This window comes from Nocardia africana NBRC 100379, from assembly GCF_001612635.1.
Lineage (GTDB): Bacteria > Actinomycetota > Actinomycetes > Mycobacteriales > Mycobacteriaceae > Nocardia > Nocardia africana.
The window spans coordinates 1-57,671 of the sequence record NZ_BDAV01000015.1 but is presented as its reverse complement, the minus strand read 5'-3'; the positions used below and the strand labels follow the sequence as shown (position 1 = coordinate 57,671).

Annotated in this window: 43 protein-coding genes and 3 tRNA genes (1 of these 46 running past the window's edge); 29 read left to right on the top strand and 17 right to left on the bottom strand. The window is 66.6% G+C overall.

The genetic code is table 11. The features are described 5' to 3' along the window. On the top strand, positions 1 to 676 hold the 3' portion of the coding sequence (locus NA3_RS26715; protein WP_227995612.1) for an ABC transporter substrate-binding protein. Its footprint begins 644 nt before the window's first position; 676 of the gene's 1,320 nt are visible here — the last part of the coding sequence; its start codon lies off the left edge, out of view; its stop codon occupies positions 674 to 676. Here the strand turns inward: NA3_RS26715 and NA3_RS26710 are convergent, their stop codons facing one another. The 3 genes from NA3_RS26710 to NA3_RS26700 are packed head-to-tail and all read right to left on the bottom strand — an operon-like array spanning position 677 to position 3,955. Continuing rightward, entirely contained in the window at positions 677 to 2,707 is a 2,031-nt protein-coding gene (locus tag NA3_RS26710; protein WP_084491894.1) for a M13 family metallopeptidase, read from the bottom strand. Beyond that, entirely contained in the window at positions 2,708 to 3,097 is a 390-nt protein-coding gene (locus NA3_RS26705; protein ID WP_062966415.1) for a DUF397 domain-containing protein, read from the bottom strand. A 9-nt stretch (positions 3,098 to 3,106) separates the two neighbouring features. Then, positions 3,107 to 3,955: a DUF5753 domain-containing protein gene (locus tag NA3_RS26700; RefSeq protein WP_062966414.1), complete on the bottom strand. Its 849-nt coding sequence runs from the start codon at positions 3,953 to 3,955 to the stop codon at positions 3,107 to 3,109. 117 nt (positions 3,956 to 4,072) lie between these two features. On the opposite strand from NA3_RS26700, the gene NA3_RS26695 reads away from it, so the two are divergent. Next, positions 4,073 to 4,588 carry a hypothetical protein gene (locus NA3_RS26695; RefSeq protein ID WP_227995613.1) on the top strand — a complete coding sequence of 172 codons (516 nt, stop codon included), beginning with the start codon at positions 4,073 to 4,075 and terminating at the stop codon, positions 4,586 to 4,588. A 6-nt stretch (positions 4,589 to 4,594) separates the two neighbouring features. On the opposite strand, the gene NA3_RS26690 is transcribed toward NA3_RS26695, so the two are convergent. Together NA3_RS26690 and NA3_RS26685 are read right to left on the bottom strand one after the other, a co-directional pair. Next, positions 4,595 to 5,224 carry a DUF4190 domain-containing protein gene (locus NA3_RS26690; RefSeq protein WP_063917772.1) on the bottom strand — a complete coding sequence of 210 codons (630 nt, stop codon included), beginning with the start codon at positions 5,222 to 5,224 and terminating at the stop codon, positions 4,595 to 4,597. A gap of 50 nt (positions 5,225 to 5,274) precedes the next feature. Then, positions 5,275 to 6,075 (bottom strand): pirin family protein, encoded by an 801-nt coding sequence (locus NA3_RS26685; protein ID WP_128145016.1) that lies wholly within the window; start codon positions 6,073 to 6,075, stop codon positions 5,275 to 5,277. A gap of 95 nt (positions 6,076 to 6,170) precedes the next feature. On the opposite strand from NA3_RS26685, the gene NA3_RS26680 reads away from it, so the two are divergent. From NA3_RS26680 to NA3_RS26670, 3 genes are all read left to right on the top strand, one after another. Next, entirely contained in the window at positions 6,171 to 7,535 is a 1,365-nt protein-coding gene (locus NA3_RS26680; RefSeq protein ID WP_062966412.1) for an MFS transporter, read from the top strand. A 211-nt stretch (positions 7,536 to 7,746) separates the two neighbouring features. Beyond that, a complete protein-coding gene (locus tag NA3_RS26675) occupies positions 7,747 to 9,327 on the top strand; it encodes a DUF4185 domain-containing protein (RefSeq protein WP_062966600.1) in 1,581 nt (526 codons plus the stop codon). A 78-nt stretch (positions 9,328 to 9,405) separates the two neighbouring features. Continuing rightward, positions 9,406 to 10,221, top strand: coding sequence for a hypothetical protein (locus tag NA3_RS26670; RefSeq protein ID WP_062966411.1), 816 nt, complete (start codon positions 9,406 to 9,408; stop codon positions 10,219 to 10,221). A 36-nt stretch (positions 10,222 to 10,257) separates the two neighbouring features. Here NA3_RS26670 and NA3_RS26665 read toward each other — a convergent pair whose 3' ends face one another. Beyond that, entirely contained in the window at positions 10,258 to 11,706 is a 1,449-nt protein-coding gene (locus NA3_RS26665) for a CCA tRNA nucleotidyltransferase (protein ID WP_062966599.1), read from the bottom strand. 195 nt (positions 11,707 to 11,901) lie between these two features. On the opposite strand from NA3_RS26665, the gene NA3_RS26660 reads away from it, so the two are divergent. The 8 genes from NA3_RS26660 to NA3_RS26620 all read left to right on the top strand — a co-directional run bounded on the left by NA3_RS26660 (position 11,902) and on the right by NA3_RS26620 (position 24,747). Continuing rightward, complete coding sequence (locus NA3_RS26660; RefSeq protein ID WP_062966410.1) at positions 11,902 to 12,438, top strand: NUDIX hydrolase; 537 nt, start codon at positions 11,902 to 11,904, stop codon at positions 12,436 to 12,438. Then, complete coding sequence (locus tag NA3_RS26655) at positions 12,435 to 14,993, top strand: DUF6049 family protein (RefSeq protein WP_062966409.1); 2,559 nt, start codon at positions 12,435 to 12,437, stop codon at positions 14,991 to 14,993. Before NA3_RS26660 ends, NA3_RS26655 begins: the two co-directional genes overlap by 4 nt. A 907-nt stretch (positions 14,994 to 15,900) precedes the next feature. Then, positions 15,901 to 19,839 carry a murein biosynthesis integral membrane protein MurJ gene (gene murJ / locus NA3_RS26645; RefSeq protein ID WP_062966407.1) on the top strand — a complete coding sequence of 1,313 codons (3,939 nt, stop codon included), beginning with the start codon at positions 15,901 to 15,903 and terminating at the stop codon, positions 19,837 to 19,839. Between the two features lie 271 nt (positions 19,840 to 20,110). Further along, positions 20,111 to 20,674, top strand: a complete 564-nt coding sequence (gene sigM, locus NA3_RS26640; protein ID WP_062966598.1) for an RNA polymerase sigma factor SigM — start codon at positions 20,111 to 20,113, stop codon at positions 20,672 to 20,674. Positions 20,675 to 20,855: 181 nt separating this feature from the next. Continuing rightward, the gene (locus tag NA3_RS26635; protein WP_128145017.1) at positions 20,856 to 21,800 is read left to right on the top strand and encodes an RsmA family anti-sigma factor; all 945 of its coding nucleotides are present in this window, start codon (positions 20,856 to 20,858) and stop codon (positions 21,798 to 21,800) included. Between the two features lie 141 nt (positions 21,801 to 21,941). Next, a complete protein-coding gene (gene trxB / locus NA3_RS26630) occupies positions 21,942 to 22,928 on the top strand; it encodes a thioredoxin-disulfide reductase (protein ID WP_062966405.1) in 987 nt (328 codons plus the stop codon). 53 nt (positions 22,929 to 22,981) lie between these two features. Continuing rightward, complete coding sequence (trxA, locus tag NA3_RS26625; protein ID WP_062966404.1) at positions 22,982 to 23,311, top strand: thioredoxin; 330 nt, start codon at positions 22,982 to 22,984, stop codon at positions 23,309 to 23,311. Between the two features lie 239 nt (positions 23,312 to 23,550). Then, entirely contained in the window at positions 23,551 to 24,747 is a 1,197-nt protein-coding gene (locus tag NA3_RS26620; RefSeq protein WP_062966403.1) for an N-acetylmuramoyl-L-alanine amidase, read from the top strand. 62 nt (positions 24,748 to 24,809) lie between these two features. On the opposite strand, the gene NA3_RS26615 is transcribed toward NA3_RS26620, so the two are convergent. The 9 genes from NA3_RS26615 to rpmH all read right to left on the bottom strand — a co-directional run bounded on the left by NA3_RS26615 (position 24,810) and on the right by rpmH (position 31,710). Further along, complete coding sequence (locus NA3_RS26615) at positions 24,810 to 25,550, bottom strand: hypothetical protein (protein WP_062966402.1); 741 nt, start codon at positions 25,548 to 25,550, stop codon at positions 24,810 to 24,812. 192 nt (positions 25,551 to 25,742) lie between these two features. Next, the gene (locus NA3_RS26610; RefSeq protein ID WP_062966401.1) at positions 25,743 to 26,744 is read right to left on the bottom strand and encodes a ParB/RepB/Spo0J family partition protein; all 1,002 of its coding nucleotides are present in this window, start codon (positions 26,742 to 26,744) and stop codon (positions 25,743 to 25,745) included. A gap of 4 nt (positions 26,745 to 26,748) precedes the next feature. Further along, positions 26,749 to 27,750 (bottom strand): ParA family protein, encoded by a 1,002-nt coding sequence (locus NA3_RS26605; RefSeq protein WP_227995641.1) that lies wholly within the window; start codon positions 27,748 to 27,750, stop codon positions 26,749 to 26,751. A gap of 307 nt (positions 27,751 to 28,057) precedes the next feature. Then, positions 28,058 to 28,804, bottom strand: a complete 747-nt coding sequence (rsmG, locus tag NA3_RS26600; protein ID WP_084491893.1) for a 16S rRNA (guanine(527)-N(7))-methyltransferase RsmG — start codon at positions 28,802 to 28,804, stop codon at positions 28,058 to 28,060. Between the two features lie 98 nt (positions 28,805 to 28,902). Beyond that, a complete protein-coding gene (locus NA3_RS26595; RefSeq protein WP_227995614.1) occupies positions 28,903 to 29,475 on the bottom strand; it encodes a Jag family protein in 573 nt (190 codons plus the stop codon). A gap of 44 nt (positions 29,476 to 29,519) precedes the next feature. Next, positions 29,520 to 30,674, bottom strand: coding sequence for a membrane protein insertase YidC (gene yidC / locus NA3_RS26590; protein ID WP_062966400.1), 1,155 nt, complete (start codon positions 30,672 to 30,674; stop codon positions 29,520 to 29,522). 4 nt (positions 30,675 to 30,678) lie between these two features. Next, the gene (gene yidD / locus NA3_RS36290; RefSeq protein WP_084491892.1) at positions 30,679 to 31,044 is read right to left on the bottom strand and encodes a membrane protein insertion efficiency factor YidD; all 366 of its coding nucleotides are present in this window, start codon (positions 31,042 to 31,044) and stop codon (positions 30,679 to 30,681) included. Further along, positions 31,041 to 31,481, bottom strand: a complete 441-nt coding sequence (rnpA, locus tag NA3_RS26585; protein ID WP_084491891.1) for a ribonuclease P protein component — start codon at positions 31,479 to 31,481, stop codon at positions 31,041 to 31,043. The genes yidD and rnpA overlap by 4 nt, the downstream gene beginning before the upstream one ends. Before the next feature lie 85 nt (positions 31,482 to 31,566). After that, complete coding sequence (gene rpmH / locus NA3_RS36285; RefSeq protein ID WP_006550910.1) at positions 31,567 to 31,710, bottom strand: 50S ribosomal protein L34; 144 nt, start codon at positions 31,708 to 31,710, stop codon at positions 31,567 to 31,569. 570 nt (positions 31,711 to 32,280) lie between these two features. Between rpmH and dnaA the strand changes: the two genes are divergently transcribed. The 13 genes from dnaA to NA3_RS26525 all read left to right on the top strand — a co-directional run bounded on the left by dnaA (position 32,281) and on the right by NA3_RS26525 (position 47,468). After that, positions 32,281 to 34,326 (top strand): chromosomal replication initiator protein DnaA, encoded by a 2,046-nt coding sequence (dnaA, locus tag NA3_RS26580; protein ID WP_062966399.1) that lies wholly within the window; start codon positions 32,281 to 32,283, stop codon positions 34,324 to 34,326. 848 nt (positions 34,327 to 35,174) lie between these two features. Then, positions 35,175 to 36,344 (top strand): DNA polymerase III subunit beta, encoded by a 1,170-nt coding sequence (dnaN, locus tag NA3_RS26575; RefSeq protein WP_062966593.1) that lies wholly within the window; start codon positions 35,175 to 35,177, stop codon positions 36,342 to 36,344. Between the two features lie 166 nt (positions 36,345 to 36,510). Beyond that, the gene (recF, locus tag NA3_RS26570) at positions 36,511 to 37,728 is read left to right on the top strand and encodes a DNA replication/repair protein RecF (RefSeq protein WP_062966592.1); all 1,218 of its coding nucleotides are present in this window, start codon (positions 36,511 to 36,513) and stop codon (positions 37,726 to 37,728) included. 41 nt (positions 37,729 to 37,769) lie between these two features. Then, entirely contained in the window at positions 37,770 to 38,342 is a 573-nt protein-coding gene (locus NA3_RS26565; protein ID WP_062966398.1) for a DUF721 family protein, read from the top strand. Between the two features lie 390 nt (positions 38,343 to 38,732). After that, positions 38,733 to 40,778 carry a DNA topoisomerase (ATP-hydrolyzing) subunit B gene (gene gyrB, locus NA3_RS26560; protein WP_062966397.1) on the top strand — a complete coding sequence of 682 codons (2,046 nt, stop codon included), beginning with the start codon at positions 38,733 to 38,735 and terminating at the stop codon, positions 40,776 to 40,778. Positions 40,779 to 40,850: 72 nt separating this feature from the next. Then, complete coding sequence (gyrA, locus tag NA3_RS26555; RefSeq protein ID WP_062966396.1) at positions 40,851 to 43,349, top strand: DNA gyrase subunit A; 2,499 nt, start codon at positions 40,851 to 40,853, stop codon at positions 43,347 to 43,349. Between the two features lie 79 nt (positions 43,350 to 43,428). Beyond that, a complete protein-coding gene (locus NA3_RS26550) occupies positions 43,429 to 44,403 on the top strand; it encodes a DUF3566 domain-containing protein (protein ID WP_062966395.1) in 975 nt (324 codons plus the stop codon). Between the two features lie 151 nt (positions 44,404 to 44,554). Next, a tRNA-Ile gene (locus tag NA3_RS26545) sits at positions 44,555 to 44,628 on the top strand. A 33-nt stretch (positions 44,629 to 44,661) separates the two neighbouring features. Next, positions 44,662 to 44,734 (top strand) — tRNA-Ala (locus tag NA3_RS26540). Between the two features lie 150 nt (positions 44,735 to 44,884). After that, complete coding sequence (locus NA3_RS38260; protein WP_210743954.1) at positions 44,885 to 44,992, top strand: DLW-39 family protein; 108 nt, start codon at positions 44,885 to 44,887, stop codon at positions 44,990 to 44,992. A gap of 15 nt (positions 44,993 to 45,007) precedes the next feature. After that, positions 45,008 to 45,083, top strand: a tRNA-Ala gene (locus NA3_RS26535). Positions 45,084 to 45,219: 136 nt separating this feature from the next. Further along, positions 45,220 to 46,464, top strand: coding sequence for a tyrosine-type recombinase/integrase (locus tag NA3_RS26530; RefSeq protein ID WP_084491890.1), 1,245 nt, complete (start codon positions 45,220 to 45,222; stop codon positions 46,462 to 46,464). A gap of 71 nt (positions 46,465 to 46,535) precedes the next feature. Continuing rightward, entirely contained in the window at positions 46,536 to 47,468 is a 933-nt protein-coding gene (locus NA3_RS26525) for a coiled-coil domain-containing protein (protein ID WP_128145496.1), read from the top strand. Between the two features lie 645 nt (positions 47,469 to 48,113). Here the strand turns inward: NA3_RS26525 and NA3_RS26520 are convergent. Next, the gene (locus NA3_RS26520; protein WP_062966392.1) at positions 48,114 to 49,880 is read right to left on the bottom strand and encodes a hypothetical protein; all 1,767 of its coding nucleotides are present in this window, start codon (positions 49,878 to 49,880) and stop codon (positions 48,114 to 48,116) included. 51 nt (positions 49,881 to 49,931) lie between these two features. On the opposite strand from NA3_RS26520, the gene NA3_RS26515 reads away from it, so the two are divergent. The 3 genes from NA3_RS26515 to NA3_RS26505 all read left to right on the top strand — a co-directional run bounded on the left by NA3_RS26515 (position 49,932) and on the right by NA3_RS26505 (position 52,836). After that, positions 49,932 to 50,204, top strand: a complete 273-nt coding sequence (locus NA3_RS26515; RefSeq protein ID WP_062966391.1) for a hypothetical protein — start codon at positions 49,932 to 49,934, stop codon at positions 50,202 to 50,204. A gap of 471 nt (positions 50,205 to 50,675) precedes the next feature. After that, positions 50,676 to 52,292, top strand: a complete 1,617-nt coding sequence (locus tag NA3_RS26510) for a UvrD-helicase domain-containing protein (RefSeq protein WP_227995662.1) — start codon at positions 50,676 to 50,678, stop codon at positions 52,290 to 52,292. Between the two features lie 19 nt (positions 52,293 to 52,311). After that, complete coding sequence (locus NA3_RS26505; protein WP_128145495.1) at positions 52,312 to 52,836, top strand: hypothetical protein; 525 nt, start codon at positions 52,312 to 52,314, stop codon at positions 52,834 to 52,836. 97 nt (positions 52,837 to 52,933) lie between these two features. Here the strand turns inward: NA3_RS26505 and NA3_RS26500 are convergent, their stop codons facing one another. Continuing rightward, positions 52,934 to 57,013, bottom strand: a complete 4,080-nt coding sequence (locus tag NA3_RS26500; RefSeq protein WP_218021904.1) for a hypothetical protein — start codon at positions 57,011 to 57,013, stop codon at positions 52,934 to 52,936. Positions 57,014 to 57,671: the final 658 nt, after the last annotated feature.

Sequence of the window (57,671 nt, the reverse complement as noted above, 5' to 3'; positions counted from 1 at the left end):
TCAGGGACCGAACTGGACCTTCGGTGGCGCCTACTCGGATCGGTGGACCCTGAAGTTCTCCGACCCCCGCACGGTCGAGGCGGGAAACTTCCTGCGCGACATGATCAATCGCAAGCGCTACGGCGCCATCCGCCCGCAGCTGGCCGTGGATTTCGGCACCGGAGTGGTGGGGTCGGCCATCACCTCCACCGGCGACATCAAGGGCATCGTCGCCAATGCGGCGGGCAAACTCGACTTCGCCACCGCGTTCCTGCCGCATCCCGACGGACCGGGATGTACCACCGGCGGTGCCGGACTCGCGATTCCGTCGCGCATCTCCGATCAACGCAAGGCCAATGCCCTGCGCTTCGTCGAGTTCATCACGAATCCGGTGAACACCGCCTACTTTTCGCAGGCCACCGGCTATATTCCGGTGCGCAAGTCGGCGGTGCACGATCCGTCGGAACAGCAATTCCTCGCCGCCAACCGCAATTTCGCGACCGCCGTCGATCAGTTGCCGCTGACCCGCTCACAGGACTACGCCCGGGTGTTCCTGCCCGGCGCCGATCAGATCATCGGCACCGGGCTGGAACAGATCGGACTGCAGAACCGGGATGTGACATCGGCCTTCGCCGACATCACCGATCGCCTGCAGACCATCTACGACCGGCAGATCGAACCGAAGCTGCCGCGGTAGCTACCAGATCCGCACGCGCTCGGAAGGTTCCAGATACAACGCGTCACCCGGTTCGACACCGAACGCCTCGTGGAAACCGTCCAGATTGCGGACCACACCGTTGCACCGGAACTCCGGCGGAGAATGCGGGTCGACGGCCAGCCGGCGGATCGCCTCCTCGTCGCGGGCCTTCGTCCGCCACACCTGCGCCCAGCCGAAGAACACTCGCTGCAGCCCGGTCAGTCCGTCGATCACCGGCGGCTCCGCGCCGTCGAGTGAGATCTTGTAGGCCTCCAACGCGATCGAGAGCCCACCCAGGTCGCCGATGTTCTCGCCGATGGTGAATTCGCCGTTGACTTTGTGACCGGGCAGCGCCTTCGGTTCGAACTGGTTGTACTGGTCGATCAACGCCTTCGTGCGCTTACCGAATTCGGAGCGATCGGTCTCGGTCCACCAATCGACCATATTGCCGTCACCGTCGTACTTGCTGCCCTGATCGTCGAAGCCGTGGCCGATCTCGTGCCCGATCACCGCACCGATGCCGCCGTAGTTGGCGGCGTCGTCGGCGTTCATGTCGAAGAACGGCGGTTGCAGAATCGCCGCGGGGAAGACGATCTCGTTCATGCCCGGGTTGTAGTAGGCGTTCACCGTCTGCGGCGTCATGAACCACTCGCCACGATCGACCGGGCCGCCGAGCTTGTTCAGGTCGCGGTCGTGGTCGGCGGCATATCCGCTGCGGTAGTTCCCCACCGGATCGGCGGGATCGATACGAACCGCGGAATAGTCGCGCCAGGTGCCGGGGTAGCCGATCTTGGGGGTGAAGCGCTCCAGCTTGGCCAAGGCGGCCTCGCGGGTCTGCGGGCTCATCCACTCCAGTTCGCTGATGTTGCGGCGGTAGGCCTCGATCAGATTCGCCACCAGCTCCTGCATACGCTGTTTCGCCTCGGGCGGAAAATGTTCGGCGACATAGATTTTCGCCACCGCTTCGCCGAGCAGATCCTGCACCAGCGAGACGCCGCGCTTCCAGCGCTCGCGATTCTCCTGGGCGCCGGTGAGAATGCGGCCGTAGAAGTCGAAACTCTCCTCGACCACCGCGGCGGTCAGATACGGCGCTCGGGCCCGCAGCACCCGCCAGCTCGCCCACGCCTGCCAGTCCTCGAGCGGCTCGGCGGCCCACAACTGCGCGAAAGTACGCGCGTAATCGGGCTGGCGCACAATCACTTCGGCGAACAACTCGGGTCCGGAGGCGGAGACACCCTCGGCCAGCGCCTCGGCCCACGCGGTCCAGTCGAATTCGGGATTCGCGGCAGCGAGATCGGCGAAAGTGGTGAGGTTGTAACTCAATTCGGCGTCACGACGGCGCACCACGTCCCAATGTCCGGCGGCCAGTTTGCGTTCCAGTTCGAAGACGCGCTGCGGGTCGTACTCGATCGCGGCCAGCTGGAACATGCGCCGGATGTGCTCGACGTATTTGGTGCGGATCTCGGCGTAATCGTCGTTGCGGTAATACGATTCGTCCGGCAGCCCGAGCCCGGACTGGGTCAGGTTGACCAGATAGCGCTGCGAATTCTTGTCGTCGGTATCGACGTAGGCGCCGACCGCCCCGCCGACACCGGTGCGTTGCAGCCGGCCCAGCAGCACAGCGAACTCGCGGCGATCACTCACCTCGCGCACCGCCGCCAATTCCGCGGCGATCGGGGTGAGCGCGGCGGCCTCCACCGCCTCCTCGTCCATGAAGCTGTTGTAGAGGTCGGCGATCTTGCGCGCCTCCTCCTCGTCCGGCACCGACGCCGCGGTTCCGGCCGCCAGATCCTGGATGATCTTCTTGACGTCCAGTTCGGCCTGGTCGTAGAGGGTACGGAACGCTCCGTCGACCGCGCGATCGGCGGGGATGTCGTAGGTGTCCAGCCATTTGCCGTTGACGTGCGCGAACAGGTCGTCCTGCACCCGCACAGCGTCGTCGCGATAGGTCAGATCGATGCCCGAGGGAGTCGTCACGTCGAAAGTCACGACCTCCAGTATGCCGACGACGGCGTCGCGCCGCCGCCGCATTCAGCCCTGAGCAGCGGTGGCCGCCGGGATGCGGTCGAATTCGCCGTCCCCGGCGCCGGCCAGGAATGCCTGCCACTCGCCGCGGGTGAAGGACAGCTCAGTGGTGTCGTGGACCAGTACCGCGCCGCCGTCCGCGGCCGGGCGAATCTGCAGGTCGCCTTCGCTGCCACCGTGCAGGACCAGGTGGAGGAATGTCATCCAGGCGGAGGCGTCGACGGTGATCACCGGCTCGAGTTCGGGCCTGTTCGCGGAGGCGCGGCGGTATTTGCTGTCGCGGATCAGCACCGCGTCACCGTCGAAACGCACCTCGACGCACTGATTGCCGTTGTTGGTGCGCGTGGAGGTGAACCAGGACGTGACCTCCGGCCGATACCTCGCGGGGGTGGGCATGGGCAGAGTTTACATGGCTGCGTATTTCTCGATCAGCGCCAATGACTCTGTGCGAGTGAGGGATTGATCGAGCGCTCGCACGAATGCGAACGCCAGATCGTGAACCTGTTCGGGATTGTCGACCGGTCCGCCGAAGACCGCGCTCTCGGCCCAGCCGAAGGTCGGCAGGTATTCGGAGGCGAAGTCCAGCAGATGAAAACTCGCCCCGCCGAGGATCGCGCCGTCGGGAGCCGCGAACGGGATGACCCGGATGTCCACGTTCGGCCTGGTGCGCAACAGCCCGGCCAGATACTCCAACTGTGCGCACAGCACGACCTGGCCGCCGACCTGCTGCAACAGCGTCGCCTCACCGACCACCGCGGTGAGGGCGACGGGGTCGTGCCCGTGCAACCGCTTGCGGCGCCGCATCCGCATCGCGACCAGCTGTTCGACCTGTGCCGGGCGAATCATCACGTCCGCGGCGATCAGCGCCCGCGCATACGCCTCGGTTTGCAACAGACCCGGAATCACGAGGCTGTCGTAGCTGCGAATACTGTCCGCGCCGTATTCCATCCCGTAGTAGCGCTGTAGTTCCGGGCCGATCAGGCCCGATCGGGTCCACCAGCCACGCTCTTTCCCGGCGGCCAGCAAGGCGAGCAGTTCCGCGCGTTCCCGCTCATCGACGGCGAGCAGATCCAGCACCGGGCCGATGGTGTTGGCGGTCAGCACCCGGCGGCCCTTCTCGACATGCGACCAATTCGCCGGGGTGAAGCCGACCGCGCGGGCGAAGCCGGCCGAGTCGAAGCCACGGTGTTCGCGAAGTTCGCGCAGACGGCGGACCAATTCCCATCGAGCGACCACTGGCGAGGGAGGGGCCATGCGGGCAGATAGTACGCCGGCCGCCGCGACACGCCCGTGACTATTGTCATTTCAACTGTACGGCGATACGGTCTGCGTATCGGTGGCACTGCACTCGACGACGAGACGAGGTTCGCCATGAGCACGCGCGACCCGCTGGCCGGCGCGATCGAACCGAATATCACCACCATCACCACCGCGCCGCGCGCTGTCACCCAAGAAGCCCTGGTCCGCTGTCGTCGCTACCGCAAGGAGAACGGGCTCTACGGCATCGTCGAACCGGTTCGAGGTCGCATCCTGTTGGAAATAGGCCCGGTCGGCGCGATCACCGTGCCGGCCGCCCTCGGAGCTCCCATTCGCGAATACCTCACCGTGCGCGGACATCGCGGGCCGATCATCGGACATCCGCGTTCGGCACGCTGGACGTTCCTCACCGGACACGTCGACGAATCGGCGACCGACGCCGCCATCGCCTCCGATATGTTCCATCGCTGCGCCGCACTGGTCGCCCCGGGCACCACGATCGTGCTGCCCTCACCCGCCGACGAACGCACCGGATACCGGGTCTGGATCGATTCACCGCACAGCGACTACCGGCCGGAACTGGCCGAGGTGCTCACCGCAACCCGCCAGTGCCGGCCGGACCCGTACTGACCCCGCTCAGGAGGTCGGCCGCGGGCTCAGCGTCACGCTGTACTTGTTCTCCAGCGTCTGATTCCAATCACGCTGGCACTGGTCGATCTTCGACTGATCGCCGTTGGCCTTGTTCACGCAGTCGAGGAAGTCCTTGCCACCGTTGTTGACGAAGAAGTTGACCCCGATCGCGGCGATCACGATTCCGGCGATCAGCCCGAGCAGTCCCAGGACCAGACCGGCCATCGCCATACCGCCCCCGGCCGCGGTTCCGCGCCGCGCCTTGACCGTCGCGATGATGCCGAAGATCAGGGCGACCAGGCCGAACAGGATGCCACCCAGCACCGTCCAGCAGGTCAGCAGGGCGATGATGCCGAGGACCAGCGCCGTGATCGCCAGCCCCTTGCCCTTGGGCTGCTCCCACGTGCCCTGTCCCGGCGGGCCGGGATAGCCGCCCGCGGGCGGCGGGGGATATCCGCCCGGATACTGTCCCGGCTGCTGGGCGTACTGGCCGGGCTGCTGGGCGTACTGGCCGGGCTGCTGGGGATATTCGCCGGAGTGGCCGGGATACTCGCCCGAGCGCCCGGGTTGTTCACCGCCGGACTGCGGATACGGTTCCGGCGGGGGGTAGTTCCCGGGCGGTGGATTCTCGGTCATCGCTGTCCTCTCCTCGGACGCACGTGCCTCGACGGCTGGGTCTACCGACTCTATTGGCCGCCGAGACGTGCGTGCATTTCCCACACCAGGACTTCCGCCGGAACGTCGGCGACGATGCGCTGCCCGCCACTGCGGGTCATCCGCACCGCGTCGCCCTCGTAGAGGGTTCCGACCCCCTCCATCTCGACCTCGCCGCGGGCGACGAAGACATGCAGGTAGGGCGCCTCGGGCAGGGTGATCGCCTGCCCCGCACCGGTTCCCGCCGCGCCGGGCATGCGCCCGACGTGCAGGGCGGAATGGCTGCTGCTGATCGCGATCGCGGTTCGATCGCGGTAGCGCGGCATCCCCGTGGCGACCGTGATCAGGCCGCCGCGGTCCAGTTCGTCATCGATTTCCAGTTGCTGATATCCGGGAGTAATTCCCGGCTCGTCCGGTACTACCCACATCTGCACGAAATGAACCGGTTCGGAATGCGGAGACGTGCCGCCCTGTTCGGGCGGGAGCCGCCACGAATCATTCTTTTCCGAATGCAGAATTCCGGTTCCGGCACTCATTCGCTGCGCCAATCCGGGATAGATGACACCGGCATGTCCCAGCGAATCCTGATGGACCAGAGAACCGTTCAGAACCCAGGTGACAATTTCCATATCGCGATGCGGATGAGTGTCGAATCCCTCGCCCGGCAACACGATGTCCTCGTTGTTCACCAGCAGCAGCCCGTGATGGGTGTTCTCCGGATCGTAATGCTCGCCGAAGGAGAACGAATGCTTCGAATCCAGCCATGCCACACGGGTTTTCATGCGATCGCCGGCGCGATGAACATCGATGTGTGGTGTCGTGAGTGTGGACAACGGGGGTCCTCCTCTCGAGCTGCTGTCGAGGCCGCCGGGTAGATTCTACCGTGGCTGTGCACCGGCCCCGCACATTGATCCGGAGGTGAACCGAAATGCGACCCGACGCTGCGCGGCGGGCCGCGGTGGCCGCCGCCGTCCGCCGGCCCGGAATGCCGCGGCTGGCGCTGATCCGGTTCTCCGGGCAGTTCGGCGACGGAATGTTTCAGGCAGCGCTGTCGGGTGCGATTCTGTTCAATCCCGAACGTGCCACCGACCCGCTGGCGATCGCCGGCGGGTTCGCGGTACTGCTGCTGCCGTATTCGGTGATCGGGCCGTATGCCGGAGCGATGCTGGATCGCTGGGACCGCCGGATGGTGCTGTTGGTCGCCAACGCGCTGCGGGCGGCGTTGATCGTGGTGGCCGCGGTCGGGCTGTCGGCCGGAATCCGGGATACGCCGCTGTTGCTGCTGGCACTGGCGGTGGTCGGGATCAGCCGATTCGTCCTGGCCGGGATCTCGGCGTCGCTGCCGCGGGTGCTGGAACAGCGCTGGCTGGTGCCGATGAACTCGGTGCTGGCCACGGTGGCGTCGGGATGTGCCGGAGCGGGAGCCGCGGCCGCGGTGGCGATCATCGGCGCGATGGGAGCGGGCGATGTCGCGAGCGGTGTCGCGGTGGCGGCCAGTGCCTGTGGGTCGGTGATCTCGGCGGTCGCGGCGATCGGTTTCGCGCGACACCAACTCGGACCCGAACATCGCATCGGGGCGGCCGGGCGCGGTGCGGCCGCCGAATCCGTGCGGGCCGTGCTGACCGGGCTGCGCACCGGCGCCCGCGCGGTCGCCGAATCGCGGGATTGCACCACCGCGATGATCGGGGTCGGCACCCACCGCATCGTCTTCGGCGCGAACACCCTGCTCATGGTGCTGGTCCTGCGCCGCCCCAACGAATCCGGCATGTCGGCGAGTTCGGGGCTGGTCGGCTTCGGCGTCGCGATCACCGCGGTCGCCGCGGGCATGCTGGCCGCCGCGGTCCTGACGCCGCTGCTGATTCCGCGCCTCGGGCGCCCGCGCACGGTGGTCGCCGGTCTGTCGGCGGCGCTGCTGGTGCAGGCGACACTGGTGCCGCCGATCACCGTCGCCACCGGTGCGGCCGAACACCGCGCCCACCAACTGCTGCTGGTGGGCGCGTTCCTGCTCGGCCTGGCCGGGCAGATGGTGAAACTGACCGGCGACGCGACCCTGCAGATCGATGTCGACGACGCCCGGCGCGGACAGGTATTCGCCCTGCAGGACACGATTTTCAACATCACGTTCGTGGTCGCCGTCGCCGTGACCGCCCTGGTCATTCCCGCAGACGGCCGTTCCCTCGGGGTGGTCGCGGCGGGCGCCGGACTGTACGCGCTGGGTATCGCGGCGATCGCGGTGAACAGCCGCCGGCGCGCGCCACGCGGTTCCGCATGTTCGCAGACGCGATCCGAGTGATCGGTTAGATTGTTAGCCGCTGTGCTCGGTCCCAGCTGATGCGGTGACTGACAGTGCATGTCACCAGCGGTGCGAGTGGTAGTCGAGGAGTGCGGTGTTCGGGAACAACGCGAGGGGGAGAGCTGCTGCCGGCCGACCCGCGGCGGCGCGCGGCGTCACCCGCACCGGAAAGCGCTGTGTCTCGGCGTTTTTCACGCCCGCGGTCACCGGACTGCTGGTGTTCGGCACGGTCGCACCCGCGCCGGCCTCGGCCGAACTCGCGCCGTGGGCGCCACCGCCGAAGAACGCGTGCGGCGAAACGGGTTTCGATCCGTTGGCCCGCCAGCCCGATCCGAATGCGCCTGCGCCGCCGATCCTTCCGCCGCGCATCGATATCCCGGTGCCGGTGCCCGAGATCGTGCCCGTTCCCGTCCCGGGTCCGCGACCGGACAACACCCGTATCGTGCCGCAGCCCCTGCCCGCGGACCCGTGCCGCAACCCGTGCCCGGATATTCGCGATACGCCGAAACCGCCGCCGACCGAGGACCCCTCCGCGCCGGGCGAATCCGCACCCGGCTCCGGTTCGGCATCCGGCTCGAACAGTGGCTCGGGCACCGGGTCCGGCTCCGGGTCCGGCACGGGCTCGGGGTCGAATTCCGGTCCGTTCAATCTGCCGAATATCAATATCAATCCGGAACCCGAACCGATTCCGATCCCGATTCCCGGTGGCGAACCGCCCGCGCCGGAGCCCCCGCCGCATCCGGTGCACCCGTCGACCGACCCGGGCGCGGTCGTTGCCGCGCCCGCACCGCGCACGGTCGAGAACGTGAAACTGGTCAACCAGGTGACCGGCCACGGCTCGGTCAACCGCACCGATATGCGCTGGCAGGTCGACGGGACCGACCTCGGCATCATGTGGGAGACCAAGCCCGGCCAGGTCGCGGTGGTGTTCGGCGACACCTTCGGCAAGGGCTGGGAGTACGGCCAGGCCGGCGGACCGGACTGGCGGTCGAACGTGCTCGGGTTCAGCTCCGAACGGGATCTGTCCAAGGGCCTGATCATCGACGACATGGTGCAGGACAGCCGCTGCCACGCCGCCGAACTGCTCGACAGCCGCAAGATCAAGAACTTCGAGACCACGGTGATCCCCACCTCCGGATTCGCGCTCGGCGACCGGCAGTACATGAGCTACATGTCGGTCAATCACTGGAGCAAGATCCCAGGGATGTGGTGGACCAACAACGGTGGTCTGGCCTACTCCGACGACGGCGGCAGCACCTGGGTCAAGGATCAGTACGCCAAGTGGGACAACATGTTCGGCATCGATCGCTTCCAGGTCACGACGATGGTGCCGCACGGCGATTACGTCTACATGTTCGGCACGCCCAACGGCCGCATCGGCATGATCGGCCTGGCGCGGGTGCCGAAGAAAGAAGTACTCAACAAGTCCGCGTACCAGTACTGGGTCGACGGGACCTGGGCGCCGGCGCAGGAGAACCGCGCCACGCCGCTGATGCCCGGCATCGCGGGCGAGCTCTCGGTGCGCTACGACGACTCGAGCCGGCAGTGGCAGATGGTGTACCTGGACCCGGCTCGGCACGCGATCGTGCTGCGCACCGCGACCGAACCGCAGGGAACCTGGACCGACGGCACGCTGCTGGCCGACACGAACGACTACCCGAAGGCCTACGGCGGATTCATCCACCCCTGGTCGACCGGTAAGGATCTGTACTTCACGATGTCGGCCTGGGACAGCTACAACGTCTACCTGATGCACGCGACGCTGAACGACCCGGAACCCGACGATCCGTAGGTCCGCGCCTCACCGCGTGGGAAAGGTCATTCGCAGCCCCTGGCGAATTCACCGGCGGCCAGTACTCTCGAATCAATCATGGCCACCTATTTCGATCCCAAATCCTGGTCGCCGTTGCGGGCAGTGGACCTCGGCCGACGGCTGTTCGACCCGGAGTTGCTGGATCAGTGGACGACCTTCACCACCGCGTGGCTCGACCCGGTGGCGGATCTCGGCGCGGGTACGGTCACCGCACTCATGCCGGATGTGCTGATGACGCTGCTCAGCGAGGGAATTCTGAGTCGCTTCGGCGGCCGGGAGGTCACCGCGACCCTGCTCGGACACGATCTGACCGCGATCCTGCAGACCCTCAAGGTGCGCCGCCGCGGCGCCCACTTCCAGACCAAGACGGTGCTGACCGAGCTGCGCTGGAACGGTCATCCGGTCGAGGAGATGACGGTGATCGCGCACGGGGTGCGGCTGATCCCCGGCGTCCCGACGAAGGTGCGCACCGCCGGACTCGACATCACCGGCACCGTGACCACCGCGGCCCTGGTCGAGTGGCTCAACGAGAAGCGGCTGGACTGGCGGTTCGAGGTGCATCCGAGCGGTTTGATCAGCGCGCGGCATCGCACCCGGAAATTCCAGGCGCTGGTCGACGCCGCGATCAGTGACAACCTCGTCACGATCGCGGTCCATCAGGCTGCCTGGTCGGGCGTCCGGGTGCCGCGGCGCTGGGTGTCGGTGGCGCCGGTCACCCTGGCCGACCTGCCCAACGACGTGCGCATCGTGCGGGCCGACCGCCAAGGCGGCCGGGTGCATTTCCGGCTCGAATTCCCGCAGGTCACCGGCTCGTTCGATCTCGGACAGATGCGGGCGGCGATCGTCGCCGGCACGACGCTGATCGTGTTCTGAGACGGTCCGGCGGATCCGCCGATCCGGGTTCCAGCGCTACTGTCCGCCGGCGTTCCACCATTCGAGCAGCGCGGCCTCCGCCTCGTCGCGAGTCAGCGGACCGCGATCCAGCCGCAGTTCCTTCAGATAGCGCCAGGCACGGCCGACCTGCGGACCCGGCTCCAGGCCGAGCAGTTCCATGATCGCGTTGCCGTCCAGGTCCGGACGCACCCGCTGCAGATCCTCCTCCTGCTGCAGGCGTTCGATCCGGGTTTCCAGATCGTCGTAGGTCGAGCGCAGCAGTGCGGCGCGGCGCTTGTTGCGGGTGGTGCAGTCCGCGCGCACCAATTTGTGCAGCCGCGGCAGCAGGTCGCCGGCATCGGTGACGTAGCGGCGCACCGCCGAATCGGTCCACTGGCCCTTGCCGTAGCCGTGGAACCGCAGGTGCAGATACACCAGCCGCGCCACGTCCTCGGTGAACTGCTTCGGATACTTCAAGGCGCGCATGCGCTTTCGCACCATTTTCGCGCCGACGACCTCGTGGTGGTGAAAGCTGACGCCGCCGCCGGGCTCGTTGCGCTTGGTCGGCGGTTTACCGATGTCGTGCAGCAGCGCGGCCCAGCGCAGCACCAGATCCGGATCGCCCTGCTCCTGGTCGATGGCCTGGCGCAGCACGGTCAGCGAATGCTGATAGACGTCCTTGTGCTGATGGTGTTCGTCGATCTCCAGTTTCATCGCCGGAACCTCGGGCAGCACCCGCTCGGCCAGCCCGGTCTCGCACATGATGTCGATGCCCTCGGTGGGGTGTTCACCGGCGATCAGCTTGTCCAGCTCGGTACGGACCCGCTCGGCGGTGATGCGGCGGATCTCGTCGGCCATCAGCGCGATCGCCACCCGCACCCGCGGCGCGACCTCGAAGCCGAGCTGGGAGACGAAGCGGGCCGCGCGCAGCATGCGCAGCGGATCGTCGTTGAACGAATCCTCCGGCGCCGCAGGCGTATCCAGCACACCGGCCAGTAGCGCGTCCATGCCGTCGAGGGGATCGACGAATTCCAGTTCACCGGCTCCGCCGACGCGTACGGCCATCGCGTTGACCGTGAAGTCGCGGCGCACCAGATCACCCTCGAGGCTGTCGCCGAAGGTCACCTCCGGATTGCGGGAGATGCGGTCGTAGTTGTCGCTGCGGAAGGTGGTGATCTCCAGCTGCCAGCCCGATTTCGACGCGCTCACCGTGCCGAACGCCAAACCACCGGTGTCCCAGAGGTTGTCGGCCCAGCCGCGCACGATCTCGAGTACGACCTCGGGCCGGGCGTCGGTGGTGAAGTCCAGATCGGTGCCGAGCCGGCCCAGCACCGCATCGCGCACGCTGCCGCCGACCAGATACAGCTCGTGGCCGCGCGCGGCGAACAGGCCGCCCAGCGGAGTCAGCACATCCGAGAGCCGGCCCAGGGTGATCGCCGCCGCGGCAAGCAATCGCGTCCGGCGATCATCGTCGGGGTCGGACACGGCCCTTCCTTTCACTTGTGTGCCGTCCTCCACTTCTGCGTCAACGGACTTCGGCGAAACCACGGAAACGCAGCTTAGTTGGTACGCACTCGCCGGTCCCCGCCCGGACCGGCCGCACGACACCACCGTGGTGCGGCATGACACTCGGCATCGAACACGTTCAGTGCATCGATCCGGCGCGGCTAGACTGACCCGGTGTCTCCGGCCGATCGCGCGAACAGTCGACGCCGCCAGCCCCGGCGCCGCGGTTCGGCCGGTAATGCGGCGAAACCTCGCATGCGCACCGTCCGGGAAACCTCCGCCGGCGGGTTGGTCGTCGACGGACTCGACGGCCCCGCCGACCAGCGCTGCGCCGCGCTCATCGGGCGCACCGACCGGCGCGGCCGGCTGCTGTGGTCGCTGCCGAAGGGCCATATCGAGGAGGGGGAGACGGCCGAACAGACCGCCGTCCGGGAGGTCGCCGAGGAGACCGGCATCAACGGCCGGGTGGTCGCGGAACTGGGAAGCATCGACTACTGGTTCGTCACCGAAGGCCGTCGGGTACACAAGACCGTGCACCATTACTTGATGCGGTCGTTGGGGGGTGAGCTCTCCGATGCCGACGTCGAGGTCACCAAGGTGGCCTGGGTGCCGTTGAGCGAACTCGATTCCCGGCTCGCCTACGCCGACGAGCGGCGTCTGGCCGAGGTCGCGAATCGGCTGATAGATCGGATGGAGAGCGGCAGACAATGACGCGTGCGAGTCGCAGTGGGCACCGCTGGGTGCTACTGCTCGTCTCGCTGGCGCTCGCCGTATTGAGCGTGCCGTCGGCCGGGTCGAGCCATGCGCAGCCCTCCGGGTCGGGAGGTCCGACCGCCGCGCCGAAGTTCCTCAAACTCACGCTCGATTCGGTGTCGCCGAGCACGATCACCACCACCAGCGATTCCGTCCTCGCGCTGACCGGCACGGTGACCAACATCGGCGATCGCGTGGTGGACGACGTCAGCGTGCGAGTGCAGCGCGGGGCGGCCATCACCGAACCCAGCGAATTGCGGTCCACGCTGCGTCAGGACCAATCGAGCTTCCCGGTCAGCGCGCAGTTCCAGGACGTCGCCGACCAGTTGGGGCCCGGGCAGCGCAAACAGTTCACCCTGCGGATCGGGGTGCGCGAGGGCATGTCCAACACGGCCGCCAATCCGCCGGTCACCGACTCGCTCGGCATCACCGAACCGGGCGTGTATCCGCTGCTGCTGAATGTGAACGGCGAACCGGCTTACGGCAATCAGGCCCATCTCGACGATGCGCGGTTCCTGCTGCCGGTGCTCGGCCTGCCGGCCCTGCCGAACGGCTCCGATGCCGCCGCGGAGGGCGCACAACCGGTTCCGGCCGCACCGCAGCCGCCGGTGGCCACCACCATGGTGTGGCCGCTGGCGGACCGCCCCCGCATGGTCGCCGGCATTCCCGGTTCGGTGGACGGCAAGGCGCTGCTCACCGACGACGAACTGGCCGGGGAACTGGCCGCGGGTGGCCGCTTGGATCAGTTGCTCTCGGCGCTGGAGTCGGCGCTACGGTCCGATCCCTCGCACGATTCCGGGCGCTCGGGCGCCGGGCTGGCGGGATCGCTGTGCCTTGCCGTGGACCCGGATCTGCTGCTCACCGTGTCGAGGATGACCGAGGGATACCGAGTGCTGGCCTCGCCGTCGGATCCGGACGGGCCGACGCGCGACGGTACCGGACCGCAGGCCGCGCGGGCCTGGCTCGACCGGCTGCGTGCGCTCGCGCCGACGATGTGCACGGTGGCGCTGCCGTTCGCGCAGGTCGACCCGACCGCGCTGGCCGGCGTACACGATGCGGATCTGGTCGCCCGCGCGATCACCGCGCCCGCGGATATCGTCGATTCGCTGCTGTCGGTCAAATCCGTGCGCGGCGTGAGCCTGCCCGCCTCCGGAGCCATCGGAGCCGATGCCGCGACCATGCTGACCGAGCGGGGTTTCACCACCGCCGTCCTTTCCGGCAATGCCGTGGCCGAGGCCGATTCAGTCAGTACCGCAACGGGTTCCGGGCGCGGCGAGGCAACGGTGCGCAGTACCGCCTCCGTCGCCGCGAATATCGCACCGGTGGTTCCGGAGATGGTTCGCCTGCCGGCCGCCGCGGCGAAACCCGAACCCACACCACCGGCGCCCGATTCCGGGCTGAAGGTCGCGACCTTCGACATGTGGTCGGCGACTGCCCTGGCCGCGGTCGGCTCGAATCCTCCGACTCCGGCGTTCACTCCCGACCGGGTCCGTTACGCGGTCACCAACGACTCGCGCACCGCTCGACTGCAGGACGCACTGGGCGCGCTGACCTGGCCGGTGCTGAATACGACCGAGACCCGTCCCCGTGCGACCCTGCTGATGCCACCGCAACAGTGGGGGGCCGACCGCGACGAGGCCGGAGCATTGCTCTCGCACCTGGAACTGATGTTCCGCAGCGGGTTGGCGACCCCGCGTTCGTTCACGGATCTACTGGCCCAGCCGGTCGATCCGCGCCCGTACGACCTGGACTACTCCGGTGACGCGGTGGCCCAGGCGGTGCCGGATCGATTCGTCGCGCCCGTCGGGCAGCAGGAGCATCGCATCGATGACCTGATGAGCGCCCTGGTGGAGGTCCCCCAGCAGGAGCCGACGCCGCGGACGTTCCTGACGCCGCTGCGCGACGATCTGATCCGGGTGCTGACGCTCTCGGATCGCACCGGCACCGATTCGCAGGCCGATACCGTCGCGCAACGACGACTCGAACAGACCACCCGGACCATGGACGGCTTGTTCTCCTCGGTGAGTGTGCTGCCGCCGGGCGGGGTCTACACCCTGGCCTCGGAGCAGAGTCCGTTGCTGCTGGTCGCGCGCAACGATCTGCCGGTCGCGATCCGGATCCGGTTCAAGATCGGGGCGCCCGCCGAGACGAATATCACCGATATCGGTGAGCAGCAGCTTCCCGCGGAGGGTACTCGGTCGTTCCAGATTCCGACCAAGGTGAGCGACAGCCGTAACCTGGTGATTCCGATATCCCTTACCACACCGGCCGGAGTGCCTCTCGGCAATGCCACCTCGGTTTCGGTACGTTCGAACGCTTACGGTCAAGCGTTGGCGATAATTACCGCATGTGCCGGTGCACTGCTGTTCCTGCTCGCCGGTCGCCGCTTGTGGCGCCGCTTCCGGGGACAGCCGGATCCGGCGGACAAGGGTTTGGACCCCGGAAAACGACGCAGGCTCAACCGATACCTGCGCGCCCGCAAACGAGTACTGCAGGAAGAGGAGGCACAGTGAGCGACAATCGCGCAGCGGCTTACTGTGCCGACCGGGTGCGGGTGTCCCGCAGGTCACGAGGCACAGTGAGCGACAATCGCGCAGCGGCTCGCCGTGCCGACCGGGTGATTCACGGGCCGGACCGAATGCCGAGCAGACCGGAGGCCCGGTGACCGAGTACGACGGCCCCGTCGTGCCCGATCAGGCCGACGACGAGCAGTTTCCGCGACGCGCACCCGCCGCGCCGTGGGAGCGTGGACCGCGTCGGCTGAGTCCCGATCCCTCGATGCCGCCCTCGGGCGCCAACGGTGCCGTGCCCAACGGCGCGCCGCCGCATCGCTTACCGAACGAGGCCCGGCCCGATCCGGCTGATCCGCGCCGGCCGCTCAGCGGCCCGATTCCGCAGGTGCCTCCGGCGGGCCGGATGCCCGGCCCGAGCGGGTCCCGGCCGGCACCACCGCCACGCCGGCACACGCCGCCCAGCGCACCGATGCCCCAGACACCGGGTGCCGGCCCGCGCCAGATTCCGCCCGGGCCATCGCCTCGTCCGACACCGCCGAACCCGCCCGACGGGTCCCGGTATCCGGGACCGCAGAACCCACCCCGCCGGCAGAGCCCGCCGAGCGCGCCCATCCGCCGGACGCCGCCGAATACGCCGCAGCAGCCGCTACCGCCGAACGCCCCGCCGAGTGAGCCGTTCCGTCAGGTCCCCTCGACGGAACGCCGAGGTGCGCGCCCGCAACCGGACGTCCCGCCGCCGGGGCGGCCGCGGCCACCGCAGCAGGGTCATCGTCCGCCGGTCGATCCCCAGTTCCGGGATCCGCAGAACCGGGATCCGCGCCGCCGGGATCCCCAGCGGTCCTATCCGCCGGGCCCGCCCAGCGGCCCGGTCGACCAGGTACCTCGCGCACCCCGGCCGGAGCGGGCGATGCCGCGCCACATCGCGCCGTCCGAGTCCGCCGAGCCGCGGCGCCGACCGGTGGGGGAGCGCCCGGCCGGCCCGCGTCCCGATTCGCCGCGGCCGACACGCGCGCGGAGTGATTCGCCGGGTCCTCGCACAGCCCAGCAGGCAGTGGTCGAACCGGAAGCGGAAGAGTCGTCGAATTCGCGGTTGGTTCGTGATTCCGGCTCCATCGCGGTCGCGACGCTGGTCAGCCGCATCACCGGCTTCGTCAAGCAGCTTTTGCTGGTCACCGTGCTCGGCCCGGCCATCGCCAGTGCGTTCACGGTCTCCAGCACGATCCCGACCATGATTTCCGAGCTCCTGCTCGGTGCGGTGCTCACCGCCATCGTGGTGCCGACCCTGGTGCGCGCGGAGAAGGAGGATGCCGATCGCGGCGCCGCCTTCGTCCGCCGCTTGGTCACCGCCGCCTTCACCGTGCTGGCCATCGGAACCGTCCTCGCCGTCGCCGCGGCACCGGTGATGACCACCCACGTCTTCCTGTCGCACGACGGCAAGGTGAATACCGCGCTCACTACGGCGCTGGCCTTCTTGTTGCTGCCGGCCATCCTCTTCTACGGCATGTCCGGCCTGCTCATGGCGATCCTGAACACCCATCAGGTGTTCAAGCCGGGGGCCTGGGCTCCGGTGCTGAACAACGTGGTCGTGCTGGCGATTCTGACCCTGTACGCGGTCACGCCGGGAGAGATCAGCCTCGATCCGGTACGGATGAGCGATCCGAAGCTGCTGGTCCTCGGCGTCGGTGTGACCGTGGGTGTCATCGTGCAGATGGTGAGCCTGCTTCCGGCCATCCGGCGGCTGGGAATCGATCTGCGCCCGCTGTGGGGAGTGGACGCCCGGCTGAAACAGTTCGCCGGAATGGGCGCGGCCATCATCCTGTACGTGTTCATCAGCCAGATCGGCTGGACCATCGCCACCCGGGTCTCCTCGCACGCCGACGTCGCGGGCCCGACCATCTATCAGAACGCCTGGCTGCTGCTGCAGTTGCCGTACGGCGTGCTCGGCGTGACCCTGCTGACCGCGATCATGCCGCGGCTGAGCCGCAACGCCGCCGCCGACGACAACCCGGCGGTGGTCGACGACCTCGGCGTCGCCACCCGCTTGACCATGATTTCGCTGGTACCCGTGGTCACCTTCCTCACCATCGCGGGTCCGCAGATCGGCCAGGCGCTCTACGGCTACGGCCATTTCGGCAGTGCGGACGCCGGTCGCCTGGGCGAGGCGGTGTCGTGGTCGGCGTTCACCCTGATTCCCTACGCGCTGGTGCTGATTCACCTGCGGGTGTTCTACGCGCGGGAACAGGCCTGGACACCGACCTGGATCATCCTCGGCATCACGGGCGTCAAAATCGTGTTGTCGCTGCTCACGCCGGTGTTCTTCAGCGACGATCAGGTGGTCGTCGCCCTGGGCGTCGCCAACGGTCTGGGCTTCGTGACCGGCGCGGTGATCGGCGGCTGGCTGCTGCATCGCAGTCTCGGCGATCTGCGGATGGCCAACGTCGGGCGGACGATCACGCGGGTGGTGCTGGCCTCGGTGGCCGGGGCCGCGGTGACGCTGATCGTGGACGAGATCCTGGGTCTGTCGCGCCTGGACGGCGGAATCGCGTCGGTACTGCGGGTGGGCTTGGACGCGATCGTCATGTTCGGCGTGGCCTTCGGATTGATGCGCCTGGCGGGCATTCCCGAGATCGTCGCGATCACGGTCGCCGTCTCGCGCCGCCTCGGCTTCACGCCGCCGGCGCCCGACCTCGGCTTGGACGACACCGCTGCCGATATGCACGACACGATGGTGCTGCCGCGCCCGGATCTCGCAGCTCCGTACTACTACCGCTACGACCCGTATACCGACGCCCAGACCATGGTGTTGCCGGTAATCCGTCCTGGTGCGGTTGACCGCACCGCTCAGGGCGAGTTCCCGTACCCTGTTCGGCAGAGAAACGCAAATGCCGGTGCTACACCGGCGCAACGAACTTCGACATATCAGGGCGAAGGAGGAACGAGGGTGAGCGACGACGCGGCGGAGGGCCAGCCTTCCGCCGAGGCTGCCGACGCGGCAGGCGCAGTGCGCACCGACGACGTCCCGCCCGGGAGTGTTCCGCCGGCCGACCGCACTCGGGATTCCGCATCCGACCATACGGACGCGTCGAACGCCGCTGCGGCGCCCGACGCCGAGGCCGGTGTGCACGGGGATGCCCCCGACGCGCCGAACGCCGCCGGTGCGGCGCCCGCGAGCGGCAACGGTGCGGACGCCGCGCCTGCGCCCGATGGGGTGCCACCGCGAGACCCGGCCTACGACACCGGCATGCTGCCGGTCGGTTCGCCGGAGATGCCCCCCATGCGGGTGGAACCGCCGGCCCGGCGGGCACCGCGCGGTCCCAAACTGATTCCGGGCGCCTCCGTGGCGGGTGGCCGCTATCGGCTGCTCGCCGATCACGGCGGTGCGCGCGGACTGCGGTTCTGGCAGGCCTTGGATGTGAAACTGGACCGCGAGGTCGCCCTCACCTTCGTCGATGCCGATCAGAAGGCCGCCGACAATCCCGGCCACGACGGCCCGCAGGCCATCCTCTCGCGCACGCTGCGCCTGGGCCGGATCAACTCGTCCGGTTTGGCCCGCGTGCTCGATGTGGTGCGCGGTAGTTCCGGCGGCATCGTGGTCGCGGAGTGGACGCCGGGCCGCTCGCTGCGGGAGATGGCCGAGACCATGCCGTCGCCGATCGGCGCGGCGCGGGCCATCCGCGCCCTGGCCGCGGCGGCCGAGTTGGCCCATCGCGGCGGCGGTTCGCTGTCGATCGACCATCCGGACCGGGTGCGCATCAGCGCGTCCGGCGATGCGGTGCTGGCCTTCCCGGGCACCTTGGCCGATTCCGATGCCCAGTCGGATGTGCGTGGCCTCGGCGCGATGCTCTACGCGTTGATCACCGCCCGCTGGCCGATCCGCACCGGCGGTGTCACGGGTTCCGCGGCGACCGTCGGTGGACTGCAACTGGCCGATTTCGGAAGCGACGGCTCTCCGGTGGAACCGCGCCAGATTCGGCCCGAGGTGCCGTTCGAGATCTCCGCGGTGGCGGTCCGCTCGCTCGAGGCCGACAAGGGCGTGCGGACGGCGGCGACCGTGCAGCACGTGCTCGAGCAGGCCTCGGTCGTCGACCAGAAGACCGATTTCATCCCCGTTCTGCGCCTGGGCCAGCGCGCGGTCGCGAATCCGGACGAAACCCTCGCCGATCCGGAACTGCTCGCCGCCGAGCGCGAGCGGTCCCAGCGCATGCTGTGGATCCTGGTGGGTCTGGGTGTGCTCGCGGCGTTGGTGGTCGGTGTGATCATCTGGTGGCTGCTGAGCATCTTCGCGCCGGGCTCGGCCGACCAGCCGCTCAACGAGCAGCAGCGCAAACTGGGCCTGACCACGGCCAGCGTCGCACCGACGACACCGGCGGCGCAGTCCGCGGGACCCGCGCCGACCACGGCCGCCGGAGTTCCGCTGCAGGCGACGGGCGTATCGGTCTACTCGCCGGAAGGAACTCCGGACAGCCCCGGCACCGTGTCGGCCCTGTTGGACGGTAATCCGACCACCACCTGGCACACCGATCAGTACTTCCAGCAGTTCCCGGCCTTGAAGAAGGGGATCGGGGTCCTGGCGACGCTGCCCGGCCCCAGCAAGGTGAGCAAGGTCGTCATCGATTCCGCGTCGCCCGGCACGGTGGTCGAGGTGCGAACCTCGCCCACCGCGGTCCCCACCCTGGATCAGACCCAGCTCGTCGGCCAGGCCACCCTGGCCGACGGCACCACCACGATCCCGGTGCAGTCCGATCAGCCGGCCCGCTACGTCCTGATCTGGATCACGCAACTGGCCAACAACGGCGGCCAGTTCCAGTCGTCGCTCGGCGACATCCGCTTCGAGGCAGCTTCCTGATTCGTGCCGGCGCGGCCGGTGGTTGTCCCGGCCCGTGATATCGCCTCGCTCTGGTTGCTACCGATTCGTAATAAACGTTATGATTCACAGCGCGCTCTCAGCAGGGGAGCTTCCTGGGATCTGGTGTCTCGGTCCTGGATGATGCGGAATTTGCGGCCTGTCCGGTGTAGGACTTCGTGCCGCCGTGAGCGCTGTCCAAGGGGTTTGTGTGTCGTTCGAAGCGATCGCCAGTGGGGGGACACCGGAGTCGTCTGCTGTTCGTCGTCGCTCGATCGATCCGGACGAAACCACCGATTTCGAATTGCTTTCCGCCCATGTCGCGGGCGATCGCGATGCTTTCGGCATTCTGTTCCGCCGCCATTACAACCGGCTGTGGCAATTGGCGCTGCGCACCTGCCGCACCCCGGAGGATGCCGCCGATTCGCTGCAGGACGCACTGCTGTCCGCGCACCGCAATGCCGCCACCTTCCGCGGGGACGCGGAAGTACGCAGCTGGCTGCATCGCATCGTGGTCAACGCCTGCCTGGATCGTATGCGGCGCAACAAATCCCGTCCCGCGACGTCGCTGTCGGACGAATCGGTGGCCGAACCCGCGGTGGAACGCGACGACATCGCGCAGCGCGAGGTGAGAATGGTCGTCGCCGCGGCTCTGTTCACACTGCCGCCCGATCAGCGAGCAGCGCTGGTTGCGATCGACATGGAAGGGTATACCGTAGCGGAAGCGGCGCAGTTGCTGGGCGTCGCCGAGGGGACGATCAAAAGTCGCTGCGCCCGTGGCCGTAAACGGCTGGAACAGGAATTGGAATTCCTGCGAAATCCGGGGAACCGGACGTAGCCGAGAAGCGTCATTACTAACAGACGGACAATTATTCGTTGTGCTTGCCGCCGCATCGCTGCGATGACAGGCGCTACATCATGAGGCCGGACCCGGAGAGGCGATGGACGACAAGGGCGAATTCGCCGCGCGGCGACGCCGTTCCGGGGTGTGGGGCGACGACGCGGACACAGGAGGTGTGATGGCAGCCCGTTCCGTGCCACGCCCTCCGTTCTCCACCGATCTCCTGGCCGATCTGCACGCCGACAACGTCCCCCCGGAGCAGGCCGAGCTGCTGTGGCCACAAGTTCGCCGGGATCCCGACGCCGTCCGTTTCCTGCACTCGCTCGACGGCGTCAGCGCCGAATTACGCGCGCTGAGCCTGGACGACCGCATCCTGCACCCGATACCGAGCCCGGTCGCGGCCCGGTTGGACGCGCTGCTGGACGAGTTGTCGCGCGGCGAGCAGCCGCAACCGGTCGCCACCGTCCACCAACTCCACCGTGACGGCTCGGGCGGTGAGCCGCCCTCGACCCGTCCCATGCCGGCTCTCGACGCGGTACCGCAGGAGCCGGTATCCCAGCATCCGATTCCCGACGAGTCGATTCCCGACGAGTCGATTCCCGACGAGTCGATTCCCGACGAGTCGATTCCCCCAGAGCCGCCGACGCAGGACGCCGACATCTCCGGCGCGGCGCCTCCGGAGGAGCCGATCGTTCTGGACGGGCACCGTGCGAAGCGTTTGCGCTGGTTCACCGCGGCCGCGGCGGCGGTGGCCGTCATCGCGGGAACCTTGGTCGCCGTCGACGCGGTGACCGATCGCACGGTGAGCCCGAAGGCACTACCCGCCGAACACGGCAGCACCGTCGCCCTGGACGACGAGCTGTCCTCCGCGGCCGTGCTGAGTGCTATGGGGCGCAACGACGTCATCGGCCCGCTGTCGGGCCCCGGCGCGATGGCCGGCTGCGTGAAGGCCGCTGTCCCGGACCGCACGGTGCTCGGCTCGACGAATGTCACATATCGCGGTGAATCGGCCGTGTTGATCCTGCTCACCGGCCCGCGTCCGCCCAAGATCACCGCGCTGGTCGTCCGGACCGGTTGCAGCCCAGCGGATCCGCAGATCCTCGATATGCGCGATATCGGCTGACATCATTCGGCGCGCGCGGACGTCACATCCGCCGCGATGTTCTCGGGCGCGGCCTCGAGCACAGCCGGTCGGCTGCGGGAACATCTACGTTTACCCTGTTGTTGACCGACACGCCTGTTGAACACACTTCGGAAGGGCATCATGAGCACGCCTGTACGCGATCTGATCATTGTCGGCTCCGGCCCCGCCGGCTACACCGCCGCGGTCTACGCTGCCCGGGCCGAGCTCGAACCGTTGCTGTTCGAGGGCACCCAGTTCGGTGGCGCGCTGATGACGACGACCGAGGTGGAGAACTTCCCCGGCTTCCGCGACGGCATCATGGGCCCCGACCTCATGGAAGAGATGCGTGAGCAGGCCAAGCGCTTCGGCGCGGATATTCGTACCGAGGATGTCGAGGCGATCGATCTCTCCGGCCCGGTGAAGTCGGTCACGGTCGGCGGCGAGGTCTACCAGTCCTACGCGATCATCCTGGCCATGGGTTCGGCGGCCCGCTACCTGGGCGTACCGGGGGAGCAGGAGCTGCTGGGCCGCGGTGTCAGCGCCTGCGCGACCTGTGACGGCTTCTTCTTCAAGGGCCAGGACATCGTGGTGGTCGGCGGTGGTGACTCCGCCATGGAGGAGGCGACCTTCCTCACCAAATTCGCCTCCAGCGTGACGATCGTGCACCGCCGCGAGGAATTCCGTGCCTCCCGCATCATGCTCGAGCGCGCGAAGGCGAACGAGAAGATCCGCTTCCGCCTGAACTCCGAGGTGGTCGAGGTGCACGGCGACACCGCCGTGACCAGTCTCACCCTGCGCGACACCAAGACCGGCGAAACCTCCGAGCTGGCGGCCACCGGCCTGTTCGTGGCGATCGGCCACGACCCGCGTAGCGAATTGGTCCGCGGCCAGGTCGATCTCGATGCCGAGGGTTACGTGAAGGTGCGCGAGCCCGGCACCGCGACCTCGGTGGACGGCGTCTTCGCGGCCGGCGATCTGGTCGATCACACCTACCGCCAGGCCATTACCGCCGCCGGCACCGGCTGCCGCTCGGCGATCGACGCCGAGCGCTGGCTCGCCGAGAAGGGCGACATCACCAGCAACACGCTCGACAACGCCGGCAACCCGGTGGAAGTGACCGCCGGCTGATCACCCCGAACCCTTCGAATATCGCGTCATCGCACACCGCTAGGAGTACCGCCATGTCCGAAACAGCCACCAAGACCGTCACCGACGCCACCTTCCAACAGGATGTGCTCGGCAGCGACAAGCCGGTGCTCGTCGACTTCTGGGCCTCCTGGTGCGGTCCGTGCAAGATGGTCGCCCCGGTGCTGGAGGAGATCGCCGCGGCGCACGGCGACAAACTGACCGTCGCGAAGGTCGATGCCGATGCCAACCCCACGAGTTCCCGCGACTACGGTGTGATGGCGTTGCCGACGATGATCCTGTTCTCCGGCGGTAAGGAAGCCAAGCGCATCGTGGGTGCCAAGGGCAAGGCCGCCCTGTTGCGCGAACTCGAGGGCATCATCTGAGTCGTCCCGTTCGAGGCCCCGGGTCACAGCACGTCGCGAGCGTGCCCGGCCCGGGGCCCCGATGCGGTTTCACCAGGAGGCACTCCGGGACCCGATGGCTGTGTACTATTTCGGCAACCCGGAGAATTGCCGAAATACGGCTCGGGTCTGAGACAATCGACCGACGCTCCGGTCGTGCGAGGGTGTGTGCCATCGCAGAAGTGGGTACCCGGGTTGGCGGAAGGAAAGGGCTCTCACGCATGCACCGACTTCGTCACGGCGATACTGGTCCAGCCGTCGCTGAGGTCCGGAGCACCCTGGCAAGTCTCGGATTCCATCCTCACCCGCACGGGACCGGCCGGTCCGGTGCGCAAGGGGAGTACTGGAAGGATTCCGACGCCGTCTTCGATCGTGAACTCGATTCGGCCGTACGCGCTTTCCAGCAGCAGCGAGGCCTGCTGGTCGACGGCGTCGTCGGGCCCGCTACCTATCGCGCGCTGAAGGAGGCGTCCTATCGCCTCGGCGCCCGCACGCTGATCTACCAGCTCTCGGCGCCGCTGTACGGCGACGATGTCGCCACCCTGCAACGGCGCCTGCAGGATCTGGGCTTCTACGTCCACCGCATCGACGGCTACTTCGGCCCGCACACCCACGATGCGCTCACGGCCTTCCAGCGCGAGATCGGCCTGTCCGCGGACGGCATCTGCGGTCCGGACACCCTGCGCTCGCTGGAACTGCTCGGCGCGCGGGTCACCGGCGGCAACCCGCATCGCATCGCCGAGGAGGAGGTCGTCCACCGTGCCGGCCCGCAGCTGACCGGGAAGCGCATCGTCATCGACCCCGGAATGGGCGGCGAGGACAAGGGTTTGGCCGTGCCGACGGAATTCGGCGACGTGTACGAGTCGGAGATCCTGTGGGATCTGGCGAGCCGCCTCGAGGGCCGGATGGCCGCCACCGGCATGGAGACGTTCCTCTCCCGCCCCTGGGGTGCCAACCCGACCGATGCCGAACGCGCCGAGACCTCGAACACCTTCGACGCGGATCTGATGATCTCGCTGCGCTGTGCGGCGAATCTCAGTTCGTCCGCGGGCGGCGTGGCCAGTTTCCACTTCGGTAATTCGCACGGTTCGGTTTCGATGATCGGCCAGGTGCTGGCGGGATTCATTCAGCGCGAAATCGTGGCGCGAACCTCGTTGCAGGACTGCCGCACCCACGCCCGTACCTGGGACCTGCTGCGCTTGACGAAGATGCCGACCGTACAGGTCGATATCGGCTACCTGACAAACGAATACGACGCCTCTGTGTTGACCAATCCCCGGATGCGCGATGTGATCGCGGAGGCCATTCTGATCTCGGTCAAGCGGTTGTATCTGCTCGGCCAGGACGATCAGCCCACCGGCACTTACACGTTCGCCGAGCTGCTGGCTGAGGAATTGGCCGCAGCCGACCGGATGTAGTTCCCCTATACCGCAAGAAGGCGCCCCCGGAATTCGATCCCGGGGGCGCCTTCTGATTTCCGTCAGCGGCAGGGAACGCCCGGCTGGTCCTGCATCGCGGCGGCGGCCAGTAGCTGATCCAGAGCGCGCTCGACGTCTTCCTTCCACAGATGATCGCTGTCGAGTTCCAGCCGCAGTCGCGGAAAACGATGATGCTGCGCCACCACCGAGAATCCGACGTCCTCGAGGAAGTCCGCGTCGATCATGCAGCTTTCGGGCGAGCAGGCGCTGTTCGCCTTCGGCCGCGGGGCGGAGGCGATGCCGTGGCCCGGCGAGTCGATGCGCTCCATGAAAAACATGGACCGCACGCCGCGGGCCGGCAGCGCGGTCGCGGCCGGATCGGTGCGAATTCCGAAGGCTTCGATCGCTCGCACACCTCGGCGCATCAGATCGCCGACCACGGCCTGAATCAGCCGATGGGCAATATCTCCATCATTGTGCGGCGGTTCGGCCCGCAGCGTGGTCAGCAGGACCGCATCCGGGCTCACGGGGGAGGTGGGGAACAGCGCCGCGCGCGGCACCACACTCGGCGGCGAATACAGCGCACATCCGGCCGGCTGGCCATCGACCAATGCGACCTGACCGCAGGATCCCCATTCGAGCATCACCGTCGACAACCACGCCTCTTTTTCGAAGACGGGATCGCTGAATTCACGAGAGTCTGCCGCCACGGCCGGGTCGATCTCCCAGAACACACATCGACGCGCATGTGCCGGAAGTTTGTCCAGTCCGCCGAGGGTTAGTGCGGTCACGCTGGTCGACACCGCTCTGCTCAGCCTCCAGCTTTCCGATTCATCTATGCTCACGCCGCATCAACATCTTCTCGCCAGCAAGAATATGCGATCAAAGCGAACGCCTCATTTCCCATCCCTTATCGATCGCGGCACAGTCGGATCGGCGCGAAAAACAGCGGTGTCACAGTGACGTTTCTCGCCGAACCCCAGGGGTCTGTCTCGTCAGAGCTGTTGTTGCTCCATCAGCCCGACAATGCGCTCCAAATCATCGACCGAGCCGAACTCGACAACGATCTTGCCCTTCTTCTTGCCCATACTCACCGTGACTCTGGTGTCGAACGAGTTGGCCAATCGCTCGGCGACCTTGTCCAACCCCGGTGCATAAATCTGCCGCCGCTTGGGGGTCGGCTTCACTTCTTCTTCGGGGTAGCGGTTCGCGAGAGTGACGGCCTCCTCGGTCGCACGAACCGACAACCCCTCGGCGACGATGCGTTCGGCCAACCGCTCCTGCGCCTCGGCGCCCGCTTCCAACCCGAGCAGAGCGCGAGCATGTCCGGCGGAGAGCACGCCGGCCGCAACTCGTCGCTGCACCGGAATCGGCAACTTCAACAGGCGAATCATATTCGTGACGACCGGTCGGGATCGGCCGATTCGGTTCGCCAGTTCCTCATGGGTGACGCCGAATTCCTCCAGCAGCTGCTGATAGGCCGCCGCCTCTTCGAGCGGATTCAGCTGCACGCGGTGGATGTTCTCCAGCAGCGCATCGCGCAACATGGCGTCGTCGGTGGTCTCCCGCACGATCGCCGGGATGGTCTCCAGGCCGGCTTCCTGGCAGGCTCGCCATCGCCGTTCACCCATCACCAGCTGATAGCGCGGAGTGGGGGAGGACTCCAGCACCCGCACCACGATCGGCTGCATCAGACCGAATTCCCGCACCGAATGGACGAGTTCGGCGAGCGCATCCTCTTCGAAGACCTGCCGTGGCTGCTTCGGATTGCGCTCGATCTGATCCGGCGGAATCTCCCGGTACACCGCACCGGCGCCCGACTCCTCGGCCGCATCGGGCACCCGATGCAGATAGGCCGACGCGGGATGCGGGCCGATCGGGTCGAGGCCGATCACCGCATTGGCTGCCGCACTTCCGAGTCCCTGCACATCGGCAGGACCGGTCGGAATCAACGCGGCTAGCCCGCGCCCCAAACCACCCTTCTTCGCCTGACTCATCGGCCTACCGACCCCTTTCCTGTGCTGCACCAGCCGTACCGGCCGAAGCGCCTTCCTGGTTCGGCGACACCCGGCTCTGGATGACAGCCGAGCGGGCCGCGATCTCCCGTCCCGCGTCGAGGTAACTCATCGCGCCGCGGGAACCAGGATCGTAATCGAGCACGGTCATGCCGTAGCCCGGCGCCTCGGAAACCTTGACGCTGCGCGGAATCACCGAGCGCAGCACCGCGTCACCGAAGTGGCCGCGGACCTCTTCGGCAACCTGATCGGCGAGTTTGGTCCGGCCGTCGTACATGGTGAGAACGACGGTCGAGACGTGCAGCTCCGGATTCAGATGTGCCTGCACCAGACCGATATTGCGCAGCAGCTGGCCGACGCCCTCCAGCGCGTAGTACTCACACTGGATCGGGATCATGACTTCCTTGGCCGCCACCATCGCGTTGACGGTCAGCAGGCCGAGAGAAGGCGGGCAGTCGATCATGACGTAGTCGATGTCGTAGCCCGCCAGGTTGGCCTCTTGGATGGCCGCTTTCAGTCGGCCCTCACGGGCGACCATGGAGACCAATTCGATTTCGGCGCCGGCGAGATCGATCGTCGCCGGAATGCACAGCAGGCGTTCGTTGTGCGGGCTGCGTTGAATCGCGTCCTGCACCGAGATCTCACCGATCAGCAGTTCGTAGCTCGACGGCACGCCGGAGTGGTGCTCCACGCCGAGTGCGGTGCTGGCATTGCCCTGGGGGTCGAGGTCGATAACGAGCACCGTCATCCCCTGCAGCGCCAGCGCGGCAGCAAGATTCACGGCCGTCGTCGTCTTACCGACGCCACCCTTCTGATTGGCGATGGTGATGATGCGCTGTTCGCGGGGCTTGGGGATGCTGAGCGAGCCGGGATGCAAGACCTGGCTGGCGCGATGCGCTTCGGCCGCGATAGGAGTTTCGGCGGCGGAGATATTTCCGAATGCGGTCTTGGCGAATTCATCTCCCTCGAGGCCGCCGCTGTCCAGCATTCCGGGCACCCGGGACGTTGTTTCCCGTGAAACATTCGCCGGACGGTTCGACATACAGGCTCCTAACCCCGAGAACTTCAGACACGTGCCCAGGCAGCACCGGCGCCGCATGGCTCGAACAAGCAGAACGCGGAGCTGCCGGGAACCGCGAAACCGCGCGCTCACGCTCGACGACAACTAGCTTGCCAGCACCGGCCAGAATACGGAAGTTGAACCGCGGCAATCACTATCCGACACGCACGGAATGACTCGCCGCGGCCGTCGCGAGCGGCCTCGCGGGGCGTTGTTTCATGTGAAACAACGAAAGTTACTGTGCGCGCCGGGCGCGTCGACTCGCTTCCTTGTTCGCCCGCTTCTCCGCGCGCGGCACCCGTTCCACGCTGAGCACGACGGTCGGCGGCGACACGATGCCTACACCGCATTCGAGGATCTTCGCGTGGCCCGCACCCGCACGCGCCAACTCCACGTGGTCGCGCTCGAGTTCTTCGGCGACGCTGGATCCCTTGAGCGCCAACATATGGCCGTGCTCGTGAATCAGCGGCAGGGACCATTTGGCCAATTTCCCGAGGGGAGCGACTGCACGGGAAGTCACGTAATCCGCACCGCCCGCTTCCTTGCGGACGTCCGGCTGTTCGGCGCGACCGCGAACCACGGTGATCTCGAGTCCCGCCGATTCGACGAACTCCGCCAGGAATTTGGTGCGCCGCAGCAACGGCTCGACGAGGGTGATGCGAAGATCCGGACGGGCGATGCCGAGTGGAATTCCGGGAAGTCCGGCGCCGCTGCCGATATCGACGACGGAGGCCCCCCGAGGAATCAACTCGCCCAGCACCGCGCAGTTGAGGATGTGGCGGTCCCAGAGCCGTGGCACCTCCCGTGGTCCGATCAGACCCCGTTCAACCCCCGCAGTCGCCAGCGCGGCGCAGTACTGCTCGGCCAGCGGAAGGCGATCGCCGAATACCTCGGCCGCCACTGCGGGCGGCGTCAGATCGACGGAGTCACCGCCGGGGGAGTGCTGAGGAGTGGCACCCGCGCCTCGTTCCACGTGAAACATCCTTCCGGACCATCGAAATCCATCACAACGCAACTCACCACAAAGAGTAGGGCCCCCGGTTCGATGAACCGGGGGCCCTACCTTACCCATCGAATTTCTCAGGCCGGGATTACGACCACGTGCCGGTTGGGTTCGACACCTTCACTCTCACTGGCGACACCGTCCACGGCCGCCACCGCATCGTGGACGATCTTGCGCTCGAACGGAGTCATCGCGGCCAGCGATTCGGGTTTACCCGATTCCGCCACCCGCCGCGCCGCATCGGTTCCGAGGGCGCTGAGTTCCTCGCGACGCTTCGCCCGCCAGCCGGCCACATCGAGCATCAGGCGGCTGCGCACGCCGGTCGCCTGTTGCACGGCCAGTCGTGTCAATTCCTGCAACGCGTCCAGAACCTCGCCGCGCCGACCGACGAGCTTCGACAGATCCCGCCCGCCGTCGATGCTGACGACCGCCCGGTCGCCCTCGACATCCAGATCGATATCGCCGTCGAAGTCGAGAACGTCCAGCAGCTGCTCCAGATAGTCGCCCGCGATCTCGCCCTCTTCGATCAACGCCTCTTCGGCATCGGTCGGATCCGGTTCGGTCGCCTCGTCGCGGTCGTCCACCGCCGACGCATCATCCTGCACACCGAGGGCCACAGTGGCGTCCCCTCCATCGGTCTCAACAGTCATATGTCGTTTCCTTCAATCTGAATCATCCGTCGTATCCGGATCCGCTAGCGACGTCGCTTCTGATTCGCCCGGCCCCTGTTGCCGGATCGCTTGCGATTACCCGGCCCGGGTGACTTACCGGACGAGCCCGACTTGCCGGAGGCCGAACCGGCCTTGGCCGAAGAACTCGAAGGGGTGGACTCCGAAGTCGTGGCGGCGGAGGTGCCGTTCGTCGCGGCCGCGGGCTTGTCCCCGTCGGCGGCCGACGCTTCGGCGGCACCGGACTTCTTCTTGGCAGTCGGCTTGACGCCGGGCTTCGGCGCGTTCTGCGCCTTCCGCTCGATCGCCTCTTCCTTCTTCTTCTGCTCTTCCTTATCGATGCGCCCGAAGACCAGATGCTGCTGCCCATAGGTCCAGATGTTGTTGGACACCCAGTAGAGCAGGATCGCGATCGGCAGGAAGGGGCCACCGACGACCACACCGAGCGGGAAGACCCACAGCGCCAGCTTGTTCATCAGCGCGGCTTGGGGATTCGCCGCCGCCTCCGCACTCTGGCGTGCCACCGAGGCGCGGGCGTTGAAGTGGGTCGCGAGGCCGGCGATGATCATCAGCGGCACCGCGACGACGACCATATTCCACACGTGCGGGATGCCGCCGTAATCGGCGTACGCATCCAGGGTCGCCTTGGGCGAGGTGATCGCGGCGGAGATCGGCGCACCGAAGATACGGGCGCTCAGGAACGACTGCACATCGTGCGCGCTGAACACGTAGTTCGGCGTCATCGCGTTCTGCTCGGGCGTCATGTGCAGCTGGCCGATACCACTACCGGTGCGGTTGAACGACCGCAGCACGTGGTACAGACCGATGAACACCGGCACCTGGGCCAGCACCGGCAGACAGCCCATCAGCGGGTTGAAGCCGTGGTCCTTCTGCAGCTTCTGCATCTCGACGGCCATCTTCTGACGGTCGTTCTTGTATTTGCGCTGCAGTTCCTTGATCTGCGGCTGCAGTTCCTGCATCTGCCGCGTGGTGCGCACCTGCTTGACGAAGGGCTTGTACAGCACCAGGCGGAGGGTGAACACCAGGAACACCACTGCCAGCGCCCAGGCGAACCCGTTGCTGGCACCCTTGTCGAAATCTCCGAGTCCGAAGACGAACCCGAAGATCCGGTGCCAGAACCAAAGGATCCAGGACACCGGGTAATAGATGAAGTCGAGCACGGCTCTATGTACTCCCGTCGGTCGTGTCGCCGGTCACCGCGCGCGGCGACCCTTTACAAGACTTGTGTTCAGCCGCCTCGTCGTGGGCCCGACTCGTCTCGTGAGCCGCTTCGGCAGCAGCCCGTTTCCGCTCCGGAACCGGGTCCCACCCACCAGGGTGCCAGGGCGCACATTTGGCCAGACGCACGGCCGTCAATCCGAGACCGACGAACAGCCCGCGAGTACGCAGAGCCGTCACCGCGTACTCGCTACAGGTCGGGGTGAATCGGCACACCGGCATGCGCGTGGGGGAGACGTACGTCCGGTACAGCTCGATCAGAAAGATCAAGAGCTTCGCCGGAAGACGCGTCACCACACGCAGGCGATTCATGACGCATCACTCGGAGCCACCCGCGCGGCGGTGAGGTCGAACGACAATTTCCGCAGCGCGGACCGCAATTGCTGATCCAGCTCCGCCGAGGTCGCCATCGCGGCACCCGGGAGCGCGCGGATCACGACATCGGCCTCCGCCGGTAGATCTGCGGCGACCCCGGCGCAGATATGACGCAGGCGGCGGGCGACGCGGTGTCGTACCACCGCGGTGCCCACCGCCTTGCTCACGATCAATCCGAAACGAGGACCACCGAAGCGTGCGAGCGACCGAGCCGCCGCATCGTCGGACCTCGCGGCATCGTCGGATCTCAGCTCCTCCGATGCCGACGGCACCACCACATGCACGACGATGTCCCGCCTCCCGACTCGTCGGCCACGTCGCACCGTCCGGGAGAAGTCGGCACGATGATGCAGCCGGTACGGCTCAGGCAACACCCGAGTGTCCGACCACGTAACGGGTGAACGGAAGCAGCGAGACGATCGACGAGTCAGGCATGGCGGCGATGCCGATGCCGTGCGATCAGGCCGTCAGAGAGGCGCGGCCCTTGCGACGGCGCGCCGACACGATCGCGCGCCCTGCACGGGTGCGCATCCGGAGGCGGAAGCCGTGGACCCGCGCACGACGACGGTTGTTCGGCTGGAACGTCCGCTTGCCCTTGGCCACGGTCAACACTCCTCGAGTTGGTGGGCGCCAGGCGGCGCCCGAAGCTGTTCGGTGAAACGTATGTGGTCGCGATGAAAACTGGTCTTCATCGGCACAACGCCCATTGCGTGGTGGTCCCGCTGGATCGATGATTCGACCGGGCAGCAGGCAGCCAACACCGCGTCAACGGGTGACTGTACGAGGGTACTGATCAGCCAGGAGAGGGTCAAACTCGGGGTCCCTCATGAGACGCCCGCCACTGCTTGCCGGCCGGAGAGCCCCGTTCGGCCCGGGCGACGCACCGTGCTGTCGCGACGCGCCGTGCGGACGGCGCGGTCGTGAACCGCCCTTGTCACAGCCACCGCGGACCCACTACGATTCATAGCTAGAAGATAGCTGTAGAAGCGCAGGTCCAAGCGCTGACCGGGGGGTTGTCGCAGCAAGCCACGTATCATCCGAGTTCTCCACATCTGTGGATAATTGTGTGGAAAGACCCCTGGAGTGGCATATTCGTATGGCTGACGGCCAGGCTTGTCAGTGGTCGCCGACCGTTGGAGCTCCTATCGACTTGCTCCGGGGAGGAAATAATACGTGGACGACGAGCAGAACGTGTTGACCGCGGTCTGGCCCGAAGTGGTCGCCGAGCTCACCGCCGGCTCCACCGACGGAGCCATCCCGCCGGTGACCAACGCCCAGAAGGCGTGGCTCGGCCTGGTCAAGCCGCTGACGGTCGCACAAGGCTTTGCCCTGCTCTCGGTGCCCTCTTCCCTGGCCCAGGAGGCGATCGAACGCGATCTGCGCGAGCCGATTCTGCGGTCGCTGGCCCGCCGGCTGGGCCCGCAGGTCGAGGGCTTGGGCGTCCGGATCGCCGCGCCGGCCAACCCGCCGCCGGACCGTCCCGGCGCCGGTGCCCGCCATGCTCGCCTCACCTCGCGCCCGGAGCGGATGCGCGACAAGCCCCGTGAACCGGTCGGTTTCCCGGCGCCACCGCAGTATCCGGACGCCGACGATTTCCCCACCCCACGCTATCTTTCCCCAGCCGACTACCAGGCCCGGACCGCCTATCCCCAGGGTGAATATCCGTCCGCGCCGATGGCCGGGGAATTGCCGGACAGCCTCGGGCCGTCCTCCCCGCTGCGCCGGGACCCGGAAGCGCATCTCCACGAGGAAGCGCTGGCCCGGCATCCGGAAAGTCTGCGACGCGATCCCGATGATCTGCGCCGGGACGCCGAGACCTTCCGCCACGATCCGGACGCACTCCGGCGCGAAGCCGACGTTCTGCGGCGGGACCCGGACACCCTGCCCGGCCGGGACGGCCTGCACGGTCCGGATTCGCTGCGGCGTGAGGCGGACACCCTGCGCCGCGACCACGAACTGCATCCCCAGGAGGCGCTGCGCCGGGAGACCGAGCCGCTGCGTCACGACCAGGAGCTGCCCCGGCCGGGTGGACATCCCGGACAGGAGTCGCTGTTCGCGCCGGAGCCGGAGGTCGGCCAGCGCCCGGTCGCGGCCGAAGACGCGGACGAACCGGTCGTGAGCGCGCGCAACTCCTGGCCGACGTATTTCACGAAGTCGCCGGAACCGCCGCCGCCGGCGCCCGCGAACTCCTCGGCCAGCCTGAACGCCAAATACACCTTCGAGACCTTCGTCATCGGCGCCTCGAACCGATTCGCCCATGCGGCCGCGGTCGCCATCGCCGAGGCGCCGGCCCGTGCGTACAACCCACTGTTCGTGTGGGGGGCTTCCGGTCTGGGAAAGACGCATCTGCTGCACGCGGCCGGGCATTATGCCCAGCGGCTGTTTCCCGGGATGCGCGTCAAATACGTCTCGACCGAGGAATTCACCAACGACTTCATCAACAGTCTGCGCGACGACCGGAAAGTGGCGTTCAAGCGGCGCTACCGCGAGACCGACATCCTGCTGGTGGACGACATCCAGTTCATCGAGGGTAAGGAAGGTATCCAGGAGGAGTTCTTCCACACCTTCAACACCCTGCACAACGCGAACAAGCAGATCGTGGTGTCCTCCGATCGGCCACCGAAGCAACTGGCGACGCTCGAGGAGCGACTGCGCACCCGGTTCGAATGGGGTCTGATCACCGACGTACAGCCGCCGGAGCTGGAGACCCGGATCGCGATTCTGCGCAAGAAGGCGCGGATGGATCGCCTGGATGTACCGCACGACGTGCTGGAACTGATCGCCAGCCGGGTCGAGCGCAATATCCGGGAACTCGAGGGCGCGTTGATCCGGGTGACGGCCTTCGCCTCCCTCAACGGGCAGCCGCTGGATCTGTCGCTGGCCGAAGTCGTGCTGCGCGATCTGATGCCCGACACCACCACGATCGAGATCACGGCGTCGACGATCATGGCCGTGACCGCGGAATACTTCAACACCACGCTGGAGGAGCTGACCGGTCCCGGTAAGGCCCGGCCGCTGGCCCAGGCTCGCCAGATCGCCATGTATCTGTGCCGGGAGCTGACCGACCTGTCGCTGCCGAAGATCGGTCAGGCCTTCGGTCGCGACCACACGACGGTCATGTACGCGGAGAAGAAAGTCCGCAAGGAGATGACCGAGCGCCGCCGGGTCTACGACCAGGTCCAAGAACTCACAGCCCGAATCAAACAGCGCTCGCGCTGAATCGCTGCACAAGCCGATCCACCCGGTTGACCTGGGTGGATCGGCTTTTTCGTGTTGTGGATTCCTCGAGGAGTCCTTGTGGAGTCCTCGAGGAATCCCCGGGTTGTCCTCGAGGTTGCGCACAGTCGATGGCCGGAGCTGTGCACGCATTCGCTCACAGCCCTCGGTCCACAGTTCCCACAGCCGAATTCGTCCACGGGGTCCGAGCTGCGAAGACGGCCGAATCGGCATGTGGATTCCTCGAGGACTCCTTGTCAGGTCCTCGAGGAATCCCCCGGTAGTGCACCGATCGGCACACACGTGTGTACAACAGGTCTCGGGCCATGGAAGAACTCGAGGATGGCTCGAGGATGGACGTTGAACAGTTTCGCGGCCTCCACAGCGGCCCACTGTTCATCCTCGAGTCACCCGCCGGACATCCCCACGCCGCCACGCCACGTGAGCTGGGCGGACGGGCCCCGTCCACAGAATCCACAGTGCCTACTACTACTTCAGTTCTTCTTCTTTAGATTTCTTCTTGAAAACAGGGTGTGTGGAAACTCGGCTCGGGGGCCGACGGATCGATTCGTAGCGCTCCACATCGGAACGAAGCAGGGAGCGGAGGGGTCCGGCCCATCCCGGCGGACGACGCACCGGCCGAGGGGGTGACGTAGTCATCGGCCGCGCGCGCGGGTACGGTTTGATGTCGGTCGCCTGTGCCACACTGCGGTGCGTACAGGCGAGTCGTTTCGACCGCATTGCCGCGCGACCGCATTGCCGCGCGAACCACGCTGTTGTATGAACACGCTGATCACCACGGCGCCGAACAGATCACGACCGATCGAGACTGGGAGAGGACATACCGAGCGATGGAGCTTGCAAGTATGAAGTTTCGGGTCGCTCGCGAGGATTTCGCCGAATCCGTCGCCTGGGTTGCCCGTAGCCTGCCGTCTCGCCCGCCCGTGCCCGTCCTGGGCGGTGTGCTGCTGGTGGCCGACGAGGACGGCCTCACGGTCTCCGGATTCGACTACGAGGTCTCCGCGCAGATGCGCGTCGCCGCCGAGGTGGCCGGCCCGGGACAGGTGCTGGTCTCCGGCCGCCTGCTGGCCGACATCACCAAGGCACTGTCCAACAAGCCGGTCGACGTCTCGGTCGACGGCACCCGGGTGCTGATCGCGTGTGGTAGCGCCAAGTTCTCGCTGCCGACCATGCCGGTCGAGGACTATCCCCAGTTGCCCGAACTGCCGCCGCAGACCGGCGAACTGGGTGTGGATCTGTTCTCCGAGGCCGTGGGCCAGGTGGCCGTCGCCGCCGGCCGCGACGACACGCTGCCGATGCTGACCGGTATCCGCGTCGAAATCGAGGGCTCCCAGGTGGTTCTGGCGGCCACCGACCGCTTCCGCCTGGCGGTGCGGCATCTGGAGTGGCAGCCCGGTCGCCCGGATGTGGAGACCGCGGTTCTGGTCCCGGCGCGCACGCTGTCGGAATCGGCGAAGACGCTCGGAGCCTCCGACGCGCCCGTCCAACTGGCCTTCGGCACTGGGACCGACGGACTGCTGGGGATCGTCAACGGCGGCCGCCGGACCACCACACGGCTGCTCGACGCGGAATTCCCCAAGTTCCGCCAGTTGCTCCCCAAGGAACACACCTCGATCGCGACCCTGCAGGTGAGCGCACTGATCGAGGCCATCAAACGTGTGGCCTTGGTCGCCGAGCGCGGCGCTCAGGTGCGGCTCGAGTTCTCCGATCAGGGCCTGCAGCTGTCGGCCGGGGGCGACGACGCCGGTCGCGCCGAGGAATGGCTGGAGGCCGAGTTCCGCGGTGAGCCGCTGACCATCGCGTTCAACCCGAGTTACCTCAACGACGGCCTGTCGGCGCTGCATTCGGACCGGGTGACCTTCGGTTTCACCACACCCAGCCGTCCCGCGGTGATGTGCCCGACCACCGACGACGAGCCGGAGCGTTCGGAGTCCGGTGCGTTCGCGGCGCTGTCGAGCAACTACATCTACCTGCTGATGCCGGTTCGTTTGCCCGGCTGATCGATTCGGTTCCGATCCTCCCCGCCTCGCCGGCCACGATACGACCGGCGAGGCGGCACTCGTTCAACCCGACCTGTGGAGATGTTGATAAACCTGTGAAAAACCCCGGGCGCGTGTGCATTTCGACCGGTCCGTCACAAAGTGCCTGGTGACGGCGGGTTCATCCATGCACATCCGAACGCTGACTCTGCGCGATTTCCGCTCCTGGGAGCACGCCGACCTCGAATTACCCACAGGCAGAACCGTTTTCCTGGGGTCGAACGGCAACGGAAAGACCAATCTCGTCGAGGCCGTCGGTTACTTGTCCACACTCGGTTCCCACCGGGTTGCCGGCGATGCGCCGCTGATCAGGTTGGGGCAGCAGCGATCTCGGATCGGCGCCACCGTCGTCAACGGTGGCCGCGAACTGCGCATCGATGTGGAGTTGAATCAGGGCTCCGCCAATCGCGCTCAGATCAATCGGTCACCGGTCCGCCGCACGCGTGAGATCCTCGGGATCCTCCAGACCGTGCTGTTCGCGCCGGAGGATCTGGCGCTGGTCCGCGGCGACCCGTCCGAACGCCGCCGTTTCCTGGACGAACTGGCCACCGCCCGGCTGCCGCGGCTGGCGGCGGTGCGCTCGGATTACGACCGGGTGCTGCGACAGCGCTCCGCACTGTTGAAAACCGCTGGGCGGCAAGCTCGTTCGCGGTCGGGCGCGCCGGCCGAACTGAGCACCCTCGACGTCTGGGACGGACATCTGGCCGCGCACGGTGCCGAACTGCTGGCGCAGCGGCTGCGGCTGGTGCACGAACTGCACCCCTATCTCGAGCAGGCCTACCGGTCCATCGCCCCGGAATCGCGGACCGCCGCTATCCGCTACCGCAGTTCCGCACTCCCCGAGGAACTTCTCGATCCACAGCGTTCTCCACAGCCCGGCGATGTCGAGGCGCTGGAGGCGAATATGTTGAGTGAGTTGGCATCCGCGCGCGGTAAGGAACTCGAGCGCGGGGTCTGCCTGGTCGGTCCGCATCGCGACGATCTGGATCTGATGCTCGGTTCGGCGCCCGCGAAAGGCTTTGCCAGCCATGGCGAATCGTGGTCGTTCGCATTGGCGCTGCGATTGGGAGCCTTCGAGCTGCTGCGCAGTGCCGGAACCGATCCGGTGCTGCTGCTCGACGATGTGTTCGCGGAATTGGATCGGCGTCGTCGCACCGCGTTGGCCGCGGTGGCCGCGGGGGCCGAGCAGGTGCTCATCACGGCCGCGGTGCCCGAGGATGTGCCGCCGGAACTCGAGGCCAATCCGGTCCGGGTCGAGACCGACGGCGGCGCGGACGGGCGGACCTCACGCATCGCCGAGCCGCCCGATGCGCACCGGGCGCAGGTTGTCGGACCCAGCGGCTAGCCTTGCCGCAATGCAGTGACCGGACGGGAGAGGAGTCGAAGGTGACCGCAGACCCCGGGCGCGAAGGCGGCTCCTCGCCGTCCACCGGCCCCGAACCGGAACTGCGTGGCGTGGACCTGGCTCGTCGTGCCCTGGAGGAGGCGCGCGCCGCGGCTCGTGCCAGCGGTAAGGCGGTCGGCCAGGGACGAGCCTCACCGCGTAAGGGCGGGGTGCGAGCATTGCGCCGGCGCTCCGGTTGGTCCGGAGCGCGCCCCGACGACCGGGATCCGCAATTGCTGTCCGCGCTGGCCGGATCGCTCGCCAAGAGTCGCGGGTGGTCCGCGAAGGTCGCCGAGGGAATGGTTTTCGGCCGGTGGTCGGCCGTGGTCGGCGACGACATCGCGGCACACGCCGACCCGGTATCGCTCACCGACGGCGTGCTGAGCATCCAGGCCGAATCCACGGCTTGGGCCACTCAGTTGCGCATGCTGCAGTCGCAGTTGCTGGCGAAGATCAATGCCGCGGTCGGACAGGGCGTGGTCACCTCGCTGAAGATCAGCGGTCCCGCCGCACCGAGTTGGCGCAAGGGGGAGCGGCATATCAAGGGGCGGGGCCCGCGCGACACCTACGGCTGATCCGGCTCGGCGAGTTTCACGTGGAACCGGTGCGGAGGCCGGGGGCCGGCCGAACCACATCGGCGTAACTTTCCGGCTCGGGATCCGAGTGCCCGTCGCTTTCGCTGAGGCTCGCGGGAGCGGGTTCGCCCATAACCGGACCCGGCGGCGACCGATTTCACTCACTCACGTCGCTCTCAGGGGTGTCATAGGTGCATCCTGTGCCGGGGGTACCAGTAGGATGGAAGAGTAACTAGCGGCGATACCTTCGGCGCGTTCCGTGCAGCACGCGCGAGGACCCGTAATTCTCGAGCAGTTCGAAATCTCGAGCAGAGGCCATACGGGGCTCGGTCTGTATGTGTTGACCGACGTCGCATCGAGGGATCAGCAAGTAAGGAGAGCTACCGAGCAGTGGCTGCCAACGACTCCAACGCAAGCGGCTCGTCCAAGGCGAAAGCGGGCAACAAGGACTACGGTGCCTCCAACATCACCGTTCTCGAGGGACTCGAGGCGGTCCGCAAACGCCCCGGTATGTACATCGGGTCCACCGGTGAGCGCGGTCTGCACCACCTGATCTGGGAGGTTGTGGACAACTCCGTCGACGAGGCGATGGCCGGCTACGCCACCCGGGTCGACGTGACCCTGCTGGCCGACGGCGGCGTCGAGGTCGTCGACGACGGCCGCGGTATCCCGGTGGCGATGCACGCCACGGGCGTGCCCACCATCGAGGTCGTCATGACCCAGCTGCACGCCGGCGGCAAGTTCGACTCGGACGCGTATGCCGTATCCGGTGGTCTGCACGGTGTCGGTATCTCGGTGGTGAACGCGCTGTCCAGCCGGATGGTGACCGAGATCGACCGCGACGGCTACCACTGGAGCCAGGAGTACAAGGACGCCAAGCCCGGCAAGCTGGTCAAGGGTGAGCCCACCGACCGGACCGGCACCACGCAGCGCTTCTGGGCGGATCCGGACGTCTTCGAGACCACGACCTACAACTTCGAGACGATTTCGCGCCGGCTGCAGGAGATGGCCTTCCTGAACAAGGGCCTGACCATCACGCTCACCGACGAGCGGGTCAGCGAGGCCGAGGTCACCGACGAGGTGGTCAGTGAGACCGCCGAGGCGCCCAAGCACGACGAAGGCGCGTCCGCGCCCGAGCACAAGGTCAAGACCCGGACCTATCACTACCCGGGCGGCCTCGAGGACTTCGTCAAGCACATCAACCGCACCAAGCAGCCGATCCACAACACGGTCGTCTCGTTCACCAGCAAGGGCACCGGCCACGAGCTCGAGGTCGCGATGCAGTGGAATTCGGGGTACTCCGAATCCGTCCACACCTTCGCCAACACCATCAACACCCACGAGGGTGGTACCCACGAAGAGGGCTTCCGCGCGGCGTTGACCACCGTGGTCAACAAGTACGCCAAGGACAAGAAGCTGATCAAGGAGAAGGACGGCAACCTCACCGGCGACGACATCCGCGAGGGTCTGGCCGCCATCGTGAGCGTCAAGGTCAGTGAGCCGCAGTTCGAGGGGCAGACCAAGACGAAGCTCGGCAACACCGAGGTGAAGTCGTTCGTCCAGCGCACCTGCAACGAACATCTGGCGCACTGGTTCGAAGCCAATCCGGCCGATGCCAAGACGATCGTGCAGAAGGCGGTGTCCTCGGCGCAGGCCCGCGTCGCCGCGCGCAAGGCTCGTGAGCTGGTCCGGCGCAAGAGCGCGACCGATCTGGGCGGGTTGCCGGGCAAGCTGGCCGACTGCCGGTCCAAGGATCCGAGCAAGTCCGAGATCTACATCGTCGAGGGCGACTCCGCCGGTGGCTCGGCGAAATCCGGCCGCGACTCGATGTACCAGGCGATCCTGCCGCTGCGCGGAAAGATCATCAACGTCGAGAAGGCGCGCATCGACAAGGTCCTCAAGAACAACGAGGTCCAGTCGATCATCACCGCCTTCGGCACCGGTATCCACGACGAGTTCGACATCTCGAAGCTGCGGTATCACAAGATCGTGCTGATGGCCGACGCCGACGTCGACGGCCAGCACATCTCGACGCTGCTGCTCACGCTGTTGTTCCGCTTCATGCGCCCGCTGGTCGAACACGGTCACGTGTATCTCGCGCAGCCGCCGTTGTACAAGCTGAAGTGGCAGCGCTCGGAGCCGGAATTCGCCTACTCCGACCGCGAGCGCGACGGTCTGCTGGAGGCCGGTCTGGCCGCCGGAAAGAAGATCAACAAGGACGACGGTGTCCAGCGCTACAAGGGTCTCGGCGAGATGAACGCCAAGGAGCTGTGGGAGACCACCATGGATCCTTCGGTGCGGGTGCTTCGTCAGGTGACGTTGGACGACGCGGCCGCGGCCGACGAGTTGTTCTCCGTGCTGATGGGCGAGGACGTCGAGGCGCGACGCAGCTTCATCACCCGCAATGCCAAGGACGTTCGCTTCCTCGACGTGTAGCCGGCGCTGCGCAGCCCACTGCGCGCCCGTCCACACGCCGAGCCCTATGCACAGGCCCTCTAAGGAGACTTCATGACCGAGACCACGCTGCCGCCCAACGGTGGTGCGGGCGACCGGATCGAACCGGTCGACATCCAGAACGAAATGCAGAGCAGCTACATCGACTACGCGATGAGCGTGATCGTGGGCCGTGCGCTGCCGGATGTGCGCGACGGCCTCAAGCCGGTGCACCGGCGTGTGCTCTACGCGATGTACGACAACGGCTACCGCCCCGACCGCGGCTATGTGAAATCCGCGCGCCCGGTCGCCGAGACCATGGGTAACTATCACCCGCACGGCGACGCCTCGATCTACGACACCCTGGTGCGCATGGCGCAGCCGTGGTCGCTGCGGTATCCGCTGGTCGACGGCCAGGGCAACTTCGGTTCCCGCGGTAACGACGGTGCGGCCGCCATGCGGTACACCGAGTGCCGGCTCACCCCGCTGGCGATGGAGCTGCTCCGCGAAATCGACCACGAGACGGTCGATTTCACTCCGAACTACGACGGACGCTCCCAGGAGCCCGTGGTTCTCCCCAGTCGGGTGCCGAACCTGTTGATGAACGGGTCCAACGGCATCGCCGTCGGCATGGCGACCAATATTCCGCCGCACAACCTGAACGAGCTGGCGGAAGCGATCTACTGGGCGCTGGACAACTACGACGCCGACGAAGAGACCACGCTCGCCGCGTGCATGGAGCGCGTCAAGGGACCGGACTTCCCGACCTACGGCCTGATCGTCGGAAGCCAGGGCATCCACGACGCCTACACCACCGGCCGCGGGTCCATCCGGATGCGTGGTGTGGTCGAGATCGAAGAGGACAATCGCGGTCGCACCACGATCGTCATCACCGAGCTGCCGTACCAGGTCAACACCGACAACTTCATCAACTCGATCGCCGAGCAGGTCAAGGACGGCAAGATCGCGGGTATTTCCGATATCCACGACGAGTCCTCCGACCGCGCGGGTATGCGGATCGTGGTCACGGTCAAGCGTGACGCCGTGGCGAAGGTGGTGCTGAACAACCTCTACAAGCACACCCAGCTGCAGACCAGCTTCGGCGCCAACATGCTGTCGATCGTCGACGGTGTTCCGCGCACGCTGCGGCTGGACCAGATGATCCGGCTCTACGTCGATCACCAGTTGGACGTCATCGTCCGGCGTACCCGCTACCTGTTGCGCAAGGCCGAGGAGCGGGCGCACATCCTGCGCGGCCTGGTCAAGGCGCTGGACATGCTCGACGAGGTCATCGCCCTGATCCGGCGTTCGGCCAATACCGACACCGCGCGCACCGGCCTGATGGAACTGCTCGAGATCGACGAGATCCAGGCGACCGCCATCCTCGATATGCAGCTGCGGCGCCTGTCCGCCCTGGAGCGGCAGAAGATCATCGACGAATTGGCCCGCATCGAGGCCGAGATCGCCGATTTGAAGGACATCCTGGAGAAGCCGGAACGGCAGCGTGCCATCGTGCGCGACGAGCTGGCCGAGATCGTCGAGAAGTACGGCGACGACCGCCGCACCAAGATCGTCGCCGCCGACGGTGACGTCGCCGACGAGGACCTGATCGCTCGCGAGGACGTCGTGGTCACCATCACCGCGACCGGCTACGCCAAGCGCACCAAGACCGACCTGTACCGCAGCCAGAAGCGCGGCGGCAAGGGCGTGCAGGGTGCCGGACTCAAGCAGGACGATCTGGTCAAGCACTTCTTCGTGACCTCGACCCACGACTGGCTGCTGTTCTTCACCAACCTCGGCCGGGTCTACCGGGCCAAGGCCTACGAGTTGCCGGAGGCCAACCGCACCGCGCGCGGCCAGCACGTGGCCAACCTGCTGGCGTTCCAGCCCGAGGAGAAGATCGCCCAGGTCATCCGGATCAAGACCTACGAGGACGCCCCGTACCTGGTGCTGGCCACCCGCAACGGCCTGGTGAAGAAGTCGAAACTGACCGACTTCGACTCCAACCGCACCGGTGGCATCGTCGCGGTGAACCTGCGCGACGGTGACGAATTGGTCGGCGCCGCACTGTGTTCGGCCGACGACGATCTGCTGCTGGTGTCCGCGCACGGACAGTCGATCCGGTTCACCGCCAACGACGAGGTGCTGCGTCCCATGGGCCGCGCCACCTCGGGCGTGCAGGGTATGCGCTTCAACGCAGACGATGAGCTGTTGTCGCTCAACGTGGTTCGAGACGGCACCTACCTGCTGGTCGCGACCGCGGGTGGATACTCCAAGCGCACCGCGATCGAGGAGTACACCGCGCAGGGCCGCGGCGGTAAAGGCGTGTTGACGATTCAGTACGACCCGAAGCGTGGCAGTCTGGTAGGAGCGCTCATCGTGGACAACGATGACGAGCTCTACGCCATCACGTCCGGCGGCGGTGTCATCCGGACGGCGGCGAATCAGGTACGCAAGGCGGGCCGGCAGACCAAGGGCGTGCGTTTGATGAACCTCGGCGAGGGCGATACCTTGCTCGCGATCGCGCGTAACGCCGATGAGCCCGACCAGGTTTCCGGTGAAGAAGAGGCCTGAGGCTCGGATTAGCGTTAGGTTCTGGAAGCGGTAATTTCTCCACAAGCAGCGGCGCCACGACGGATCGAAGGATTCTGCATTGACCACTCCGAATCAGCCGAACGACGAGCGAAACCACGCCAACGGTGTGACCGAGCGGATCGCACCGTCACCGATTCCGCCGCGGCCGGCGCCGCGGTCCGGGTCGTCGGCCGACAACGGCTCGGGTAGTTCGCCCGCAAACCCCGAGCCGCAAGGCGATTCCGCGAAATCCGGCGCTTCGGCGCCGGAGGCCGCCGAGGCCGGTGAGGGTCGTGGTGGTTCTCGCTTCGAGGAGGGTTGGTCGCAGCTGCCCCAGCGGGAGCCGCAGTCGAATCTGAATCGCCCGGGCCAGGCCCCCGTGCAGGGCCGGGCGAACCCCCAGACCGGACTCGGCGGCGGGGTGAAGAACGCCCGGACCACCACCGACCTCGCGGCCAAGGCGGCGCGCAAGGAAGCGGCGATGGTGAAATCCGTCGGCATCGACGGACCGACCCGCAGCATCGCCCGTCCGGAACTGATCAAGGATCTGCCGGATCTGTCGGATCTGCGCCATCCGTTGCCGCAGGCGGAAGCCGGTGCGGCACAGTCGGTTCCGATGGCGGTGAACACCGCGGCGCCGACCGTCTCGCCGGCCGCGCAGGCGGCGGTCGCCCAGGCGGTGACCAGCGGTGAGCCGTTGCGCGCGACCGTGCAGGTGCGCCATATCGACCCGTGGTCGACGTTGAAGGTGTCGCTGGTGATCAGCGTCGCCATGTTCTTCGTGTGGATGCTGGCCGTCGGATTCCTCTACATCGTGCTCTCCGGCATGGGTGTGTGGGACCGCCTGAACAGCACCTTCACCGATATGGTGAACGACAACAACTCCTCGGCGACGACGATCATCGACGCCGGCAGCGTCTTCGGATACGCGGCCGTCATCGGCCTGATCAACGTGGTGCTGTTCACCGCGCTCTCGACGGTGGGTGTATTCATCTACAACCAGTGCACCGATCTGGTGGGCGGCGTGCAGGTGACGCTGGCCGATCCGGACTGACGACCCCCGCCGAACGGCCGGCCGGTTCTCACCGGACCGGCCGTTCGCGCTTTCCGGGCCCTGTGACCAGGCGTTTTGGAGAGCAATCGGGGGGTTGTGTAGTCTCTACCGAGTCAGTCACGACAAGACGTCGAGTCGAGACGAACACTACGGGCCTATAGCTCAGGCGGTTAGAGCGCTTCGCTGATAACGAAGAGGTCGGAGGTTCAAGTCCTCCTAGGCCCACATCCACATACCTGGTCGTCGTCGACGGCCGAGGGGGCCTTAGCTCAATTGGCAGAGCACTGCCTTTGCAAGGCAGGGGTTAGGGGTTCGATTCCCCTAGGCTCCACTTCTTCTTTCTCACGATCCGGGGGGATCCGATCACTATTTCGCCGATTCCTGTCGCGCCGGTCCCCATCACACAGTGCCACTGGTGCCGCGTCGTCGGTGCCGGAAGTCGTGGCTGCCGGGACGGTCGCGGCACAGTAGGGTGGACGGCATGAAACTTCTTCTGACGATCGGTGTCATTGCCGCAGTTGTCTTCGCCGTCACCAAGGTTCGCAAGCGGAGCGAGGCGGATCTGTGGCACGAGGTGACCGCGCGCTGAGCCGCCACGCTCACCGGGGCCTTAGCTCAATTGGCAGAGCACTGCCTTTGCAAGGCAGGGGTTAGGGGTTCGATTCCCCTAGGCTCCACCACACAGACTGGCCGCTCAGGGCGTGGAAACGTATTCTGAGCGTGCACGGCGTCAGTACCTGGCGTCAGCAGCCGGTTACCAGCGGTCGGTAACAGGACATCTCACGAGATGTCGCCTGGAACCGACCGGAGGTGACAATGCCCACCCCTCGACCCCGTCCTCGTGCGGACGGGACCGTCGCGTGGCAAGTGCCGTTCAACATCTACATCGATGGCCGCAGGCGCCAGAGTTCGGAGACATTCGACGACCCCGCCGAGGCGACGCGCTGGGCCGCGCTGCTCGAACGTGTCGGCGCCGAGGAAGCACTGAAGATCCTCGACGTCCAGCGCGGCACCGATGTCGAATACCTGACTCTCACCGAGTGGCTGCGCCGCTACGCCGACACGCTGACCGGGATCGAGCCCGAGACCCGCAAGCGCTACCACCGCTACATCGACCGCGACATCGCCGATTTCATGGGCTATCTGCCCCTCGTCGCGATCACGGCCGAGACCGACAAGTCCTGGGTGGTGCACCTGGAAGAGGAGATCGGCAACAAACCCAAGACCATCGCGAACAAGCACGGGTTTCTCTCGGCGGCGATGAGCGCGGCCGCCGCGGTGCGCCCGACACCGCTGATCGCCTACAACCCGTGCGCCGACACCCGCCTGCCCCGCAACGACGCCCCCGAGCCCGACTATTTCGACGACGCCGAATGGGAGCTGTTCGAACAGCTGATGCCGCCGCGCTGGCGCGCGCACGCGGAATTCGGCCTGATGTCGATGGCCCGGCCCAGCGAGGTCACCGCTCTGCGCGTCGGCGACATCAACCCACGCACCGGTGCCGTGCGCATCACCAAGGCGTGGAAATGGGCCGGCGGCGCGCTCAAGCTCGGCAAACCCAAGTCCAGCCGGGGAATCCGCACGGTCAACGTGCCCCTGGAAACCCTCGACCGGCTCGACCTGAACCGTCCGCGCGACGAGCTGCTGTTCCACACCGCCACCGGAAACCCGATCAGCGTCACCTACTTCTACAAGAAGGCGTGGCTGCCCGCCCTGAGTCGGCTGCAAGCACTCGACGAGCTGAACTTCCGGCCGTTCAACCCCGCCACCGGATGGAAGGGCGCCGACCCGCAAGACCTGCTCGAGCGGTTCGACGACGCGGTCACCGGCCTGCTCGGCAAGCGCCTGACCCCCTACACACTGCGCCACACCGGCATCTCCTGGAAGCTGCAAGACGGTGTGCCGCTGTTCGTGGTCTCTCGCGACGCCGGACACGAATCGGTCGCCACCACCGACAAGCGCTACGGCCACATCGACCGCCGCGCCAGCGAATCCGCCGCCGACGTCATCCGTCTGCATCTGCCGCGCGTGCGCAACCCAGGACTGCGCCCCGTCGCCTGAGACAGCCGTACACCGCAATTCATTTCATCGCCGCGACGGTCATGGAATGTAATGAAACGAAATGGAATTCAATGCCACGACCCATTGATCTCCACGCCCGTACACGCAGCACGCGAACCGAATGCGGCTATCCCGGCTGCACGGCCGAGCCCGAGGTGGCGGCCCGGCGTCCGGGCCGCCCCTTCGCCTACTGCGCCGATCCCGACCACAACGCGCAGACAGCGTTGCGCGCCAAACGCAAACACGCCCAGCAACAGACCCGCGAACCCGCCGCACCCAGTCTGCGGCCGGTCACCGACGGCGCGATCACGGTCGCCGGTTTGCTGAGCGAGGCCGCGCGTCTGCGCGACGAGTTGTCCGCGATCGTCAGCGACAGCGCCGACTTGCTGGCCACCATCACCGGCGCCGAGGCGATCGATCGCGAAATCGCCGACATCCGCCGTGAGGCGGCGGTCAAGATCGCCGCTGCCGAGCAGGCACAATCGGCCGCCGAGCGGGCGCTGGCGGAGATGACGGCTCAGCGGGACCGAGCCGCTGAATTGGAAACACTGGCGCTGCAAGCCGCCGACGAGGCGGCCGCGGAAGTCACCGAGGCCCGCCGCGTCGCCGACCAAGCCCGCACCGACGCCGAGGCGAGAATCGCTGCGGCGGAGAAGGATCGCGACAGCGTCTACACCGAGGCCGAGCAAGCGCTGACCAGGATGCGAGACGAGCATGACGCCGCACGCACGGCACAAGCGCGCGCCGAAGCCGAAGCAGACGTCATCCGGCGTCAAGCCGAGGCCACGTCCGCGGAGAACGTCTCCCTGCGGCGGCAACTCGACGAGCAAGCCGACACACACCGCCAGCAGATCGAGGCGCGCGAGCGTGAGCACTCGCGCGCCATCACCGCCGCCCACGCCATGGCCGACCGCGCCGCCCGCGAACAACGCCGCCAGCTCGACTCGATCCTGCGGACACACCAGCCGCCCGCCCTCGCCGCGGGCGACGACGGCCCAGCGTAAGAAGGCGAACGGCGGTTGTGCACAACCGCATCCACCGTTGTAACCGTTATCCCCATTAGCCGGTTTGGGTACAGCGGGGAGGCGGTGGCATGCGCTAGGGCGCGAATTTGCCTGGTGAACAGCGTGTTTTCTGGCCAGAGCGACGGCGAACACGGCTCGCGCGCGCAGAAGTGACACGTGGGAGGTCTCGCATGGAGTGCGGCGTACCGGAACCGCCCAGAACCATCGGCAGGCCGGAAACCAGTGGACCCCGCTTGAGGCAACAGGCGGGGCCGCACAACACCTATCCGCTCTGCGACACGAAAGGGCTGGGCGAACATGAGCCTAACTCCCACCTCCGACCATCCCCGACTGGAGCCATCGGACCCGAGACCGCCCGAGATCCACCCGCTCCTGGCCCTCTCGCTGGCAGTCAGTCTCGCTACCGGGACCGGGCTGCTGACGGGCTGGTCGGAGGCGGTAACAGTGCTGGTCTCCTGCCTTGGTGTCCTCGCAGGAAGGCCCCGGCGCAACAACTAGCCCAGTCGACCCGTTGGGATTCGACCTCCGCGATACGCTCGGTTAGATTGGCGCCGGATCTGTTCCAGGCGATCTCGACGCTCGGGTCGCCCCTCAGGACCGGGCCATGCCGCAGGTGCGGTCGTCCTAGACATCGACGTTGCTGCGATCATCGCCGGGGCGCTCGTCGGCTGGCAACTGGTTCTGGCGAGGTTGAGTGATTCCATCGAGCTGCCACAGTGTTTCGAGCTGATCGTCGAGCCGGTCGGGCGGTAGTTCGGCGGAGGCGATGAAGAAGAAAGGATCGCGCCCTGGCTGAAAATCGACGCTGACGCTATCGCCCTCACCGGCATCCAGCGCGGCGAGAACCGTGGTCGTGTCTACTGTCGTCGCTGCGGGGTGGAACACCCACGCCGGCCCGATCGGCAGGACCCGGTTGCCGAGAGATACGGTGTAGTCAAACTTGAAGGCTACCGGCACTTTTCCTGATTCCAGCAGTGCCCGCAGCTTCCCATAGTCCTCCCTCGGCACTGTTGCGGTCACAGTGCCGGCCTCGGGTGAGGCAACTATGCCGCCCTCGATCACGATGCGCGCGACGCGGAAGGCCACACGATCGTCCTCGGAGATCGTGTCCGGAAAGGCGAAACGCTGCTGGCAATGCTGTTGCACGATGTCGAGGTCGGTCGCGAACGCCTCCAGCCTGAGTTCCTGTTCGTCGGCCGGCAGGTTGGCGTCGCTTCGGACCGACAGCGCGAAGTCCCCATTGATGAAGACTTCGAGTCGGCGTGCGGCGCGCATCTGGCGCACGAAGGCCAGGACCTCGGCGACGACCCGTGGCCGGGCACGATAGATCCCGTGCGATACGTTCGCTTCGGGTGGGACCACTTGCTGCTCGGCGGTCCCGGCGAAGGTGAGTTCCACCGTTAGCCGCTGATCGTAGAAGGTCGTTTTCACCGACATGCCGTGCGGTCCTGCCCCGAGGTTGGTGATGCGGCCTTCATGGGAGGCGACGAGGGTGTCGTCCTCATCGAGGAAATGTAGCTCCAGCGGGAGGCCCACTCCTGGAGCCGCAGGGCCGCGCCCTATGACGACGTAACCCGAATCAAACCGTTGCGCAATCGGCGCCGGCCCGGCGATCTCGATATCCTGCACGACCTCGGGCGGAAGTTCGACTGTATCCGCAGTGCCGAACCCCAGCTTGCGCCGGAACCGCTGTTCCAGCTGGGCATGTTCGGGTCCGAATCGAGGTTGGAACCTCAGGGACACTGGGCTGGAGAGGTGGGCGCCTGGATGTTGGGCTCGCAACACTTGCGAGACCGTGTTACCGACCCGGTGGAAGTCGAAGGTCCAGTCCAGATCTGCCGAATCTGCCAGCTCACCGAGAGCGCCGACCCGTGCGCCGAGATCGGCGGGGCCCAGCAAACTGCTGCGCTCACGGTCGTAGAGTTGCGCATCTTCACGCAGTTGGCTGGTTACGTTCCGCTGTGCCCACTTGTCGACCTCAGGGAAGTCAATGAGCAAGTCGTCTAGTTCCAGCCGACCAATGATTCGCCAGTGCCGCGGCGCGTCAGCCGTCTTCCCGAGTCCACCGACGAATGTCCGCTCAGAGGGAATCACATTGTTCGGCACCACCAGGACCCACTCGTAGGGTTTGTCCTTGAGCATCGAGTCGTACGAGCGCCGGATCTGTTTTCGTCGTGTTTGCGCGAACCCGCCACTGAAGCCTTCTGGAAAGTACTTCAGCTGAAAGATACGCAGCCGGTTGCCTTGGCGCACTTCGATATCGATGCCACCATCACCACCGCGTCCGTTCACCGCAATCACGCTGTCTGCGTCGCGGTATCGGCGTTTGATCAGCACCTCGACAATGCGGTCGAACCACGACTGTCCAATCCGATCCCAGTCGACGCTCACTTGCCGTCGGTTCCTTTCTCAGTCCTCGGCAGATTCGGAGTCGGGCCGGCGGTGCCCGAGAACACCGACCGTACGTGGCTGACGAATCTTCAACGTAGGCCGTCGCAGGGGATTGCCAGCGACGAGGCCGCGGCGTTGAACCTGCTGCTCATGATCTTTCCAGTGTGCACCGATGCCGACCGAATCGACGCGAGGATCGTCGGCGATGCCATTTTGGGCGCTGGCGGTGATAGCGGCAGCGCCGGCTGTGCCCGTGCCGACGGCGCCAGGCCGGGTTTTGACCCAGAACGTCTCTGGTGTCTTCACATGCGCTTCGTGGCATAGCTGCCCGTAACTCGTTGTGCTCAAATATATTTCACGTAGAAGTCGACCCGGCAGTGTGTCGGCGATACTCAGTGGAAACGGATGCCGCTGTCGGTTCGTCCGGATACCGTGTGAGCGCGAAAGCTTCATGTGGCGGATGGGGCCGTCGTAGCGAGGAAGGGGCGCGCGGTGGAGGAAGGCTCGGTCTCAGAGCTGGCCGTGTTGTGGGGAATTGCGGATTGCACGTTGGCGGTGCCACGGTTCGGTGAGCCGGGCTGGTCGTATGAGGAGACACTGCTACTGGCGTGTCCGAAGGGGCATTCGACGGTTCATGTTGCGCGAAAGCCGTTCGAGTACAACGGGAAACGATTGCGGTACGTCGCGTTGATCTGTCCCGATTGCGCCCACGCGTACGAGATGCGGGACTTCGCGTTCACGTCCTACGCTCAAGTGCGAAATGCGTCTTCAGGACGCGGGCCCCGGCCACAGCTGGTGAACGCCTCTCGTTCCCGGACCACTTCACCCGCGAACCGATCGCGGCCGAAGTATGAGCCAACGGCAGAGCAGCAAGCGGTGATCGAAGCTGCCAGGGCTGGAAAGCATCTTGTTGTGCAGGCAGGCGCCGGTGCGGGGAAGACCAGCACGCTGGAGTTGGTGGGTCACGCGTTGGCGGGCCAGAAGGTCGCCTACATCGCCTATAACAGGGTCACCAAGGACGAGGCGAGCCGCCGATTCCCCTCCCATGTCCGCTGCGCCACCGCGCACGGATTGGCCCGCCGGTTTCTGCAGCGCTACCGACATCGACTCGACAACACGCAGCGACAACGGGCCGAGGACCAAGCCAGGATCCTGGGCATCAACCAGGGTGTCGGGCTCACGAAAACCGCGTTGTTCCCCCGCGACCTGGCGCGGATGGCGATGGAAACAGTGACCCTCTACTGCCACTCCCACGACACCGAGATCGGACCCCAGCACCTCCCACGGCAAGTCGGTATCACCGACGACGAACTGGCCTACCTGGCAGAGACCGTGCTGCCCTTCGCGTGCCGCGCGTGGGCGGATCTCCGAAGTACCGACGGCCAGTTGAAATTCGAGCATGACCACAATTTCAAGATGTGGGCTCTGTCCGGGCCGCGTTTGCCATTCGATGTGATCATGCTCGATGAGGCGCAGGACACCAACCCGGCCTTGGCGGCGGTCATCGCCGCCCAAAGTTCCCAGCAGATTCTGGTGGGCGATTCCAACCAGCAGCTGTACTCCTGGCGCGGAGCGGTAGATGCCTTGGAGAACTGGCACGCCGAGGAGCGCCTGACCCTTTGTCAATCGTGGCGCTTCGGTGAGGCCATCGCCGCCGAAGCCAACCTGTGGCTGGGCCTCATCGGTACCGATATGCGGCTCATCGGCAATCCCGGCCTTAACTCCACGGTGGGGCGTGTCCATCGCCCCCACGCGGTGTTGTGCAGAACCAACGCCGAGGCCGTGAGGCAGGTGATGGAAGTGCTGCGGGAGGGGCGCCGACCCGCGCTGGTCGGGGGCGGTGAGGCGATCAAGCGGCTGGCCGAAGCAGCGCAGCAACTTCAACGCGGCAAACAGCCCAGCCATCGTGAACTGTTCGCGTTTCGCAGCTGGGCAGAGTTGCAGGACTACGTCGACAACGACCACGGCGGGCGGGACCTGCGGCCGCTGGTCGACCTCGTCGACGAACACGGCGTGGAGACGATTCTCGATACCGTCGATCACCTGGCGCACAGCGAAGACGACGCCGACGTCGTGGTCTCCACCGCACACAAAAGCAAAGGGCGAGAATGGGATACGGTCACCATCGCCAACGATTTCGCTGAACCAGCACCCGACAACACCGGCCGCCCCGGGCCCCTCCCTCCCGCCGCTGCCATGCTCGCCTACGTGGCTGTCACGCGCGCCAGGCAACGGCTCGATCCCGCTGGCCTCGACTGGATCTTCGACTACCTGAAACAACTCGCCAACCAGCGCAGCACGCCATCGCATCCGGGCTACACAACCGCATCGGTGGGCGGGCGCGGACCGACAGCCGCGCATATTCCCCGCCCGCGTGATCGTTACACAGCCGGCCCACAGTGTGCCGAGTGACGGTGACTTGGCTAGGCACGTGCAGCGCTACGCCGGGCCGGTCATCGACCGTATCGAGGTAGCTGATCTATCGGGAAACACCGGCGGCCACAGCATTTTGGTCTGTAACCATGCCAGCACCGACCTGCTCACCCTTGTCACTACTGGCCTGCGTTTCATCCTCCCGGCGCCCGATACCGAAGTGGCGCTGTCGATCTGTGCTGACCAAACCGATCTCGGGCGGGAGTTGCTCGCCACGGTCGTCTTGTCGTTCATCGTTCGATCCGCTGTCCCCGACCTCGGAGACTGGGTCGTCAGCCGCGAATCCATCCTCGACGAGACCTGGGTTCGTGGCGTGCTCGTTGCTCATCACCCCACCTTCGGACCAGGTTTCAGCACAGTTCGCGATGCTGCCGGCGATCCGTCGATCAATCTGTGGACCTTGCTGCCCCTTGTCGGGACCGAAGCAGAACAAGTCACACGATTCGGACCAGATGTTCTCGTGGAGCACTGGCAGCGCAGATATACGAAGACAGCCGACTTGACGCGTGGCCGGGTGACATAGCTGGAAAGGCTTCTGCGGTATACAAACGACGTGGCGGGTCTGTGCTGGCTGCGCAGGCGTGGATGGGGATAGCTGGTTGGATGGTGGCAGGTGTTGGTCAGGAGTGTTCGAGCCAGTAGCGGTGCGTTCCGGTTTTGTCGAAGCCGTTGCGTTCGTGGAACGGTGTGGTCTCCCACGCGATGCGGTAGCCCTGCTGGGAGATGCGGGCGTGGAGGCCGTCGCTGATCGCCACGAACGGCAGCATGTGGGTGTCGGCAACGGTCTGCTGTTTGAGAACGTTGCCGTGGGGGTCGGTGCAGGTGATCTGCTTGCCGGTCCATGCGAGATCGAGCAGAGCGCGGAACTGCGCGGTCGGCACGATCAGCATGAACCGATCCGGCTGCGGTCCTGGGTTGAAGTAGTAGCAGGTCGTGGCGATTACTTTCGTGTCCGCATCGGTCGGGGGTGGACATGTCATGGCCTGGGCGAGGGTGTCCCATTCGGCGGCGGCGAAGTCCCCTGCGGTAGCTGGAAGCGGCAGTGAGCTCGACTTCCCGGTTGCGGAGTGGACGAGCCAGGAACGCAGTCGTACCTGGATGGTGTTTCGTGTTCGTGTGAGTGCGGGCCGAATTTGGCTGGCGGTGGGGGTGTCGGGTGCTGAGTTGATGAGCTGCCCCAGGTTGACCGGTGGACTGTATGCGCGATTTTCGATGACGAATTCACCTGCCAGAATCCACCATCGGCTGCCGTCGGGCTCGATGAATGAAAAGTCGGCGCCGTTGATGGTGTCGTGGCAGCCGGTCGGGTCGTACACCGCGGCGGGAATGGGGAGTTTGCTGGCGTCGCGGCGGTCGATCGACCCGGCGGCATACAGCGGCACTTCCAGATCGATGGTGGGGTCGGGCAACTCGTCGTAGCCGTCGTCAGGAGCCAGCCAACGCCCGCTGCCCGCCGGTGGCGGCTCCCAGCGACCGTTGATGCGGTGCAGCTGGTCGTGGTAGCGGTGTCGTGCCGAGAGTTCGGCCAGCCACATCTGTATGGCCTGGTCGGTGAGCTTTTTCCGCACGCTCGCCGATTGATGCCGTAACCGCAGGCGGTCACGGTAGGGGATCGCGTGCTGTGCAGCGACTTCGGCGAGCAGCTGCGCGGCTCGGCCGATCTGTTCGTCGAGACCGGTTGTGCTGTCGTCGGCGAATTGTTGATGCAGCTCACGCAACGGCCCGGCCGCGATGTGGTCGCTGTGGGCGCCCACACGGCGATGGCGCCAGCGGACGCGGGAGGCGCTGGCGTACGTGCATGTCAGCTCATGCAGCGTGGGCGGGCACAGCGTCGTGTCGAGGACCTGGTCGGCGGCGTGGAGGGCGCGGTAGAGCGCGACGTGCAGTCGCAGATGCATCGTCAGGCTTCCCGCCGTCGCGTGGCGGGTGCGGAACTGATCGTGGGCTGCCAGGGCGAGGGTTTCGGCGGCGGATGTGGCTGTGGCGCGGGTGATCGCGCCGTACACCGCGTTCCACACCCCGGCGTAGATGTCGACGTCGCCGCAAGCGTGGGCGTGAACAAGCAGGCTAGCGGCGAGATGGGGTTGTGCGGCGAGCACGGCGGCCAGGGTGCGTGTGGCCGAGGCGGCGGTTTCCCCGGGTGGCAGCGCCAGCCACCACATGAGCATGCGCGCGAGTTCGTCGGCGTGGGCCGGGTCTAGCGTGTTGGTGTCGGCGCGGCGGTTGATCCACACAAGGATTGCCGCGAGGTCGCTGTCTTCCTCTTCTCCCGCATCGAAGGTGGCGATCGCGTGGAGTACCTCGATCCATTGCTGTGCGCGTTGAGTTGGTGGCGTGCGTGTCAGTTCCTCATCGATGAACCGCGCACCGAGTGGATGGCCGGCGGTCACCGAGTTGTGGATGGCGAACATCCAGATCGCCAGTCTGCGGGCCGGCACGGCCAGCATCTTGCGCGCGAGCGTCACGGTCGTGGGCGAGACGGTGCTGATCGAGCGGCCTTGCAGCGACAGGATGAAGGCTTCGGGCATACCCGCCCGCCACGTCCAGGCAGGGCCACGCAGAACTTCGTGACCGGAATGTGCCGGTGACAGTTCGGCCATCGCCAGCGTGATCGGATGTGGGTCTGTCCATTTTCTGCGGGCACGCCGCCTCGGCGCGGAGGGAGCATGCCGGCGCCGGGCATCGAGTAACGCTTGAGCGTGCCGGAATTCGGCGATTCGTTGCAGCCCGTATTCGAGGCAGCCTTCGGTGTCGACGAGCACGCCCTCGTAGCACAGGAAGTCGACGGCGCGGTCGACCTCGGCGCTGGACAACCCGTCGGCGTTGCGGCGGATCTGCTCACGAGTGACTGCCTGGCCGGGACGGCTGTCGAGGTGACGAAGAACTACCTGTAGTTCCCCGCGGTCATACATCCCCGGCGAATGCGATGGGTGTTGAGCGGCGAAGTCATGCGAGAGCAAGGCGATCCAGCTGGCGAAAAGGTCCCCGAGAGCCATCGGCGTCACGGTGTCGGCGCTGCTGCCGCTGTGCACGCGGGCGAACATCCGCAAGACCAGGGGACGCCGGTAGTCCGGAATCGTCCATGGCGCGGCAACCGGGGGCAAGTCGAAGGAGCGCCGCAGGATCTGCCACGCCTGTGCAGGGTCGACACCGCGGTGAGGGTAGATCGCCCACGGCGAATGCCCGGCGGCCGGTCGCGGTGTCGGGGTGCCCTCGTCATCGCGTCGTGTCGCGATGAGAGTGATCTCCGGGCAGGGCGCGACTCGCGCCGCCAGTTCCGCGAGCTGGCCAGGCCAGTGCGCGGGGGCGGCTTCGTTGACGGCATCGACGATGATCACGGCTCGATGGCCGCTGGCTTCGGCGTGCAGACGTAGCCCGTCCAGAAATTCGCGGCCGCTGATTCCGGTGTCGACCGAGCGGGCGAGCTCTGTCAGCCACGAGCGAGTCGAGCCTCGCCACATCGCGCCGTTGACGAAGACGGTGGGCGCGCCCTGCTCGATGCGGTCGAGTGCGAACTGCGCCGCATGGTAAGTCTTGCCGGTGCCCCACCCGCCCTCGATGAGCACGACGCCGCACTCCTCGGCGCGCAACCGCCGCCGCAGAGACACGATCGCGCCCTGCACGCTGTCCAACCGCCGTCGAACATCGAAGATGCGGCGCCGGCGAGGCACTGCGACCGCTGACTGCGCGGACTCGTCGAGAGCGCTGCCGACCTCGTCACACCTGGCGGACAACTCATCGATCGCACCCAACAGTTCACCGGCCCATCCGATCTCGCGGGCCAGCGGCACCGCGCGGGTAGGGCGCGGTGTCCCGCCCACGGCCACACAGGTGTCGAGGCGGCGGACCGCGTTGTCCCACAGGGTGCGGATCGCGGCATCGGAGCGCCGCTGTGCGGACTCGTCCCCGGAGACGTCGATGATGAAGGGGTAGCGCCATCCCTCTTCGACATCGGCGAGAAGGGTCCGCAGCTCTTGGATCTGCGTGTTCATTGCGTCGGGACAGGTGAGCTCGGCCAGCTCGGTTTCCAGCGCGGAGTGAAACCGCACCGCGCTCTGTTCGTCGTCGAGCCTGCCCATCGCCGAGAGCGCGCGGGCACGGACGACGGCGTGGATGTCGGTCAGGGTGTGCTGCATGGGCAGCAATGCCGGTGGCAGGCGCAGAACGTCGATCGCCAGCGCCGCGAATTCCGGGCGGCTGAGGTCATCGGCGAGCATCGAACCGTCGATGATCACCAATTCCACAGCACGTGTGGAGATCGAATCCGGTGTTCGGCGGGCCGCTGCAGCGAACAACTCCGGTCGTCGATAGTAGATGTCGACGCCAGCGACGTCGACACGGTCACTGGCACGGCTCCACTGCGTCTCCGACAGGGACTCGACTGTGTAATACAAGATCCGGCCACACGGGAGACTGTCGGAAAGAATCTGTGTCACATCGGATTTCAGTTTGTCCGGCAGCCGGTCGGGCAGCGTGGTGGTGCACGCCACGACTGTCGTGGTCGCGCCCGGTGGCTGGAACGTGGCCGCGAACGAGGCCGCGTCCTCGTCGAGAGCGGTCCAGCGGCTGAAGCCGTCGCGGCCGCGGTCCCCGCCGGCACTGACCGGCCCAACCGATTCGCTGAGGCTGGGATCGAAGCGCAGTCGAGCGTGCGCGACACACAAGCGCTCGAAATCATGGTGGCGGTTGGCCGACCTCAAATCCTTGATCGCCGACCTGAACGATGTCCTGAGCCGTTCCTGCGGCTCGGGCAGACGAGCTCGATCCACCGGTGTTTCTCTGGTCATCGCACCACTTCCCGGTGTGTCACCGATCGATGCAATTGAGGTCGAAGATGTTGTGCCGGAACCGGTCCCGGCTTGTGAAGCCTACAAGAGGGAGTGGCGGTTCGCCCGCGAACCAACGCTGGACTGCCCGCACCGTGGGTTTCGGGCGCGACGACACCAATGTCTACCTGACCGTCGACATGCCTGCCCCCGAAGCGGGGCGTCCTGATCGAGGCACTCATCCGGCAACCAGCGCGATCGTTGCGGGCCCAGCCAGCCCGCGGGGGCGCGCGCTACCTATTTCCGGGCCAGTCGCCCAGTCAGCCCCGCAGCCTCAGGCCCCCGAACCATATGGTGCGTCAGCACGGCACGGCATCCGCACCCGCGCGGCCCGCAACACCGCGATGATCGAACCGCCGAAGAGCCACCGCCAGCGGTGATCAGTGACCTGTTCGGTGCTTGCCTGACCACCGAATTTGGGGCGGATTTGTTCTTACAGCCCGATCGCTGTAGGTACTTCCTACGTGACGACGGACGGCGAAGTCGCCTGGAAGTCATAGGCTTCATACAACGAAAGAGGCAGGATCGAAGG

Excerpts from the sequence above, each read along its gene's own strand:
- NA3_RS26710 (WP_084491894.1), bottom strand. The coding sequence starts at position 2,707 with ATGCGGCGGCGGCGCGACGCCGTCGTCGGCATACTGGAGGTCGTGACT.
- NA3_RS26705 (WP_062966415.1), bottom strand. The coding sequence starts at position 3,097 with ATGCCCACCCCCGCGAGGTATCGGCCGGAGGTCACGTCCTGGTTCACC.
- NA3_RS26700 (WP_062966414.1), bottom strand. The coding sequence starts at position 3,955 with ATGGCCCCTCCCTCGCCAGTGGTCGCTCGATGGGAATTGGTCCGCCGT.
- NA3_RS26695 (WP_227995613.1), top strand. The coding sequence starts at position 4,073 with ATGAGCACGCGCGACCCGCTGGCCGGCGCGATCGAACCGAATATCACC.
- NA3_RS26690 (WP_063917772.1), bottom strand. The coding sequence starts at position 5,224 with ATGACCGAGAATCCACCGCCCGGGAACTACCCCCCGCCGGAACCGTAT.
- NA3_RS26680 (WP_062966412.1), top strand. The coding sequence starts at position 6,171 with ATGCGACCCGACGCTGCGCGGCGGGCCGCGGTGGCCGCCGCCGTCCGC.
- NA3_RS26670 (WP_062966411.1), top strand. The coding sequence starts at position 9,406 with ATGGCCACCTATTTCGATCCCAAATCCTGGTCGCCGTTGCGGGCAGTG.
- NA3_RS26655 (WP_062966409.1), top strand. The coding sequence starts at position 12,435 with ATGACGCGTGCGAGTCGCAGTGGGCACCGCTGGGTGCTACTGCTCGTC.
- murJ (WP_062966407.1), top strand. The coding sequence starts at position 15,901 with ATGCCGCGCCACATCGCGCCGTCCGAGTCCGCCGAGCCGCGGCGCCGA.
- NA3_RS26635 (WP_128145017.1), top strand. The coding sequence starts at position 20,856 with ATGGCAGCCCGTTCCGTGCCACGCCCTCCGTTCTCCACCGATCTCCTG.
- trxB (WP_062966405.1), top strand. The coding sequence starts at position 21,942 with ATGAGCACGCCTGTACGCGATCTGATCATTGTCGGCTCCGGCCCCGCC.
- trxA (WP_062966404.1), top strand. The coding sequence starts at position 22,982 with ATGTCCGAAACAGCCACCAAGACCGTCACCGACGCCACCTTCCAACAG.
- NA3_RS26620 (WP_062966403.1), top strand. The coding sequence starts at position 23,551 with ATGCACCGACTTCGTCACGGCGATACTGGTCCAGCCGTCGCTGAGGTC.
- NA3_RS26610 (WP_062966401.1), bottom strand. The coding sequence starts at position 26,744 with ATGAGTCAGGCGAAGAAGGGTGGTTTGGGGCGCGGGCTAGCCGCGTTG.
- NA3_RS26605 (WP_227995641.1), bottom strand. The coding sequence starts at position 27,750 with ATGCTGGACAGCGGCGGCCTCGAGGGAGATGAATTCGCCAAGACCGCA.
- rsmG (WP_084491893.1), bottom strand. The coding sequence starts at position 28,804 with ATGTTTCACGTGGAACGAGGCGCGGGTGCCACTCCTCAGCACTCCCCC.
- NA3_RS26595 (WP_227995614.1), bottom strand. The coding sequence starts at position 29,475 with ATGACTGTTGAGACCGATGGAGGGGACGCCACTGTGGCCCTCGGTGTG.
- yidD (WP_084491892.1), bottom strand. The coding sequence starts at position 31,044 with ATGAATCGCCTGCGTGTGGTGACGCGTCTTCCGGCGAAGCTCTTGATC.
- dnaN (WP_062966593.1), top strand. The coding sequence starts at position 35,175 with ATGGAGCTTGCAAGTATGAAGTTTCGGGTCGCTCGCGAGGATTTCGCC.
- recF (WP_062966592.1), top strand. The coding sequence starts at position 36,511 with ATGCACATCCGAACGCTGACTCTGCGCGATTTCCGCTCCTGGGAGCAC.
- gyrA (WP_062966396.1), top strand. The coding sequence starts at position 40,851 with ATGACCGAGACCACGCTGCCGCCCAACGGTGGTGCGGGCGACCGGATC.
- NA3_RS38260 (WP_210743954.1), top strand. The coding sequence starts at position 44,885 with ATGAAACTTCTTCTGACGATCGGTGTCATTGCCGCAGTTGTCTTCGCC.
- NA3_RS26530 (WP_084491890.1), top strand. The coding sequence starts at position 45,220 with ATGCCCACCCCTCGACCCCGTCCTCGTGCGGACGGGACCGTCGCGTGG.
- NA3_RS26525 (WP_128145496.1), top strand. The coding sequence starts at position 46,536 with ATGCCACGACCCATTGATCTCCACGCCCGTACACGCAGCACGCGAACC.